The sequence below is a fragment of the Nocardioides sp. YIM 152315 genome (genome assembly GCF_029210375.1).
In the GTDB taxonomy this organism is placed as follows: Bacteria; Actinomycetota; Actinomycetes; order Propionibacteriales; family Nocardioidaceae; genus Nocardioides.
The window spans coordinates 1-56933 of record NZ_JARGER010000039.1 but is presented as its reverse complement, the minus strand read 5'-3'; the positions used below and the strand labels follow the sequence as shown (position 1 = coordinate 56933).

The window sequence follows — 56933 nt, the reverse complement described above, 5'->3', positions numbered from 1 at the left end:
CGCCGGTCGTCGAACGGGCGCGGGCGGCGAGGCGCTGAGATGAGGGTCATCGCTGCCATGTCCGGCGGCGTCGACTCCGCCGTCGCCGCGGCCCGCGCGGTCGAGGCCGGACACGACGTCACGGGCATCCACCTGGCGCTGTCGCGCAACCCCGCCTCGTACCGCTCCGGTGCGCGCGGGTGCTGCACGATCGAGGACAGCAACGACGCACGCCGGGCCGCCGACGTCATCGGCATCCCGTTCTACGTGTGGGACCTGTCCGACCGCTTCCACGAGGACGTGGTCGAGGACTTCATGGACGAGTACGCCGCGGGCCGCACGCCCAACCCGTGCCTGCGGTGCAACGAGAAGATCAAGTTCGCCGCGGTCCTCGACCGTGCGCTCGGCCTCGGCTTCGACGCGGTGGCGACCGGCCACTACGCACAGCTGCGCACCGGCGCCGACGGGCTCGTGGAGATGCACCGGGCGGTCGACCACGGCAAGGACCAGTCCTACGTGCTCGGCGTGCTCGACCAGGCGCAGCTGCGGCACTCGCTCTTCCCGCTGGGTGGGTCGACCAAGGCCGACGTGCGTCGGGAGGCGGCCGAGCGCGGGCTGCTGGTCGCCGACAAGCCGGACAGCCACGACATCTGCTTCGTCGCCGACGGCGACAACGCCGGGTGGCTGCGGGAGAAGCTCGGCGACCGCGCGCCCAACCACGGCGGGTCGATCGTCGACGAGTCAGGTGCGGTCGTGGGCTCGCACACCGGCACCTACGCGTTCACCATCGGCCAGCGACGCGGGCTGCGGCTCGGCCGGCCGGCGGCGGACGGCAAGCCGCGCTTCGTGCTCGACATCGAACCGGTCTCCGGGACGGTCACGGTCGGACCGCGCGAGCGGCTCGCGGTCGATCGGCTGACCGGCGTCGGGCCACGCTGGTGCGGCACGGTGCCGCGCGAGCTGACCGGAACCGTCCAGCTGCGCGCGCACGGCGAGGAGCTGCCGGCCCGGGTGCGCGTGGACGAGGCCGTGGACATCGAGCTGCTCGACCCGGCGTACGGCATCGCGCCCGGCCAGGCCGCCGTCATCTACGACGGCACCCGCGTGGTCGGGTCGGCGACGATCTCGGCCACGTCGCGGGTGCAGGCGGGGCAGCGGTGAGCCTTCCACCTCCTGCCGCCGCGACTCGGTGGATCGCTCAACGCCCCCCGCCCACCGGCCGTGGCGGGCGGCCATGGTGACGGCCACCGGCGTCGGGTCCATGCCCGGCGACGACCAGCAGGCGTACGACGAGGCGCTGCGGGTCGTCCTCGGTGAGCTGCCCGACCTCCCGCACCTGCCCGAGGTGCCGGGCCGCGGCGCGACCGCGACGATGACCGGCCGGGCGCTGGCGATCGTGGCCGAGCTCGGCGCCGACCTGCAGCCGGCGGGGTGGCGGCTGACCGGGGGAGGCGGCGGCGTCGACCAGCGCAGGGCCCGCAGCCTGCTGGCCCAGGACCTCGACGGGCTCGAGGAGCAGGCACAGGGCTTCGCCGGCGTGTTCAAGGTCCAGGTGGCCGGCCCGTGGACGCTGGCGGCGACCGTGGAGCGCCCGCGCGGCGACAAGGTGCTCGCCGACGTCGGGGCGCGGCGCGAGCTCGCCCAGGCGCTGGCGGAGGGCCTGCGCGGCCACGTCGCGGACGTGCGCCGCCGGCTGTCCGACGTCGAGCGGCTCGTCGTGCAGGTCGACGAGCCCGCGCTGGCGGCGGTCCTGGACGGCAGGGTCCCGACGGCCTCCGGCTTCCACAAGCACCGCAGCGTCGACCTGCCCGAGGCGTCCGCCGCCGTGGAGTGGGTGCTCGCGGCGATCGCCGACGCGGGTGCCGAGCCCTGGGTGCACTCGTGCGCGGCCGACGTGCCGTGGCCGGTGCTGCGCAAGGCGGGGGCGCTCGGCCTGTCGGTCGACCTCGCGACGCTGACGGCGGCCGACCACGACGCGCTCGCCGAGGCGCTCGAGGCAGGGGAGTCGGTCGCGCTCGGCGCCGTACCGACCCTCGACCCGGCCACGCCGACGACCGATGCCCAGCTGACCGAGTCCGTGCTGCGGTGGCTCGACATGCTCGGGCTCGACCCCGCCGGGGTCGGCGATCGGCTCGTCGTCACCCCGGCCTGCGGTCTGGCCGGTGCCTCGCCGGCGTGGGCTCGGCGTGCGCTCGGGCTGGCGCGCGCGGCTGCCACCCACGTGTCGGGCTGACGCGGCCGGGTACCGCGTCGGCATGAGTGACCTGACCGGCAGGACCGTGGCCATCATCGCGACCGACTTCTTCGAGGAGGCCGAGCTCGTCAAGCCTCGCCACGCGCTGCGCGAGGCGGGCGCGACCGTGCTGATCCACTCGACCGGCACCGATCCGATCCAGGCCGTCGAGGGCGACACGAAGCCGACGCAGAAGGTCGACGTCGACGGCACGCTCGACGACCTCGACGTCGGCTCGGTCGACGCGGTCGTGGTGCCCGGCGGCACCGTGAACGCCGACCGGATCCGCACCGAGGAGCGGGCGCAGCAGATCGTCAAGCAGGCCGTCGAGGACGGCAAGCCGCTGGCCGTGATCTGCCACGGACCGTGGCTCCTGGTGTCCGCAGGTCTGGCCCGCGGCCGGCGGCTGACCAGCTACGCCTCGCTGGCCGACGACGTACGCAACGCCGGCGGCACCTGGATCGACGAGGAGGTCGTCGTCGACGGCACGCTCATCACCAGTCGCGACCCGAACGACATCCCGGCGTTCATCAAGGCGCTCGAGGACGCTCTCGCCCCCTGAAATGACGCTGACCCGCCCGAAACTTTCGGGCGGGTCAGCGTCATTTCAGCTCACACGTGGACCGGTGCGGCCTCCGGTCCGTCGGTGGCGAGCTCCTGGTGCTTCACGGTGAGGAAGACCCAGGTGACCACCGACGCGACGAGCATCAGGCCGGCGCCGAGCAGGAACGCGTCGCTCGCACCGGCGGTGAAGATCTGGTGCTGGGCGACCGTCAGCTGCGCCTCGTCGACCGGCACGCCGGCGGCGGCGACGGCCTTCTGCAGCGTCGCGGCCAGGTCGTCCATCGTCTGCGTGGCGATGGTGCCGAGCAGGGACAGGCCGAGCGCACCGCCGATCTGCTGCATCGTGTTGAGCACGCCGGAGCCGATGCCGGAGTCCTCGGCGCGCAGGTGGTGCACGGCGGTGAGCGTCAGCGGGACGAAGGTCATGCCCATGCCGAACGCCATCAGCACGATGAACGGCAGCAGGTCGGTCACGTAGCTGCCCTGGACGTCCTGCATCGGGATGGAGGTGTCGTTGGGCAGGCGGGAGAAGCCGAGCAGCGCGCCCGCCGCCATCAGGGTGCCGACGCCGGCCAGCACCCGGGGGTCGAACCGGCTGGCCAGGCTCGACGAGACGCCCGCGGCGAGGACCAGTCCGACGCAGAAGGGGAGGAACGCGACGCCCGCCTCGATCGGGCTGTAGCCCATGACCGTCTGGATGTACTGGCTGAGGTAGAAGAACATCGCGAACATCGCGGCCGGGGCGAAGAACATCGCCACGAAGCTGGCGGCGCGGGTGCGGTTGGCGAACACGCGGACCGGCAGCAACGGGTGCGCGACCCGGCGCTCGAGGAGCAGGAACGCCGCGAGCAGCACCACGCCCGCGGCGATGCTGGCGATCGTCCAGGTGTCGCCCCAGCCGTCGGTGCCGGCGCGGCTGATGCCGAAGACGAGGCCGAGCAGGCCGAGGGTGCCGGTGACGGCACCGGGCAGGTCGAGCTCACCGGGGTGCGACTCGCTCTCGTTGAGGAAGCGCGGCGCGAGCAGCGCCGTGACGATGCCGATCGGGGTGTTGATCAGCAGCGTGAGGCGCCAGCCCTCGACGTCGAAGCCGAGCACGCTGTCGAGCCCGGTCAGCCAGCCGCCCAGCAGCAGGCCGACGGCCGCGCCGACGCCGGACATCGCGGCGTACACGGCGAACGCGCGGTTGCGCGGCGGGCCGGCCGGGAAGGTCGTGGCGATCAGCGCCAGCGCGGCGGGGGAGGCGAGGGCCGCGCCGAGGCCCTGCAGGGCACGGGCCGCGAGCAGCAGCGGCTCGTTGGTGGCGAGTCCGCCGAGCAACGACGCCACACCGAAGATCACCAGGCCGACCATGAAGACGCGGCGGCGGCCGTAGAGGTCGCCGAGTCGGCCGCCGAGCAGCAGCAGGCTGCCGAAGGCGAGCGCGTAGCCGGTGACCACCCAGCGGAGGTTGGCGTCGGCGATGTCCAGGTCGTGCTGGATGAAGGGCAGGGCGATGTTCACGATGGTGCCGTCGAGCACCACCATCAGCTGGGCCACCGAGATGAGCACGAGGGCCCACCCCAGATGGAGCTTCCTGCCCGAGGCATGCTCCTCGGGCGTCATCACGTCGGTCATGGTCGTCTCGTCTTCCTCGTCGGACTCAGGGTGGGAGTCGGGTCAGGACGCCGGACCGCGGGTCGCGGCCGGCAGGATGATCTGGTCGATCACGCGGGTGATCGTGTCGGGGTCGGGGCACTCGCCGAGGATGAAGAGGCGGTGCAGGACGATGCCGGCCAGCGCGGGCTCGAGCAGGTCGAGATCGACGTCGTCGCGCAGCTCCCCGCGCTGCCGGGCGCGTTCCCAGATCTCGCGCGAGACGGCGAGCTTGGGTCCGACGACGCCGCGGCGGAAGGCCTCGGCGAAGTCGGCGTCGCGGGAGATCGCGGTCAGCACGCTGGAGAACGTCGCGACGGTGTGGACGTCCGTGAGTCCGCCGATGCCGCAGAAGGCGGCGCACAGGTCGTCGCGCAGCGAGCCGGAGTCAGGTACGTCGAGCGTGCCCTTGTCGTGCTGGAGCGCCTCGATCACCAGGCTGACCTTGTTGGTCCACCGGCGGTAGAGGGTCGCCTTGGAGGCCTTCGCCTTGGCGGCGACGGCGTCCATGGTGAGGCGGTCGTAGCCGGACTCGGCGAGCACGTCGAGGGTCGCGTCGAAGATCTCCTGCTCGCGGTCGCCCTCGACGCGGGGGCGTTCGGCACTGGGGGTCATTGCGGTCCTCGGGCTGTCGGCTGCTACCTGGATGAAACGAAACGGTTTCGTTCCATGCGGAACAGCGTAAGCACGCGCCGTCATTCCGGCCAAGCCGATATTTCTCGGATTTCTTCCCCGGGGGCGGGGCGCCGGTCTAGACCGGAGCGTTCGCGGGCCCGCGCCCGGCCGGCGTGCGGCGGGCGCGGGGTCCGGTGTCGGCGCGGCGCGGCAGAATGCGGGGCATGAGCACGCCGCCCGACGCCACCGTGGCCGCAGAGGTCGACGCCGCCCCCGCCGAGGTCCGGGAGGAGCACCGCCGGCTGGCGGAGGAGATCGAGGACGCGCGCTGGCGCTACTACGTGCTGGACAGCCCGACGATCGACGACGCCGACTTCGACCGGCGGCTGCGCCGCCTGGAGGCGCTCGAGGAGCAGTTCCCCGAGCTGCGCACCCCGGACTCGCCGACCCAGAAGGTCGGCGGCGCGGTCTCGACCGAGTTCACCGCCGTCGACCACCTGCGCCGGATGGAGAGCCTCGACAACGCGTTCTCCTACGAGGAGCTCGAGGGCTGGTACGCCCGGCTCGGTCGCGACGGCATCGAGGAGCCCGCGCTGCTGTGCGAGCTCAAGGTCGACGGCCTCGCGATCAACCTGCTCTACGAGGGCGGACGGCTGGTGCGCGCACTCACCCGCGGCGACGGCACCACCGGCGAGGACGTCACGCCCAACGTGCGCACGATCGACTCGGTCCCCGACCGCCTCACCGGCACCGCCGACTTCCCGGTACCCGACCTGGTCGAGGTGCGCGGCGAGGTGTTCCTCCCCGTCGAGGCGTTCGAGCGACTCAACGACTCGCTCCTCGAGGCCGGCAGGGCGCCGTTCGCCAACCCACGCAACTCGGCCGCCGGCTCGCTGCGCCAGAAGGACCCGCGCGTCACCGCGACCCGCGCGCTTGGCATGGTCTGCCACGGGCTCGGGGAGCGCCGCGGCTTCGAGCCGGAGGCGCAGTCACACTCCTACGAGGCGCTCCGCGCCTGGGGCCTGCCGATCTCCGACCAGGTGCGCGTCGTGCAGACGCTGAAGGAGGTCGAGGCCTACATCGAGCACGCCGGCGAGCACCGGCACACGATCGTCCCCTACGAGATCGACGGCGTGGTCGTGAAGGTCGACGACGTGGCGCTCCAGCGCCGGCTCGGCTCCACCAGCCGCGCGCCGCGCTGGGCGATCGCCTTCAAGTACCCGCCCGAGGAGGTCAACGCCAAGCTCCTCGAGATCCGCGTCAACGTCGGGCGCACCGGCCGCGTCACGCCGTACGGCGTGATGGAGCCGACCCGGGTCGCCGGCTCGACCGTCGAGAACGCCACGCTGCACAACTACCACGAGGTGGAGCGCAAGGACGTCCGGCCCGGCGACACCGTCATCCTGCGCAAGGCCGGCGACGTGATCCCGGAGATCCTCGGCCCGGTGCTGCCGATGCGTCCCGAGGGCCTGGCGGCGTGGGTCGGCCCGACCGAGTGCCCGGCCTGCGGGACGACGCTGGTCGAGCAGAGGGAGGGCGACAAGGACCGGCGCTGCCCCAATCACCAGTTCTGTCCCGCGCAGGTGCGAGAGCGGGTCTTCCACGTCGCCGGCCGCGGCGCCTTCGACATCGAGGGCCTCGGCTACGAGGCCGCGGTCGCGCTGCTCGACGCGAAGGTGATCGACAACGAGGGCGACGTCTTCGACCTCGACGCCGCCGGTGTGCTGGCGACTCCGCTGTTCACCCGCGCCCCGAAGAAGGGCGAGGACGGCCCTCAGCTGAGCGCCAACGGTCAGCGGCTGCTCGACAACCTCGCGAAGGCCAGGCAGGTGCCGCTGTGGCGGGTGCTGGTCGCGCTCTCGATCCGCCACGTCGGGCCGACCGCGGCGCGGGCGCTGGCCCAGGAGTTCGGCTCGATGGACGCGATCCGTGACGCGACCGAGGAGCAGCTCGCCGCGGCCGAGGGCGTCGGGCCGACGATCGCGGAGGCCGTCATCGAGTGGTTCCAGGTGCCGTGGCACGTCGAGATCGTCGAGAAGTGGGACGCCGCCGGGGTCTCCATGGCGGACCAGCGCGACGAGTCGGTGCCGCGCACGTTGGAGGGCCTCACCGTCGTGGTCACCGGCTCGCTGGTCGACTTCAGCCGAGACTCCGCCAAGGAGGCGATCCTGGCCCGTGGCGGCAAGGCCGCCGGCTCGGTGTCGAAGAAGACCGACTACGTCGTGGTCGGCGACAACGCCGGCTCCAAGGCCGACAAGGCCGAGCAGCTCGGCGTACCCGTCCTCGACGAAGCCGGCTTCAAGGCGCTGCTGGAGGGTGGCCCGGACGCGCTGCCTCAGGACTCGTAGGTCTGGTTGCCGTAGCGCAGGTCGTCCGGTGCGACGCCGCCGCCGCTCCTCGGGATGGTCATCTCGCCGACCGCGCACTCGCCGGTGTCGGTCGAGCAGGTGAAGACGTGCCGGTCGGCGACCTTGAAGAGGTTCCCGTCGGGGGACCAGCCGTAGTCCCAGGACGCGCCTTCGAGCGTGACGTGGGTGCCGGCGTCGACGTCGTAGACGTCGACGGATTCGCCGCCCGCGCCCGCTGAGATGGTCGCGAAGCGACCGTCGGGCGAGAGCGTGAGGTAGCCGAAGCGTCCGGACGGGACCGACAGCAGCACCTCGCCGGTGGCGACGTCGACCACCGTCGACTGCTTGCCGTCCCGGCCGACGGTGCGTCCGCCCTGGACGCTCACGAAGCCCGGCGCGAGCCGGTCGGTCGTGCCGACCTCGCCGGTGCGCCAGTTGACGGTGCGCACGACGTCGTCCGTGCCGACGTAGACGATGTCGCCACTCAACGCGACCGGTGGCGCCGACCAGCCGCCCCAGCTCTCCGCGTCCGGCACCGACACGCGGGCGACCTCCTCGTCGGCGGAGACGTCGTGCAGCACCACCTGCACCTCACCCTTCACGACCTCGGCATAGGCGAGGTAGGGCTGGCCGGGGTCGATGCCGGGCACGACCTCCTCGGTGACGACCGACACGTGCTGCACGGTGCCGTCCTCGGTCACCAGCGAGAACCGCTGGGGCCCGCCCCCGTCGCTGTAGTTGTTCTCGCCGTGCCGGACCAGCAGCCCGGCCGAGGTGTAGTAGGTCGACTTGATGGCCTTGTCGTCGATGGTGACGTGCTCGGTGCCGCCGTCGTAGAAGACCGTGGTCCCGAGGGTGAAGACCGCGCCGCGGCCGGTCGCCGGGCCGGCCGGCTCGACCGCCCCGTCGTCGCTGCCGACCCGGCCGACGGCGTACCCCGCCCCGACGCTCGCGACGGCCACGATCGCGACGACGGCGATGCCGGTGCGGAGCTGGCGTCGCCGGCGGAGGCGGTGACCGCGGGTGACGACGGCAGCGGCCGGAGGCGTGGGCACGTCCAGCTCGTCGGCCGCGGTCCGCAGCAGGGTGGCGAGTCGTTCAGTCATGGCGAGCTCCTTCGGTCATGGGGATCACGGCCTCGCCCAGCAGGTCCCGCAGCGTGGCGAGCGCGTCGGAGGTCTGGCTCTTGACGGTGCCCTCGGAAATGCCGAGAGCGTGGGCGACGTCGCGGACGCTGAGGTCGTCGTAGTAGCGCAGCACGACGACGGCGCGTTGCCGCGGCGGGAGGGTGGCGAGCGCGTCGACGACGGTGGTGCGGGTGCTCGGGTCGTGCTCGACCCCGGCGTCGGGCAGCTGTGCGGTCGGCTGCTCGTTGCGCCACGACCGGCGCCGGAACCAGGAGGCCGCGGTGTTCGCCAGCACCACGCGCGCGTACGCCGGCGCCGCGGCGGGATCCTTCACGGTCCGCCACGAGCCGTAGGTCTTCGCCAGGGCCGTCTGGGTGAGGTCCTCGGCGAGCTGGTGATCGCCGAGCATGAGGTACGCCGTGCGGTAGAGGCCCGGCCACGCCGCGTGGACGAACTCGGTGAACGCGTCGTCCGTCATCGTTCTCGCCATCGATCCTCCTCGAGCGGTCACCGACGAAGATGCGTGGTCGGCCCGATCGGTTGGGTGGGCGCAGTCTCTCCTAGGATTGACCCCATGCCTGAGATCACCCGAGACGAGGTCGCGCACCTGGCGAACCTCGCCCGGATCGACCTGTCCGACGAGGAGCTCGACCACCTGGCGCCGCAGCTGTCGGTGATCCTCGAGTCGGTGGCCTCGATCAGCGGCGCCGCCGGTGACGACATCCCGCCGACCTCGCACGCGCTGCCGCTCACGAACGTCTTCCGCGAGGACGTCGTCGTCGCGTGCCTGACGCCCGAGCAGGCGCTGTCGGGCGCCCCGGAGGTCGAGGAGCAGCGCTTCTCCGTGCCGCGCATCCTGGGGGAGGAGCAGTGATCACGAGGACCGCCGCCGAGCTGGCCGCCGCGCTCGCGTCAGGCGAGACGACCTCCGTCGCCGCCACCCGAGCCCACCTCGACCGGATCGCCGAGGTCGACGGGGCCGTGCACGCGTTCCTGCACGTCGACGCCGAGGGCGCGCTGGCCGTGGCCGAGGCGTCCGACGCTCGCCGCGCGGCGGGCACCACGCTGTCGGCGCTCGACGGGGTGCCGATCGCGGTCAAGGACGTGCTCACCACCGAGGGCCTGCCGACGACCTGTGGATCGAAGATCCTCGAGGGCTGGGTGCCGCCGTACGACGCGACCGTGGTGCGGCGCCTCAGGGAGGCCGGCCTGCCGATCCTCGGCAAGACCAACATGGACGAGTTCGCGATGGGCAGCTCGACCGAGCACTCGGCGTACGGCCCGACCCGCAACCCGTGGGACCTGGACCGGATCCCCGGTGGCTCCGGCGGCGGCTCGGCCGCGGCCGTGGCGGCGTTCGAGGCGCCGCTCGCGATCGGCACCGACACCGGCGGCTCGATCCGCCAGCCGGGCGCGGTGACCGGGACGGTCGGCATGAAGCCGACCTACGGCGGGGTGTCCCGCTACGGCCTCGTCGCGCTCGCGAACTCCCTCGACCAGGCGGGCCCGGTCACCAGGACCGTCCTCGACTCGGCGATGTTGCACGAGGTGATCGGTGGCCACGACCCGCTCGACTCCACCAGCATCGACCAGTCGCTCCCGCCGCTGGTCGAGGCCGCGCGGCAGGGCGCGTCCGGCGACCTGTCCGGCGTGCGCATCGGCATCATCTCCGAGATGTCCGGCGACGGCTGGCAGCCGGGTGTGCTGACGCGCTTCCGGGAGTCCGTCGACCTGCTGGTCAAGGCCGGCGCCGAGGTCGTCGAGGTGTCGTGCCCGACGTTCGTGCACGCGCTCGCGACGTACTACCTCATCCTGCCGGCGGAGGCGTCGAGCAACCTCGCGAAGTTCGACGCCATGCGCTACGGCCTGCGGGTTTGGCCCGAGGAGGGCGCCAGCGCCGAGGAGGTCATGCGCGCCACCCGTGACGCCGGCTTCGGCGACGAGGTCAAGCGCCGCATCATCCTCGGCACGTACGCCCTGTCGAGCGGCTACTACGACGCCTACTACGGCCAGGCGCAGAAGGTGCGCACGCTGATCTCGCGCGACTTCGAGGCCGCGTTCGAGCAGGCCGACGTGCTGGTCTCGCCGACCGCGCCGACCACGGCGTTCAAGCTGGGAGAGAAGCTCGACGACCCGATCGCGATGTACCTCAACGACCTCGCGACGATCCCCGCCAACCTCGCGGGCGTGCCGGGCATCTCGGTGCCCAGTGGCCTCGCCGACGAGGACGGCCTGCCCGCCGGCTTCCAGATCCTCGCCCCGGCCCTTGCCGACGACCGCTGCTACCGGGTCGGCGCCGCCCTCGAGGCCGCGCTGCTCGACCAGTGGGGCGGGCCGCTCGTTCCTCCGGAGGAGAACCTGTCATGACCGACACCCTCGTTGCCTTCGACGACGTGCTGACGTCGTACGACCCCGCGATGGGCCTGGAGGTCCACGTCGAGCTCAACACGGCGTCGAAGATGTTCTGCGGCTGCCCGACCGAGTTCGGCGCCGAGCCCAACACGCAGGTCTGCCCGACCTGTCTGGGCCTGCCGGGCGCGATGCCGGTGGTCAACGGCAAGGCCGTGGAGTCGGCGATCCGGATCGGGCTGGCGCTCAACTGCGAGATCGCGGAGTGGTGCCGGTTCGCGCGGAAGAACTACTTCTACCCGGACATGCCGAAGAACTTCCAGACGTCGCAGTACGACGAGCCGATCTGCTTCGACGGCTTCATGGACGTCGAGGTGGAGGGCGAGACCTTCCGCGTCGAGATCGAGCGCGCCCACATGGAGGAGGACACGGGCAAGTCGCTGCACGTCGGCGGCGCCACCGGCCGCATCCACGGCGCCGACCACTCCCTGGTCGACTACAACCGCGCCGGCATCCCGCTCATCGAGATCGTCACCAGGCCGATCCTCGGCGCCGGCGCGAAGGCTCCCGAGGTCGCGCGGGCGTACGTCGCCCAGCTGCGGGACCTGATCGTCGCGCTCGGCGTCTCCGACGCGCGGATGGACCAGGGCTCGATCCGCGCCGACGTCAACCTGTCGCTGTCGCCGAAGGACTCGGGCGTCCTGGGCACCCGCACCGAGACCAAGAACGTGAACTCGCTGCGCTCGGTCGAGCGGGCGGTGCGCTTCGAGATGTCGCGTCACGCCGCGGTGCTCGGGGGCGGCGAGAAGATCCTCCAGGAGACCCGGCACTGGCACGAGGACACCGGCGTCACCACCAGCGGCCGGGAGAAGTCCGACGCCGAGGACTACCGCTACTTCCCGGAGCCCGACCTGGTCCCGGTGGCCCCGACCCGCGCGTGGGTCGAGGAGCTGCGCGGCACGCTGCCCGAGAACCCGACCGCGCGTCGGGCACGGCTGCAGACCGAGTGGGGCTTCTCCGACCTCGAGATGCGCGACACGGTCGGTGCCGGCGCCCTGAACGTGATCGAGCAGACCATCGCCGCAGGCACCACGCCCCAGGCCGCGCGCAAGTGGTGGCTCGGCGAGCTCGCCCGGCGCGCCAACGAGCAGGGCGTCCTGGTCGACGCGCTGCCGGTGACCCCGGCCGACGTGGCCCGCGTGCAGGCGCTGGTCGACGAGGGCAGCCTCAACGACAAGCTCGCCCGCCAGGTCTTCGACGGGCTCTTCGCCGGCGAGGGCACCCCGGACGAGGTCGTCGCCGCGCGCGGGCTCGCGATCGTCTCCGACGAAGGCGCGCTCTCGACTGCGGTCGACAACGCCATCGCCGCCAACCCCGACGTCGCGGAGAAGATCCGCGACGGCAAGGTGGCCGCGGCGGGGGCGCTGATCGGCGCGGTGATGAAGGAGATGCGGGGCCAGGCAGACGCCGCCCGGGTGCGCGAGCTCGTCCTCGAGAAGCTCTCCTGACACGGGGGCGGGGCCACGACCCGTGCGGGATATGCTGCCCGGGCACACACCAATGCACGCCCGTGGTGGGGGAAGCCGGTCCGAGTCCGGCGCTGACCCGCAACCGTAGGCCGACCCGCAACCGTGGAACGGCGAGCCGGAGCACCCGTCACGACGCGTCCTGATCACACGCTGTCGTGGAAAGCAGCGGGTGGCCGCCGGGAGAGGGATCCGGGCCCCCGCTGGAGCAGCGGGAAGGAAACCCCATGACTCGCACACTTCGCCTCGCCGCGGGCCTCGTCTCGGGCACGGTCGCGCTCGGGCTCGCGGTCGGCACGATGGCCGCCGCCTCGGCGGCACCGGACGACAGGTCCGCCGCCTGGCTGGCCAAGCAGCCCGAGAAGGGCGTCGTCTCCGTCACCTCGGACGGCTTCACGTTCGACGACTACGGGCTGACGGCCGACCTCGGCACCGCGCTGTCGGTCATCGGCGGCCAGAAGAAGACGGTCCGCCAGGTCGACCGGGCGCTCCAGAAGCACGTCGACAGCTGGACCACCGGCGTCGACTTCGGCAGCCGCGACGTCTTCGCCGGCTCCGCCGCCAAGGCCCTCGTCTTCGCCCAGACGGTCGGCGCGGACCCGAAGGACTTCGGCGGCGTCAACCTCGTCAAGCGGGTCGCCGGCCGGGTCAGCACCGAGAAGGGCATCGTCGGCCGCGTCCAGGACAAGACCGCCGACACCGACTACGCCAACGTCATCGGCCAGTCGTACGCAGCGGCCGGGCTCAGCGAGGCCGGGTCGAGGAAGGCGCGGCCCGCCGTACGCTTCCTGCTCCGCCAGCAGTGCGCGCCCGGCTACTTCCGGCTTCTGTTCGCCGACGCCGACGCGAAGGACCAGACCTGCGACGGAGCGAGGAAGAGGGACCGGAAGGCCGACACCGACGCCACCGCGCTCGCCGTGCTCAACCTGCAGTCGATCGACAAGCCCTCACGTGCCGTCGAGTCCGCGGTCGACGCCGCGGTCGCGTGGCTGGTGCAGCAGCAGAAGGCCGACGGCAGCCTCGGGGGCGGCACGGCGACCAAGGGCCGCAACAGCAACAGCACCGGTCTCGGCGCCTGGGCGCTCGGCCGCGCGGGGAAGTGCGACGCCGCCGAGGACGCGGCGGCGTGGGTCAACGGGCTGCGTCGCGGTAGCGGCGCGATCGCGTACGACGAGGCCGCGGAGAAGGCCGGCATCCGCAAGGCGACGCTGGGCCAGTGGGTGCGTGCCACGGCGCAGGCCGCCCCGGGCCTGCGGTACCTCTCGGGCTGCTGAGCCGATGGCTCGGAGGGCGCTCCAGCTCGTCGTCGCGGTGTTCCTCGCCGCGGCGGCGGGCCTGGTGCTGCCCTCCGGGCCCGCTGCCGCCGCGACCTGCTCGGGCGCCGACGGGGTCAGCGTGGTCGTCGACTTCCACGAGCTCGGAGGCGGCGTGCAGAGCGCCTGTGTCACCGACGGCGGCGGCCGCAACGCCGCCTCGCTCTTCGAGGCGGCCGGCTTCGCCCTCGACTTCGTGCAGCGACAGCCGGGGTTCGTGTGCCGCGTGTCCGGCCAACCGGCGTCCGACCCGTGCGTGAACACGCCGCCGGCGGACGCCTACTGGGGGCTCTACTGGGCCGACGGCGCCACGAGCCGGTGGACCTACGCCACGCTCGGCGCCGGCTCCCAGACCGTGCCCGACGGCGGGTCCGTGGCGCTCTCCTGGACCGGCAGCTCCGCCCGGTCCCAGCCTGGTATCGCTCCCGCCGTCCACCAGAAGGCCTCGTCGCCGTCCGCCGAGCCGACCCAGAAGCCGACCCGGAAGCCGACCCCGAAGCCGACCCCGAAGCCCTCCGCCACGCCCACGCCCACGGCGAGCGCGAGTGCCAGCACGGCCCCGAGCCCGACGCCCACCGAGCCCACCGAGCCGACCGCAGTCACCACGGCGACCAGGAAGCCGGCGGGCAAGGCATCCGGGCGGCCGACCGTCGATCCCGGGAAGCCGACGAAGTCGCCGGGCGGCGTGGACTCCGAGATGCTGCCCGAGGACGGAGAGACGACGCCGACGGCCGCCGAGTCCGACGACGACGGACTGCCCACCTGGGTGGGACCGACCGTCGTGGCGGTGCTCTTCGCGGCCGGCGCCGCCGTCGCCGTCGTACGCCGGCGCAGGACGCCGAGCTGATGCCGCGCGACCTGCACCCGGTCGCCTGGTGGTTGTGGGCGCTCGGCCTCGCGACCGCCGCGTCGTTCACGACGAACCCGCTCATCCTGCTGATGCTGATCGGGGTCGCGGCGCTGGTGGTCTCGCTGCGCCGCTCGGACCAGCCGTGGGGGCGAACCTTCCGGCTCTACGTCTGGCTCGGCGTCGCGATCATCGTGATCCGGGTGGTCTTCCGGGTGGTCTTCGGCGGCTGGGTCGGCGGCCGGGTCCTGCTCGACCTGCCCGGGGTCCCGCTGCCCGACTCGGTCGCCGGCATCACCCTCCTCGGGCCGCTCTACGCGGAGGCGCTGCTCTTCGCGCTGTACGACGGGCTGCGGCTCGCGACGATCGTGATCTGCGTCGGGGCGGCCAACTCGCTCGCGAACCCCAAGCGGCTGCTCCGCAGCGTGCCGCCCGCCCTCTACGAGATCGGCACGGCGCTGGTGGTCGCGGTGACGGTGCTGCCGCAGTTCGCCGAGAGCGTGCGACGGGTGCGCGCGGCGCAGTCGCTGCGCGCGGGGGAGACCGGGCGGGTCGGGCGGCTGCGTCGGCTGCTGGTCCCGGTCCTCGAGGACGCGCTCGAGCGGTCGCTCGCGCTCGCCGCCGGCATGGACACCCGCGGGTACGGCCGCGCCGGCGGCGCGACCCCGGCCCAGCGCCGGGTGACCGGGACGCTGATGCTGGCGGGCCTGGTCGGCATCTGCGTCGGCACCTACGCCGTCCTCGACCGCACCGCGCCGCGGCTCCTCGCGCTGCCCATGCTCGGGCTCGGCGCCGCCGCCGCGGTCGCGGGGCTGCTCAGCGCGGGGCGCCGGGTGGAGCGCACCCGCTACCGTCCCGACCCGTGGCGCTGGCCCGAGCTGGTCGTGGTCGCGTCCGGTGTCGTCGTCGGTGCGCTCGGCTGGTGGATGAGCCGCCACGAGGTCGCCGTCGCCTACCCGCCGCTCGACGCGGTCCCGACCCTCAGCGTCGCCGCGCTCGTCGCGGGTGCGGTCGCGCTGCTCGGCCCGCTCTGCTCGCCGCCGCAGTCGCGCGCAGCGCTCGCCGTACCCGCCCCCGAGGAGGTCGCCGCGTGATCGAGCTGCGCGCGATCCGGTTCGGGTACGACGACGCCGCTCCGGTGCTCACCGACGTCGACCTGCACGTCGACGAGGGCGAGCTGGTGCTGGTCTCCGGGCCGACCGGGGTCGGCAAGTCGACCCTGCTCGGCATCGTCACCGGCCTGGTGCCGCGCTTCTCGGGCGGCACCCTCGACGGCGACGTGCTGCTCGACGGCGTCAGCATCGTCCGCAGGCCGCCGCGGGAGCGCGCGCACGCGATCGGGTACGTCGGGCAGAACCCCGCCGCCGGGTTCGTCACCGACACCGTCGAGGAGGAGCTCGCCTACGGCATGGAGCAGCTCGGGCTGCCCCCGGAGACGATGCGCCGCCGGGTCGAGGAGACGCTCGACCTGCTCGGCATCGCCGACCTGCGCCATCGCGACCTGCGCACGCTGTCGGGCGGCCAGCAGCAGCGGGTGGCGATCGGCGCGGTGCTGACCATGCACCCGCGGCTCCTCGTGCTCGACGAGCCGACGTCGGCACTAGATCCGACCGCGGCCGAGGAGGTGCTGGCGACGCTGACTCGACTGGTGCACGACCTCGGCGTCTCGGTGCTGCTGGCCGAGCACCGGCTGGAGCGTGTGGTGCCGTTCGTCGACCGGATGTGCCTGCTCACCGGTGACGGTCGGGTGACCGTCGGCGCGCCCGGCGAGCTCCTGGTCACCTCGCCGGTGGTGCCGCCGATCGTCGAGCTCGGCCGCGCGGCCGGATGGGACCCGCTGCCGCTCAGCGTCCGCGACGCCCGCCGCCGGGCGCGTGGCCTCCGACTCGCCGCTCCGCCGGTCGCCACCGAACCCGAGGCGACGCCCGCCGCCGTCGTACGCCGCCTCGACGTGGTGCACGGCCACACCGTCGCCGTCCGCGCACTCGACCTCGCCCTCGGCGCCGGCCGGGTCACCGCGCTGATGGGCCGCAACGGATCGGGCAAGTCGTCGCTGCTGTGGGCGGTGCAGGGGAGCGGACGGCGTACGTCGGGGAGCGTGGACGTCGACGGCCGCGACCCGGCCGGCCTCGAGCCCGCGGAGCGGCGTGCGCTCGTCGGCCTGGTGCCCCAGAACGCGGCCGACCTGCTCTACCTCGAGACCGTCGACCAGGAGTGCGCGGCCGCCGACGGTGGCAGCGGCGCTTGCCGGGCGCTGCTCGACCGGCTCGTGCCGGGCATCCCGGGCGACCAGCACCCACGCGACCTGTCGGAGGGGCAGCGGCTCGCCCTCGCGCTCGCCCTCGTGCTGGTGTCGCGGCCCCGGCTGCTGCTGCTCGACGAGCCGACGCGTGGGCTCGACTACGCCGCCAAGCACGTGCTGGCGGGCATCCTGCGCGGCCTCGCCGGCGACGGCCACGCGGTGCTCGTCGCGACGCACGACGTGGAGTTCGTGGCGCAGGCCGCCGACGACGTGGTCGTGCTCGCCGAGGGCGAGGTCGTGTCGTCCGGGCCGGTGCGCCGGGTGGTCGCCGAGTCCCCCGCCTTCGCCCCGCAGGTCACCAAGGTGCTCGGCGCGCCGTGGCTGCGCGTCGACGAGGTCGTGGCGGCGCTGTGAACCCCGCCGTCCGCGTCTCCCCGCGCTCGGCCGCGGTGCTCGGCGTCGCGTCGTTCGGCGGGCTGATGATGCTCTGCTGGCCGCTGCTGCTGCGCGCGGGCACGGGGGAGAGGGTCGACCCGCCGTTCCTCTTCCTCGTCCTGCTGCCGGTCGTGATCGCGGTGGTGCTCGCCGAGCTCAACGAGGGCGGCCTCGACCCGCGCGTGCTCGCGATCCTCGGCGTGCTCAGCGCCGCCGGCGCGATCCTGCGCGGCGTCTCGCCCGGCACGGCCGGGGTCGAGCTCACCTTCTTCCTGCTGGTCCTCGGGGGACGGGTCTTCGGGCCGGGCTTCGGGTTCGTGCTCGGCTGCACCACGCTCTTCGCCTCGGCGCTGATGACGGCCGGCGTCGGGCCGTGGCTGCCCTACCAGATGCTATGCGCGGCCTGGGTCGGCATGGGCGCCGGACTGCTGCCGCGCCGGCTCACCGGGCGCGCCGAGATCGCCGTACTGGCGGCGTACGCCGTGGCCGCGTCGTACCTCTTCGGGATCTTCATGAACCTCTCCGGCTGGCCCTTCATCGCCGGCATCGCGGTGGAGGGCCACGAGGGCTCGCTGTCCTACGTGCCGGGTGCGCCGGTGCTCGACAACCTGCACGCGTTCCTCGTCTACACGCTGCTGACCTCGACCGGCAGCTGGGACACCGTGCGCGCGATCACCACCGCCGTGGCGATCGTGGTGCTCGGGCCTGCGATCCTGGCCGCCCTGCGCCGCGGCGCCCGGCGCGCCACCGTGACCGGTGTCGTCAGGGGCGGATGACCAGGATCCGGTCGTCGTTCTCGGCGGGGTCTCCGCGGCCGTCGCGGTTGCTCGTCGACACCCACAGGTTGCCGTCGGGCGCGACGACGACGGTGCGCATCCGGCCGTAGTCGCCCACGAAGAAGTCCTGCGGGTCGCCGGCCCGGTCGCCGTCGGTCTCGATCCGCCAGAGCCGCTCGCCACGCAGCGACGCGAGCCACAGGTGTCCGTCGAGGTACGCGAGGCCGGACGGCGACGCCACGTCGGTGTCCCACACGACCTGCGGGTCGACCAGGTCGTCGCCGCCCTGGTCACCGGCCCGGCCCTCGACCATCGGCCAGCCGTAGTTGCGTCCGCGCTCGATCAGGTTGAGCTCGTCGAACCGGTTATCGCCGAACTCCGACGCCCACAGGCGCCCGTCGGCGTCGAAGGCCAGACCCTGCACGTTGCGGTGACCGAACGACCAGATCGGCGATCCCGGGAACGGGTTGTCGGGAGCCGGCTTGCCGTCGACGGTGATCCGCAGGATCTTGCCGGCGGTGGTGCCCTTGTCCTGGGCGAGCTCGGGCTGACCCGTCTCGCCGGTGGAGGCGTAGAGGTAGTTGTCGGGCCCGAACGCCAGGCGGCCGCCGTCGTGGATGTGCCCCTGCGGGATGCCGTCGAGGATGACCCGCGGCGTGCCGAGCCTGCCGTCGCGCAACGGCGCCTTGACGATGCGGTTGTCGCCGTCGGTGCTGAAGTAGAAGAACAGCATCCGGTCGCGGTCGAACGACGGCGACACCGCGACGCCGAGGAGCCCCGCCTCGCCGCCGAGGTCGCCGAGCCCCACGGCGTCCTCGATGCTGCCGATCTCGCGCACGTCGTACGACGGCGCCTCGAGCAGCAGGACCCGCGTGCTGTCCCGCTCGGTGACGACCGCGTCGCCGTTCGGAAGGAACGCGATGCCCCACGGCGTCGCCAAGCCGGTCGCGATCGTGTCGACGACCTTCGGTGGGCCGAGGTCGTCGTCGGGGCTCTCCGACGGCGGGATGCTGGGCGGCTCGCTCGTCGGGCTCTGCGTCGGCACCGTGCTCGCGGTGTCGGCCGGCTCCTCGTCGCCGTCGTCGCCGCAGGCGGTGAGTCCGACCGCGACGAGCGCGACCACGCTGACCAGGGCGGCGCGGCGTCTCATGAGGAAACCCTACGCGGCCCGTCCCCAGTCGCCGCTCAGCCGTGGACGACCTCGAGTGCTTGCTCCCGGTGCAGCGCCGCGAGGAACTCCTCGACATCGTCGAGCTCCGCGCGCCGCTGGGCGAGGGCGGTGCAGGCGATCATGGCGTTGCGTCGGGACCGCTTCTGGGACGCGACCGGCCATCGTCGTACCGCGGCCACGGCATGCACGAGCGGGCGGGTGGGATGGAGCGCTTCCAGGTGCACCGCGGCCTCCGCTGTGTGTCCCGAGTGACGACGTGGGCCCACGCTAGGCCGCCGCCCGACGCTCGCGGGTCAACGTGGTGTGACGGTTGCGTGAACTCGAGCGGGTTGCGCTGACGACCCCGCCGGCCGTGGCCGACGGGGTGCTGGTCAGCCGATGTTGAAACCGGTGGCCCGGTGTTTCGAGACAGGCGCTAGCGCGCTTTCCTCAACCACCGAGTGGCGCGTGCGGTAGTTTCGAGACAGGCGCCAGGGCGCCTTCCTCAACCACCGGGGAGCCACCTCCCGCTGGCGCTCCTCAGTCGGGGGCCGGCGCGACCGTGCGGGCCGACCTGGTGGCGCCGACGGACGCGACGATGATGCACACCATGGCCAGCCACTGTTGCAGGCTGAGGAACTCCTGGAGCACCAGGATGCCGGCGAGCGCCGCGGCGGCCGGCTCGAGGCTCATCAGGATCGAGAACACCGACGGCCGGATGGTGCGCAGGGCGACCATCTCGCAGCTGTAGGGGATCACCGACGAGAGCAGGCCGACCGCGGCGCCGATCAGCAGGATGCGCAGGTCGAGGAGGTCGGAGCCGCCGGTGCCGACCGCGGCCGGGGTGAGCAGGAGCGTGGCCACCACCGACGCCACGGCGAGGCCGTCGATCCCCGGCCAGCGGCGGCCGGTCTGCGCGCTGAGGAGGATGTACGACGCCCACATCGCGCCGGCCAGCAGCGCGAAGAGGGCGCCGGCGAGGCTGACCGAGCCGCTGCCGCCGGCGAGGCCGAGGACGGCGACGCCGATCGCCGCGAAGGCCACCCAGAGCAGGTCCTGGAGCCGCCGGGAGCCGACGACCGCGAGGGTCAGCGGACCGAGGAACTCGAGGGTGACGGCGACCCCGAGGGGGATGCGCAGGAAGGACTGGTAGATCGCCCAGTTCATGATGCCGAGCGACGCACCCAGCCCGATCGCCACCAGCCAGTCGGATCGCGTCTTGCCGCGCAGCGCGGGCCGGGCGACGAGTGTCAGCACCACGGCGCTCGTGACGAGCCGCAACCACACGATCGTGGTGGGCGCCACCTCGTCGAAGAGCGACTTGGCGACGCCGGCGCCGACCTGCACGGACAGGATGCCGATCAGCACCAGCCAGACGGGGGAGACCACGCGGAGCGATGAGTTCCGGGTGGCCACCGGGTCAATCTAGACGGCAGAGTAGGTCCACCGGATCGGAGAGCGAGATGGCGAAGCGGACAGTGCTCATGGTGGGGACCCGCAAGGGTCTGTGGCTCGGCGCGTCGGACGAGGCGAGAGAGGAGTGGGAGTTCACCGGCCCGCACTTCGACATGGAGGAGGTCTACTCCTGCATGGTCGACAAGCGCGGCGACCGGCCGCGACTGCTGGTCGGCTCGTCGTCGAGCTGGACCGGTCCCCAGGTCTGGCGCTCCGACGACCTGGGCGCGGCCTGGCAGGAGACCCCCAACGGCGCGGTGCGGTTCCCCGAGGACACCGACGCCAAGGTCGAGCGGATCTGGCAGCTGGTGCCCGGGTGCGAGGACGGCGTGGTGTACGCCGGGACGGAGCCGGGCGCGGTGTTCCGGTCGACCGACGGCGGCGAGACCTTCGCGCTCGAGCGGGGGCTGTGGGACCACCCGCACCGTCCCGAGTGGAACGCCGGCTTCGGGGGTCAGGCGTTCCACACCGTGCTGCCGCACCCGACCGACCCGCTGAGCGTCACCGCGGCGATCAGCACCGGCGGCGTCTACCAGACCGGCGACGGCGGTCTGAGCTGGCAGCCGCGCAACCAGGGCATCTGCGCCGTGTTCCTGCCCGAGGGGCAGCAGTACCCCGAGTTCGGCCAGTGCGTGCACAAGGTGACCCGGCACCCGTCCCGACCGGAGCGGATGTACCTGCAGAACCACGGCGGTGTCTACCGCTCCGACGACCACGGCAAGTCCTGGTCCTCGATCGCCGACGGGCTCCCCGCGGAGTTCGGGTTCCCGATCGTGGTGCACCCGCACGAGCCCGACACCGTCTACGTCTTCCCGCTCAGCGACAGCGCCGGCCGGTACCCGACCGACGCGAAGGCCCGCGTGTGGCGCTCGCGGGACGCCGGCGAGACCTGGGAGGAGCTCGGCCGGGGCCTGCCCGAGTCCTTCTACGTCGCCGTCATGCGCGACGCGATGTGCGCCGACGACCACGACACGCCCGGCGTCTATCTCGGCGCCCGCAACGGCGCCGTCTGGGGCTCGGCCGACGAGGGCGACACCTGGCGCGAGATCGTCAAGGACCTGCCCGACGTCATGTGCGTGCGGGCCGCAGCCGTCTGACCCCGCCGACCAGAGGGAGGAACCGCATGGGCAGCTACGAGGTGGTGCGCACGACCACGGTCGCGGCCGAGCCGGCCCGCGTCCACGCGTTGATCGACGACTTCCACGCATGGCGCGAGTGGTCGCCGTGGGAGGACGCCGATCCCGACCTCGCCCGCACCTACAGCGGCCCCGACAAGGGTGTCGGGGCGCACTACGCGTGGAGCGGCAACCGCAAGGCCGGGCAGGGGAGCATGGAGATCACCGGGTCGACCCCCGAGCGGGTCGACGTCGAGCTGATCTTCATGAAGCCGTTCTCGGCGACCAACGCGGTGACCTTCGAGCTCACCCCCGACGGCAGCGGCGGCACGGCCGTCGAGTGGCGGATGCGCGGCGAGCAGAAGGGGTTCTGGGGCTTCGTCGGTCGCTTCATGAACATGGACAAGCTCGTCGGCGGCGACTTCGAGAAGGGACTGGCCCGGCTCAAGGTCGCCGCCGAGTCGTCGGGCTAGCCGGCGCCGGCGCGACCCCAGGCGACCCTGTAACGGGGTGTTGTGTCGTCTGCTGACCCGTCATGACGGGCCCGAAGACGCCACAACACCCCGTGACAGCTGCGCGGCGGGTTCGACCCCGGCGGACCGTCCGAAGCCCGGCTAGTGTCGTGCGTCGGATGTTGTTGAACGGTTGGCGTGCTCAGGGTGCGTGCGCTGCAAGGCGCCGGAGCGACGCCATACCCGCCCGTCTCGCGAGCTTCGGCAACGTAGCAGAGCGCGTGCCATGTGTGCGCGAAGCGCACAGGAACTTCCGACGCGCGGCACTAGACCGGTGGCATCGGCAGGTCCGGCTGGTACGCCGGGATCTCGCCGGTGGGCTCCATCTCGTCGGGCAGCTGGATCGGCTCCGGCACGCCGGCGGTGATGGTGCTGCCGTCCGCGCGGGTGCCGCCGATGACCGGGCGGTCGCCGAGCAGCCCGTCGATGCGGTCACCTTGGTCGGGGAGCGGCACGACGACCGGGGCGCCAGGCGTGACGTCGTACGGCGTGCCGCGAACGGTGACGGGGACCTTGCCCTCGCCCGAGGAGATCGAGAAGCGCACCTGCTCCTGGCCGAGCTCGACCAGCATCCGGGTGCCGCGCCAGCAGAGCCGGAAGGTCAGCGACGGCCAGCCCTGCGGCAGTCTCGGGTCGAACGACAGCTCGCCGCCGTAGTCGCGCATGCCGCCGAAACCGTGCACCAGCGCGCTCCACACGCCACCGGTCGACGCGACGTGCAGGCCGTCGACGGTGTTGTGGTGGAGGTCGGCCAGGTCGACGTAGAGCGCCTGGTGGAAGTAGTCGAGCGCGGCCTCGTGGTAGCCGACCTCGGCGGCGATCACGGACTGCACGACCGCCGACAGCGTCGAGTCGCCGGTGGTGATCGGGTCGTAGTACTCGAAGTCGGCGCGCTTCTCCTCCATCGTGAACCGGTCGCCCTGGAGGAAGAGCGCCAGCACGACGTCTGCCTGCTTGAGCACCTGGAACCGGTAGATCACCAGCGGGTGGTAATGCAGCAGCAGCGGCCGCGTCTCGGGCGGCGTCCGGGAGAGGTCCCACACCTCGCGGTCGAGGAAGAAGTCGTCCTGCGGGTGGATGCCGAGACCGGCGTCGAACGGGATCGTCATGCCCTCCGCACAGCGCTGCCACTCCTCGACCTCGTCGTCGGTGATGCCGAGGCGGGCCGAGACCCGCACCCAGCCCTGGGGGTCGTGGGCGCGGATCCGGTGGACGGCGATCGCGGCCTGCTCGAGGTTGAAGCGCGCCATCACGTTCGTGAACAGGTTGTTGTTCACGACGGTCGTGTACTCGTCGGGGCCGGTGACGCCGTGGATGTGGAACGTCGGCTCGCCGTTGCTGCGCCAGAACCCGAGCTCGGCCCACATCCGGGCGGTCTCGACCAGGATGTCGATGCCCTCGCGGACCAGGAAGCCGGCGTCGTCGGTCGCCCGGACGTACTTCATCAGGGCGTGCGCCACGTCGGCGTCGATGTGCACCTGGGCCGAGCCGGCGGCGTAGTAGGCCGACGCCTCCTCGCCGTTGATCGTGCGCCACGGGTAGAGCGCGCCGGTCTGCGCCATCTCGCGCGCCCGGTCACGCGCGGCGGGCAGCATCACCGACCGGAAGTGGAGCGCGTTCCGCGCCACCTCGGGCGAGGTGTAGGTGAGGAACGGCAGGACGTAGACCTCGCTGTCCCAGAAGTAGTGGCCCTCGTAGCCGGAGCCGGTGACGCCCTTGGCCGGGATGCCGATGCCGTCGATGCGCGCGGTGGCCTGCGCGAGCGAGAACAGGTTGAAGCGGATCGCCTGCTGCACCGCCCGGTGCTGGGGGGTGGGCGTCGCGATCTCGACGTCAGCGGCCGCCCAGAAGTCGGCGTACCACTGCCGCTGGTCGGCGACGTAGTGGGCGACCCCGTAGCCGCCGGCCCGGTCGAGCGTGCGGTCGCAGCGGTCGGAGAGCTCGCGGACGGGTACGCCGCGCGAGGAGTGGTAGGACACCAGCTTCTCGAGCCGGGTCGTGGTGCCCTCGGTCGCGTCGATGCGGTAGACCATCTTGGCCCGGTCCTCGTCGGCGCGCGCGACGACGTCGTGGACGTCGGTGGTGGTGAGCCGGTGGTCGGCCGCGACCGCGATCGTCATCCCGGAGTTGGCGCACTGGTAGCCGAGCAGCATCCGGTCGTCGTTCGCGTAGTGCAGGCGCGGCAGCAGCACCCGGTCGGGAAACGCGCCGGCCTTGCGCGGGTCGACGTGGTCGGCGGTCGTGGAGATGCGGCCGTGGTACTCGTCGCGGCCGTCCTGGCGATTGAGGATCTGCGAGGAGATGACGATCGGGGCCTCGCCCTTGAGCATCGTGACCTCGAGCGTCATCACGGCGAGGTGGCGCTGGGTCATCGACACCATGCGCGTGGTGTCGACCTGCACGAGCTTGCCCGACGGCGTGCGCCAGACCAGGCTGCGGCGCAGCACGCCGTCACGAAAGTCGAGGCAGCGCTCGTAGTGCTCGAGGTCGGAGGTGCCGAACGTGAGCGGCTCGTCGTCGACGTAGAGCTTGAGGACCTTCGTGTCGGGGACGTTGACGATCGTCTGCCCCGTGCGGGCGAAGCCGAACGCCGCCTCCGCGTGCCGGATCTCCCACGTCTCGTGGAAGCCGTTGACGTAGGAGCCGTTGGAGTACGACGGGCGGCCCTCCTCGGGGTTGCCGCGGATCCCGAGGTAGCCGTTCGCGACGGCGAAGAGCGTCTCGGTCAGCCCGAGGTCGACCGGGTTGTAGCTGGTCTCGACCAGGCTCCACTCGTCGACCGGGAAGCGGCCGCGGTCGAGCGGGTCGGGTCCGACGCGGCGGCTCATGCGGGGTCCCCGCGGAATCGTGGGCTGGAGGAGCGAAGCGGGGGAAGTCCGCGATTTCGTGGGGTGTTCATGCCGCGTCCTGGGGGACGAGGTCGGCCAGGTCGCGCACGACGACGTCGGCACCCGCCTCGGTCAGGCTGGCGGCGCCCGCGCCGCGGTCGACGCCGACGACCAGGCCGAACTCGCCCGCGCGGCCCGCGCGCACGCCCGAGAGCGCGTCCTCGAGCACGACCGCCCTGGCCGCCGAGGAGCCGAGCGCCTCGGCCGCGTGCACGAACGTGTCGGGGGCCGGCTTGCCGCGCAGGCCGAGCTCACGCGCGACGGCGCCGCTGACGACCGTCCCGAAGCGGTCGAGCACACCGGCGGACTCGAGCACCGCCGGCGCGTTGGCCGACGAGGAGACGACGCCGAGCGGCAGGCCGAGGCCGCGCAGGTGGTCGAGGAGCAGCACCGAGCCGGGGTACGGCGTGACGCCGTCGCGCTCGAGGACCTCGTTGAAGGCGTCGTTCTTGCGGTCGCCGAGCTCGACGACCCGCTCCTCCGGTGCCTCGACGCCGCGGGACGTGAGGAAGTCGCGGACCCCGTCGTAGCGCGGCTTGCCGTCGACGTGGGCGAAGTAGTCGGCGTCGGTGTACGGCGTGCGGTCGCCCGGTCCGTCGTACTCCTCCAGGAAGGCGTTGAACATCTCCGACCACGCGCGCATGTGGACCTCGGCGGTCGGGGTGATGACGCCGTCGAGGTCGAACAGCACCGCGTCGTACTCGGCCCAGATCACGGTCACGGGAAAATGCTAGAGCCTCTCGGCCTAGGCTTTGCGCATGAGCGATCCCCGGCCTGCCGCAGACATCAAGCCCCGCTCCCGCGACGTCACCGACGGCCTCGAGCGCGCCGCCGCCCGTGGCATGCTCCGCGCGGTGGGGATGGGCGACGACGACTTCGCCAAGCCGCAGGTCGGCGTCGCGTCGAGCTGGAACGAGATCACTCCCTGCAACCTGTCGCTGCAGCGCCTGGCCCAGGCGGTGAAGAACGGCGTGCACGCGGCCGGCGGCTACCCCCTCGAGTTCGGCACGATCTCCGTCTCCGACGGCATCTCGATGGGCCACGAGGGCATGCACTTCTCGCTGGTGTCGCGCGAGGTGATCGCCGACTCGGTCGAGACGGTGATGATGGCCGAGCGTCTCGACGGCTCGGTGCTGCTCGCCGGCTGCGACAAGTCGCTGCCCGGCATGCTGATGGCGGCCGCGCGGCTCGACCTCGCGAGCGTCTTCCTCTACGCCGGCTCGACCATGCCGGGCCAGGTCGACGGCAACGACGTGACGATCATCGACGCCTTCGAGGCGGTCGGCGCCTGCCTGGCGGGCAAGATCAGCCGCGAGGAGGTGGATCGCATCGAGCGCGCGATCTGCCCCGGCGAGGGGGCGTGCGGCGGGATGTACACCGCCAACACGATGGCGGCGGTCGCCGAGGCGATCGGCATGTCGCTGCCCGGGTCGGCCGCGCCGCCGGCCGTCGACCGCAGGCGTGACGGCTTCGCGCACCGGTCCGGCGAGGCGGTCGTCGACCTGCTGCGCCACGGCATCACCGCGCGCCAGATCATGACCAAGGAGGCGTTCGAGAACGCGATCGCCGTCGTGATGGCGCTCGGCGGCTCGACCAACGCGGTCCTGCACCTGCTGGCGATCGCCCGCGAGGCCGACGTCGACCTGACCCTCGACGACTTCAACCGGGTCGGTGACAAGGTGCCGCACCTCGGCGACCTCAAGCCGTTCGGCCGCTACGTGATGAACGACGTCGACAAGATCGGCGGCATCCCGGTCGTGATGAAGGCGCTGCTCGACGCGGGCCTGATGCACGGCGACTGCCTGACGGTGACCGGCCGGACGATGGCCGAGAACCTCGCCGACCTCGCCCCGCCCAGCCTCGACGGCGACGTGCTCCGCGACCTCGACCGGCCGATCCACGCGACCGGCGGCCTCACGATCCTCAGGGGCTCGCTCGCCCCCGAGGGCGCCGTCGTCAAGAGCGCCGGGTTCGACGAGTCGGTCTTCACGGGCACGGCGCGGGTCTTCGACGGCGAGCGCGCCGCGATGGACGCCCTCGAGCGCGGCGAGATCAGGCCGCGCGACGTGGTCGTGATCCGCTACGAGGGCCCCAAGGGCGGTCCGGGCATGCGGGAGATGCTCGCGATCACCGGTGCGATCAAGGGTGCGGGGCTCGGCAAGGACGTCCTGCTGATCACCGACGGGCGCTTCTCCGGCGGTACGACGGGCCTGTGCGTCGGGCACATCGCACCCGAGGCCGTCGACGGCGGTCCGATCGCGTTCCTGCGCGACGGCGACCAGATCACCCTCGACGTGGCCAACCGGCTGCTCGACGTCGAGGTCGGCGGCCCCGACGCCGACGCGGAGTGGGAGAAGCGCAAGGTCGGCTGGGAGCCGAACCCGCCGAAGTACACCCGCGGCGTGCTCGGCAAGTACGCGAAGATCGTGCAGTCCGCCGCGCACGGCGCGATCACAAGCTGACCGCCGACCACGATGGAGCAACCCGACCACCGCGGGCCGGTCCTCTTCCTCGTCCTGCTGGCGCTGGTCGCGCTGATCGTCGTCGCCTGGGGAGCCGGCCGTGGCGAGGCGGAGGACGTGCCCCGGGTCGAGCCCGCCGCGGCGGTGGTGGAGCCTCCGGTGGCCGAGCCGCCGGCGGCAGCCCGCCCGGTGCCCGAGCTGCCCGGCGGCGGCACGCGGATCTTCGCGGGCAACCGGTTCCTGGTCGCCTACTACGGGACCGCGCAGACGGCCGCGCTCGGCGTGCTCGGCGAGAGCGACCCCGACACGATGGACCGCCGGCTGCGCCGTGCGGCCGCGCCGTTCCGGCGTCCGGGGCTCCCGATGCGGCACGTCTACGAGCTGATCGTCACCGTCGCCGACGCGTCACCGGGGCCCGACGGCAACTACAGCCACGACATCCCGCGCGCGGAGGTGCGGCGCTACCTCCGCGCCGCGCACCGCAACCACGCCCTCCTGCTGCTCGACGTCCAGCCGGGCCGCTCCGGATTCCTCGAGACCGCCCGGCGCTGGGAGTGGGCGCTGCGCGACCCGTGGGTCGGCCTCGCGCTCGACCCGGAGTGGCGCATGGGCCCGCACGAGGTGCCCGGTCGCACCATCGGCCAGGTTCGCGCGCGTGAGGTCAACAGGACCTCGGCGTGGCTGGCCCGGCTCGCCACGGACCGGGGCCTGCCGGAGAAGCTCTTCGTGCTGCACCAGTTCCGCACCGACATGATCCCGGACGTCGCCGGCGTCCGGCCCCGGGCGAACCTCTCGATGGTCCAGCACGTCGACGGCTTCGGCACTCGGCAGCAGAAGCTGGCGACCTATCACCACGTCGCCCGGCCGCGGCAGTTCGCGATGGGCTTCAAGCTCTTCTACGACGAGGACGTGCGCCGGATGGGGCCGCGCCAGGTGCACGCCATCCGCCCGAGGGTGCGGTTCGTCAGCTTCCAGTGATCGTGAACGACACCGTGTGCGTGTCGCCCGGCTCGAGCACGATCAGGTCGATGCCGGAGCGGAACGCGTCCGGCGGGCCGGTCGTCGGCTCGACCGCGAGCGACTCGCGCACCCCCCAGGGCAGCGGGTCGCCGGTGAAGACGTGCAGCCACCCGAGGCCGTCGCCGACGGTCAGCCGCACCTCGCGGCCGGAGTCGGGGTCGGCGAGGACGGCGGTCGAGCCGGCGGCCACGCCGCCGAACGGGTGGTCCAGCTCCAGGTCGCCGATCACGTGCGGCTCCCGGAAGTCGTACGCCGTGCCGTCGACCGACGTCGCGGGCGACGGCAGGCCCCGGTCGCTCATCTCGCAGCGCGTGTCGGCCGGCAGGGTCAGCACGCACTCGTCGACGCGACGTCCGACGGTCAGGTAGGGGTGCAGCCCGGTGCCGTACGGCGCGGGGGAGCCGCTCGCGTTGGTCGCGGTCAGGCTGATCGTGAGCCCGTCGTCGCCGAGCGCGTAGTCGACCTCGAGGTCGAGCGACCACGGGTAGCCCACCTGGGCGGGCAGCTCGTGGCGCAGCACCACCCGGTCGCCGGTGTGCTCGGCCACGGTCCACGCCACCCAGTGCGCGAGGCCGTGCAGCGCGTTGCGCCGGGCCGGCTCGGAGAGCGCGAGCTGGTGGGCGTGGCCGTCGAAGTCGTAGGCGCCGTCGCCGACCCGGTTGGGCCACGGCATCAGCACGGCGCCGCGGAAGTTCGCGCAGATCTCGCCCGACGGCGTGCCCGCGACGAGGTCCACCCCGTCGCGGGTGAGCACGCGCAGGCACGCGCCGACCGTGACGATCTCGGCCCGGTAGGGACCGTGGGAGAGGGCAAGCGGGAGGCCCGCGGCGGCACGCACGGAGCACACCTTGGCACACGACTCGTTAGGGTCTGCTCGTGCCACTCGTCGCGGGGGTCGACTCCTCCACCCAGTCCTGCAAGGTCGTCGTCTGTGACGCCGACAGCGGCGAGCTCGTCCGCAGCGGAGCGGCCGCGCACCCCGACGGCACCGAGGTCGCGCCCGAGGCGTGGTGGGACGCGCTGCAGGCGGCGATCGCCGCTGCCGGCGGGATCGACGACGTCGAGGCGGTGGCCGTCGGTGGTCAGCAGCACGGCATGGTCTGCCTGGACGACTCGGGCGCCGTCGTACGCCCGGCGCTGCTGTGGAACGACACCCGGTCCGCGCAGGCCGCCCTCGACCTGATCGACGAGCTCGGCGGCGCGCGGGCCTGGGTGGACGCGGTCGGCCTGGTCCCGGTCGCGTCGTTCACCGTCACCAAGCTGCGCTGGCTGCGCGACCACGAGCCCGACCACGCGCGTCGTACGGCGGCGGTGTGCCTGCCCCACGACTACCTGACCTGGCGGCTGGCCGGCTCGCTCCCGCTGGACGCGCTGGTCACCGACCGGGGTGACGCCAGCGGCACCGGCTACTGGTCGCCGCAGACCGAGGACTACCGCCGCGACCTGCTCGAGCTCGGCCTCGGACACGACGCGATCGTGCCGCGGGTGCTGGCTCCGGCCGAGGCCGGTCCGTCGACCCCGACCGGAGCCGTCCTCGGCCCGGGCACCGGCGACAACGCCGGTGCCGCGCTGGGCCTCGGGGCCGTCGCGGGCGACGTCGTCGTCTCGATCGGCACCTCGGGCGTCGCCTGCGCCGTCGCCGACCGGCCGGTCGGCGACGTGACGGGCGCGGTCGCCGGCTTCGCCGATGCCACCGGCCGCTTCCTGCCGCTGGTCGCCACGCTCAACGCCGCGCGCGTGCTCGACGCCGCCGGCCGCATGCTCGGCGCCTCCCACGCGGAGCTCTCCGACCTCGCGCTCGCCGCGCCGGCCGGCGCCGGCGGCCTCGCCCTCGTGCCCTACCTCGAGGGCGAGCGCACCCCCAACCGGCCCGACGCCACCGGCGCCATCCACGGGCTGCGGCTCGAGACCGCCACCCCGGCCCACCTCGCCCGCGCCGCCGTCGAGGGCATGATCTGCGGCCTCGCCGACGCCGTCGACGCGGTCCGCGCGCTCGGCACCCCCGTCGAGCGGGTCATCCTCGTCGGCGGAGCCGCCCGGTCGCAGGCCGTCCGCGAGATCGCCTCGGCCGTCCTCGGCCTGCCGGTGACGGTGCCCGAGGCGGGGGAGTACGTCGCGCGCGGCGCCGCCAGGCAGGCCGCGTGGGTGCTCGCGGGTGGCGCCGATCCGCCCGACTGGCCGCTCGCCGGCGTCGTCGAGACGCGGGTCGATCCGACGCCCGCGGTCCGTGAGCGCTACGCCGAGGTGCGTGACCTGACGGCGCGACGCCCATGACCCACCTCCTGGACGCGGCCGACCCGCTGGCGGCGTACCGCGACCGCTTCGTCGGCGCCGAGACCTCGCTCGTCTACTTCGACGGCAACTCGCTCGGCCGGCCGCTGAAGGCGACCGGGCCGCGGCTCGCCCGCTTCGTCGAGGAGGAGTGGGGCGGCCGGCTGATCCGCGGCTGGGACGAGGGCTGGCTCGAGCTGCCGGAGCGGATCGGCGACGACCTCGGCCGCGTCGTGCTCGGCGCGGCGCCCGGGCAGACGACGATCGGCGACTCGACGACCGTGCTCCTCTACAAGCTGATGCGGGCCGCGGTCGCCGCGCGGCCGGGCCGCACCGAGATCGTCATCGACCGCGACAACTTCCCGACCGACCGCTACGTCGCAGCCGGGGTCGCCGAGGAGTGCGGCCTGACCCTGCGCTGGATCGACGTCGACCCGGCCGCCGGTGTGACGCCCGAGCTGCTGGCGGAGGCGGTCGGGCCGCGGACGGCGCTCGTCGTGCTGTCTCAGGTCTCGTACCGGTCGGCGTGGATCGCCGAAGCGGCCGGGCTGACCCGCATCGCCCACGAGGCGGGCGCCCTGATCCTCTGGGACCTCTGCCACTCGGCCGGCGCGGTGCCGGTCTCGCTCGACGAGTGGGACGTCGACCTGGCCGTCGGATGCACGTACAAGTACCTCAACGGCGGTCCCGGGTCGCCGGCCTTCTGCTACGTCGCCGACCGGCTGCTCGGCGAGCTGACGCAGCCGGTCCAGGGCTGGCTCGGGTCCGCCGACCCGTTCCTGATGGGTCCGACGTACGCGCCCGCGCCCGGCATCCGCCGCTTCCAGTCCGGCACCCCGCCCATCGTCGGCATGCTCGCGATGCGGGGCATGGTCGCGCTGATCGAGGAGGCCGGCATCGCCGCCGTGCGCGAGAAGTCCGTCGCGCTCACGACGTACGCCGTCGAGCTCGCCGACGAGGTGCTCGCACCGGCGGGGGTCGTGCTCGGCTCGCCGCGCGACCCTGCGCGGCGCGGTGGTCACGTGACCCTCAACCACCCGCTGATGCGGGAGGCCACTGCCGCGCTGTGGGCGCGCGACGTGATCCCCGACTACCGCGACCCCGGTGGCCTGCGCCTCGGGCTGTCGCCGCTGTCGACGTCGTTCGCCGAGGTCGAGCGCGGCATGGAACTCGTTCGCGAGACGCTCGACGGCCTGACAGCCTGACCCCATGCCCCTCCCAGGACCGCGCTTCCCGCCACCGCTCGCGCCGGGCGACCTGATCGCCGTCACCGCACCGTCGAGCGGGGTCGGACCGGACTCGCACCCCCGGCTCGAGTTCGCCCTCCAGTGGCTGCGCGACCGTGGCTTCCGGGTCGTCGTCGGCGAGTGCATGTCGGGCGACGAGGTGCGCTCGGCGCCCGCCGCGCAACGCGCCGCCGAGCTCGTCGACTTCCTCTGCGACCCCGACGTCGCCGCCGTCGTGCCGCCCTTCGGCGGCGAGCTCGCCATCGACCTCCTGGAGGTCCTCGACTGGGACCGGCTCGCGGCGGCGGAGCCCACCTGGCTGGTCGGCTGGAGCGACCTGTCCACCCTGCTGGTGCCGCTGACGACGCGCCTCGGCTGGGCGACGCTGCACGGCTGGAACCTGATGGACACGCCGCTCGCGCCGCCGGAGGGGCTCGCGCACTGGACCGACCTGCTTGCCGCGACCGGTGACGTCGTGCAGCGCAGCCCCGGTCGCACCCGCGACGGCTGGGGCGACTTCCGGGTGCCCGACACCACCCGGATGACGCTCGACCGCGAGACCGACTGGGTCGTGCTCGGCGGAGGCGACGTCGACGTCTCCGGCCGGCTCATCGGCGGCTGCCTCGAGGTGCTGTCACCGCTCGCGGGGACGCCGTACGCCGACATCCCGGCGTTCGGCCGCGCGCACGCCGACGAGGGGCTGCTCGTCTACGTCGAGGCGTGCGAGCAGGGCGCCTACGACATCTGCCGGATCCTCCACGGACTGCGGATGTCCGGCTGGTTCGAGCACGCGAACGCCGTGCTCGTCGGCCGCACCCCGGCACCCGATGCGCCCGACCTCACCCAGCTGGAGGCGGTCGAGGAGGCGCTCGGCGGGCTCGGCGTCCCCGTCGTCTCGCAGATGGACATCGGCCACACCCAGCCCTTCCTGCCGCTGGTCAACGGGGCGCGCGCGAGGTTGGTGGTACGCGACGGCGTCCGGGAGGTCACCCAGACGCTCGCGTAGTCTGCGGCTGTGACGACGATCAACCAGCGGTCGGGCGCGGCGGCGACCGCGATGCTCGGCCTCGGTGTGCACCGCCCGGAGCGCATCGTGACCAACGACGAGATCTGCGAGGTGCTGGACTCCAGCGACGAGTGGATCCGGACGCGCTCCGGCATCAGGACCCGGCGGTACGCCGCCGAGGACGAGTCGCTGCTCGACATGGCGACGGTCGCGGCGGAGCGGGCCCTGAAGGCGTCCGGGGTGGCCGCGGGCGACCTCGGAACCGTCATCTTCGCGACGTCCACGCACGTCCAGCACACCCCGGCCGCCGCGCCCCTGCTCGCGGACCGGCTCGGCTCGCGCGCGGCGGCGTTCGACGTCTCCGCCGGGTGCGCCGGCTTCTGCCACGCGCTGTCCGTCGCGTCGGACCTCGTCCGCGGCGGCAACGCGGGCCTCGTCCTGGTCGTGGGCGCCGAGCGGCTCAGCACGTTCATGGACCCGACCGACCGCGGGACCGCCTTCATCTTCGCCGACGGCGCCGGTGCGGTCGTCGTCGGTCCCGCCGAGGGGGCCGGTATCGGTCCGGTGGCGTGGGGCTCCGACGGCTCGCAGTCCCACGTCATCACCCAGTCGATGCGGTGCGACGAGCTCGACGCCGACCATCCGCTGGTGGTGCGGATGGAGGGAACCCAGGTCTTCCGCTGGGCGCCCTTCGCGATGGCCGACGTCGCCCGCGAGGCCGTCGCCGCCGCCGGCCTCGAGCTGACCGACCTGGACGTGTTCGTCCCGCACCAGGCGAACCTCCGGATCACCGAGACCCTCGCCCGCAACCTCAAGCTCCCCGAGGGCATCACGGTCGCGCGCGACGTCCAGGACTCCGGCAACACCTCGGCCGCGTCGGTGCCGCTGGCGATCGAGGCGATGGTGCGGGCCGGTGAGGCGAAGCCGGGCGACACGGCCCTGCTGATCGCCTTCGGCGCCGGCCTCAGCTACGCCGGCCAGGTCGTCACGATCCCGCAGGTCGCGCTGGACTGAGACGCGCCCCGCGCTTGGTCGCCCGGGGTCCCGGTGGTTGAGGAGGGTGCGCTCTCGCCCGGGCTCCCGGTGGTTGAGGAAGGCGCGCTGTCGCCCGGGCTCCCGGTGGTTGAGGAAGGCGCGCTAGCGCCTGTCTCGAAACCCCCGCAGTCGAGAGGGTCTCGGTGGTTTCGAGACGGTTGGTGCGCAACCTCCTCAACCACCGAGTGTCTCGTCCTGCCGTCAGCGCACGTGGTCGCGCCAGTCGTCGGGCACGCGGCCGGCGGGTCCCGGCGCCGGCTGGTCCTCGGGGTGGCACAGCGGCGGCGCGAGGTCGGGGCCGAGGAAGCCGCCCTCCGCCGCGTAGTCCCAGAACCAGTCCTCGCCCGGCTCGTAGGTGCGCACCACGGGGTGCCCGGTCGCGCGCCAGTGCGCGGTCGCGTGCTGCGAGGGTGACGAGTCGCAGCAGCCGACGTGGCCGCACTGCGCGCAGCGGCGCAGGTGCACCCACCAGCCGCCGGCCTCCTCGCACTCGACGCAGCCGGTGCCGCTGGGAGGGGCGGCGGTGTCGATGCCGGGGCGGTCGCTCACGGGTCCGACGCTACCGCTCGGCGGACTTCTCGGGGAGTGCTCGCGGTTCTGGGGCGATGCATTGCCCGAGAACCGCGGGAATACCCGGTGCACCGGGTATTCCCGCAGAGCGGGCCCACCGCCCGCCCACGCCCCGGCCGAACCCTCGCCGCGGACGGAACGACTCGCGTCGGACGGTGCGGAGTGCGAAGGTGGGGAGGTGGACCAGCGGATCAGCTTCGTCACGCTCGCCGTTCGCGACCTCGACGCCACCCGGGCCTTCTACCTCGACGGTCTCGGCTGGCAAGCGGCGATGGACGTGCCCGCAGACGTGCTGATGATCCGGGCGGGCGAGCATCTGCTGCTGTCGCTGTGGGTGGAGCCGCACTTCGAGGCCGAGGTGGGCGAGATCCGGCGCGGCCCCGGCCTGGCGCCGGTCACGCTCGCCCACAACGTGCCGACCCGTGACGAGGTCGACGCGGTGCTCGCGACCGCGCGCGCCGCGGGCGCCGACCCGGTGCAGGACGCCGAGGAACGCGAGTGGGGCGGCTACACCGGCTACTTCGGCGACCCCGACGGCTACCGCTGGGAGATCGCCTACAACCCCGGACCGATCGGACAGGTGGTGCTGCCATGACCGAGACCGACCCGAAGCAGGTGCTGCGCTATCCCGACGTCGTGGCAGCGAACCTCGACGACTGGCGGTTCTTCCTGATGAAGCTGCACGCCCGGTTCAAGACCGGCAGCTTCGTCAAGGGGCTGGAGCTCGTCTCCCGGATCACCGACGCCGCCGAGGAGGCCAACCACCACCCCGACGTCGTGCTGACCTACCCGCAGGTCGACGTCGACCTGCAGAGCCACGACGTGCACGGCGTGACCAGTCGCGACATCGCGCTCGCTCGCCGGATCTCCGCGATCGCTGCCGAGCTCGACATCGAGTCGGCGCCGCGGGAGGTCTCCACGCTCGAGCTCGCGCTCGACGTGCCCGACGGTGACGAGGTCAAGGCCTTCTGGGCGGCGGTGCTCGGCTACACCGACGACCCCTGGCACCAGGTCGAGGACCCCGGCGGCCGCAACAACACCCTCTGGTTCCAGGAGGCCCCCGCCGCGACGGGCGAGGTGCAACAACGCTTCCACCTCGACATCGTGGTGCCGCGGGAGGTCGCCGAGGAGCGGGTCGCGGCCGCGGTCGCCGCCGGCGGCACGCTGGTCAGCGAGGACGCGGTGCCGGCGTTCTGGGTGCTCGCCGACCGGCACGGCAACAAGGTGTGCGTGTGCACGGCCGACGGCCGCGACACGGAGTGAGACCGCCGTCCCGGATGTTGGGACGCGTGCCAGACTCGGATGCGGGCGAGCGGGTGGTGCGGCTACCGTGGGGCCATGCGCAAGGAGCTTCTTGTACGCACGCGACGTGTGAGCTGAGTCCGAGACGACTCCAGCGCGCACGTCGACCCCTCGCCGCCCCACCGGGCCGAGGGGTTTTTTGTTGGTCAGGCACGGCACCACCCGAACGGGAAGTCCCAGAAGAGGAACAGTGATGAGCGAGCAGGTGACAGGCGCGCAGAGCCTGATCAGGTCGCTGGAGGCCGCGGGCACCACGGAGATCTTCGGCATCCCGGGCGGCGCGATCCTCCCGGCGTACGACCCCCTCATGGACTCCTCGATCCGCCACATCCTGGTGCGCCACGAGCAGGGCGCCGGACACGCCGCGCAGGGCTACGCGGCGGCCACCGGCAGGGTCGGCGTGTGCATGGCGACGTCGGGCCCCGGAGCGACCAACCTGGTCACGCCGCTCGCGGACGCCCACATGGACTCGGTGCCGATCGTGGCCGTGACCGGCCAGGTCGGCGCCGCGGCCATCGGCACCGACGCCTTCCAGGAGGCCGACATCCGCGGCATCACGATGCCGATCACCAAGCACAACTTCCTGGTCACCGACCCGGCCGAGATCCCGCGCACGGTCGCCGAGGCGTTCTACATCGCCTCCACCGGGCGACCCGGACCGGTGCTCGTCGACGTGGCCAAGTCCGCGCTGCAGGCGATGACGACGTACGCCTGGCCCGGCGAGCTCAACCTCCCCGGCTACCGGCCGGTGACCCGGCCGCACTCCAAGCAGATCCGTGAGGCCGCGCGGCTCATCCTCGAGTCGCGCCGTCCGGTCCTGTACGTCGGTGGCGGGGTCATCCGCGCCCGCGCCGCCCAGGAGCTGCGCGTGCTCGCCGAGCTGACCGGCATGCCGGTGCTCACCACGCTGATGGCGCGCGGCGCCTTCCCCGACAGCCACCCGCAGCACCTCGGCATGCCCGGCATGCACGGCACGGTCGCCGCGGTCGCGGGCATGCAGAAGTCCGACCTGATCATCAGCCTCGGCGCCCGGTTCGACGACCGGGTGACCGGCAACCTCGACTCGTTCGCGCCGGGCGCGAAGGTCATCCACGCCGACATCGATCCCGCCGAGATCGGCAAGAACCGTGCGGTCGACGTCCCGATCGTCGGCGACTGCCGCGAGGTGATCAGCGACCTGGTCGTCGCCCTCAAGGCCGAGGCCGACGCGGGCCGCACGGGCGACTACGAGGCCTGGATCGCGTTCCTCGCCGGCATCAAGAAGACCTACCCGCTCGGCTACGACCGCCCGTCCGACGGCAGCCTCGCGCCGCAGTACGTGCTCGAGCGACTCGGCGCGATCGCCGGCCCCGAGGCCGTGTACGCCGCGGGGGTCGGCCAGCACCAGATGTGGGCCGCCCAGTTCGTGGGCTACGAGCACCCCAACACCTGGATCAACTCCGGAGGTCTCGGCACCATGGGGTACGCCGTGCCGGCCGCGATGGGCGCGAAGGTCGGCCGCCCCGATGCGACCGTGTGGGCCATCGACGGCGACGGCTGCTTCCAGATGACCAACCAGGAGCTGGCCACCTGCGCGATCAACGACATCCCGATCAAGGTCGCGGTGATCAACAACGAGTCGCTCGGCATGGTCCGGCAGTGGCAGTCGCTGTTCTACAACGAGCGCTACTCCAACACCGACCTGCACTCGAAGCGGATCCCCGACTTCGTGAAGCTCGCCGATGCCTACGGCTGCGTCGGTCTGGCCTGCGAGAGCCCGGACGACGTCGACGCCACCATCAACAAGGCGATGGAGATCAACGACGTCCCGGTGGTCGTGGACTTCCGGGTCCACCGCGACGCGATGGTGTGGCCGATGGTCGCCGCCGGCACCAGCAACGACGAGATCAAGTACGCGCGAGACCTCGCGCCGAAGTTCGACGACGACGCAGATGTGGAGCTCCGAGCGTGAGTGAGCGAAGCGAACGAACCATCCGACACAGCCCCTCTCGTGCCTCATCGGCGCCCGGAGCGAAGCGAGGACGTCGATGAGCATTCCGCTCAACACCAAGCACACGCTGTCGGTCCTCGTCGAGAACAAGCCCGGCGTCCTGGCCCGCATCGCCGGGCTCTTCAGCCGGCGCGGCTTCAACATCGACTCCCTCGCCGTCGGCCCGACCGAGCATCCCGAGGTCTCCCGGATGACGATCGTGGTGGACGTCGAGCAGTCGCCTCTCGAGCAGGTCACCAAGCAGCTCAACAAGCTCGTCGAGGTGATCAAGATCGTGGAGCTCGACGGCGCTGCGTCCATCAACCGCGAGCTGATGCTCGTCAAGGTCCGGGCCGACGTCGACGCCCGCGGACAGGTGCTGGACGCCGTTCAGCTCTTCCGCGCGAAGGTCGTCGACGTCGCGACCGACGCGATCACGATCCAGGCGGTCGGCAACGCCGACAAGCTCGCCGACCTGCTCCGCGTGCTCGAGCCCTTCGGCATCCGCGAGCTCGTGCAGTCCGGCATGGTCGCGATCGGCCGTGGCTCCCGCTCCATCTCCGAGCGCACCCTGCGCCCGGTGACCATCCCCGCTCCGCCAGCCGTCGGTGGTTGAGGAGGGACGAAGTCCCGTCTCGAAACCGCCCCACGACGTACCAACGAATCACCAACAACGAAGGAGAAGCCCTCGTGGCTGAGATGTTCTACGACGACGACGCCGACCTGTCCCTGATCCAGGGCAAGAACGTCGCGGTCATCGGCTACGGCAGCCAGGGTCACGCCCACGCGCTGTCCCTGCGCGACTCGGGCGTCGACGTGCGCATCGGCCTGCAGCCGGGTTCGAAGAGCCGCGCCAAGGCCGAGGCCGAGGGCCTGCGGGTCGTCACGCCCGCGGAGGCCGCGGAGGAGGCCGACGTCATCGTCATCCTCGCGCCCGACCAGCACCAGCGGAGGCTGTACGCCGAGGAGATCGCGCCGCAGCTCGCCGAGGGCGACACCCTGGTCTTCGGCCACGGCTTCAACATCCGCTTCGGCTACATCGAGCCCCCGGCCGGCGTCGACGTCTTCATGGTCGCCCCGAAGGGCCCCGGCCACCTGGTGCGGCGCGAGTACGTCGACGGGCGTGGCGTGCCGGTGCTGGTCGCCGTCGAGAAGGACGAGTCCGGCAGCGCCTGGCCGCTCGCTCTCTCCTACGCCAAGGCCATCGGCGGCCTGCGCGCCGGCGGCATCAAGACCACCTTCACCGAAGAGACCGAGACCGACCTCTTCGGCGAGCAGGCCGTCCTGTGCGGCGGCGCCTCGCAGCTGGTCATGTACGGCTTCGAGGTCCTCACCGAGGCCGGCTACCAGCCCGAGGTCGCCTACTTCGAGTGCCTCCACGAGCTGAAGCTGATCGTCGACCTCATGTACGAGGGCGGCATCGCCAAGCAGCGCTGGTCGGTCTCCGACACCGCGGAGTACGGCGACTACGTCTCCGGCCCGCGGGTCATCGACGAGCGCGTGAAGGAGAACATGAAGGGCGTCCTCGAGGACATCAAGAACGGCTCCTTCGCCCAGCGCTTCATCGACGACCAGGACGCCGGCTCGCCGGAGTTCACCGAGCTGCGCAAGAAGGGCGAGCAGCACCCGATCGAGCAGACCGGCCGCGAGCTGCGCAAGCTGATGGCCTGGGTCAAGTCGCACGACTCCGACTACACCGAGGGCACCGCCACCCGCTGACGGCACGAATCGACGCTGACCCGGCAGATGCATGCTGCCGGGTCAGCCTCATTGCGGGAGCCGGGCGAGAGCCGCTTGTAGCGTGCTCTCGGCGGCGTCGAGGTGGGCCACCCAGGCATCACGGAGGGCGTGCGCGTCCCCTCCGCGGGCGAGTTCCAGCATGGCACGATGTTCGTCCACCCAAGTGCCGCCCGAGAGCGCACCGGGGCCCCCATCTGCGAGCAGGTGCAGGTAGCGGTCCGTCAAGCGCCAGAGGATATCCAGCACTCGACGGTCGGCTCCGGTGGCGGCTTCCTCGAGAATCGCCAAGTGGAATGCACGGTTGCTTGCCGCGACCTCTGCCGGGTCCGGTCGCGTTCCGACGAGCTCGTCGAGCATGGCCCGCGCCCGCTCGAGGTGCTCTTCCGACATCGCTGTCATCGCCCGAAGGACGACGTCGCCTTCGATGATCCGGCGCAGTCGGTAGATGCCGCTCAGTTCCTCCGAGCTCAGGGAGGTGACCAGCGCGGACCGGCCGGGGCGGAGAGTCACCAGTCCTTCGCTCTCAAGACGCCGCAGCGCTTCGCGTACCGGGATGTGGCTGACACCGAACATCTCGCACAGCTCCACGATCGAGAAACCACTGCCGGCCGCGAGCTCGCCGTTCGTGACCGCGCGGTGGAGCTCCTCGGTCACCTGGTCGACGAGAGACGTCGTCGACAGGGGGCGTCGCGGCGCGTCCGCTGTTCGCTCGGTGTCTGCCATCTGCCCTCTCGCCGTCAGCTCCCTCGCGCGAAACCCTACTCGTCCAGCCCGCGCTCGATCGCGTAGCGCGTGAGCTCGACACGGTTGTGCATGTGGAGCTTGCGCAGCGTGTTCTGCACGTGGTTCTGCACCGTGCGGTGCGAGAGCACGAGCCGCTCGGCGATCTGCCGGTAGGACAGGCCCTTGGCGACCAGCCTGAGGACCTCGGTCTCGCGGTCGGTCAGGCTCGGCTCGCCCGGGTCCGGCGCCGGCGCCGGCGCGCCGGAGATCCGCTGGAACTCGCCGAGCACGAGCCCGGCCAGGCCCGGCGTGAAGACCGGGTCGCCGGCGGCGGTGCGGCGTACGGCGTCGAGCAGCTCCTCGCGCGACGCGGACTTGACCAGATAGCCCGTCGCACCTGCCTTCACCGCGGCGAGCACGTCGCCGGGCTCGCCCGAGGCCGACAGGATCAGCACCCGGGCCGAGGGGTCCTCGGCCACGACCGCGGCGGTGACCGCGACGCCGTCGGGCTCCGGGATCTGCAGGTCGAGCACCACGACGTCGGGTCGGGCGGCCGGGTAGCGCGCCACCGCCTCGCGCCCGGTGGCCGCCACCGCGACCATGTCGAGCCCCGCAGCGGCCAGGTCGCGCTCGACGGCGTCGCGCCACATCGGGTGGTCGTCGACCACCATCACCCGGAGACGGGCCTCGGCCTCGGTCATGGCGTCGAACCTACGGGGCGCGGGACGACGATCTCCCACTCGGTGCCGAACGGTCCGGACACGACCTCCGCGGTGCCGCCGAGGTCGGCGACCCGGCCGCGGATCGACTCGGCGACGCCGAGCCGTCCCTCCACGGCCGCCTCCTCGAGCCGGCCGGCCGGGATGCCGGGGCCGTCGTCGCGCACCGACAGCTCGACCCGGTCGGGGAACGCCTGGAGGAGCACCCAGGCCGGCGCATCCTCCCCGACGTGGGTCCGGACGTTGTCGAGGCAGGCCCCCACGACGGCGACGAGCTCGCGCGCCGTGGCGGCCGGCACCTCGACCGGTGTGCCCGGTGTCGACACGGTGACCGACCGTCGGCTCTCGAGCCGCACCAGCTCGGCGACCACGTCGACCGCGCCCGTCCGGGCGCCGTCGCCGAGGTCGTCCTGGGCGCGGATCAGCGCGCGCAGCTGGCGCTCCTGCTCGCCGGCCAGCCGACCGAGGTCCGCCGCGGCACCGCCGAGCTCACCCCCACGTCGCTGCACGAGCGCGAGCACCTGCAGCACGCCGTCGTGCACGGCGCGCGCGAGACGGGCCCGCTCGGCCGCCACCGCGGCCGCCCGCTCGGCCGCGTCGCGCTCGGTCGCGAGCTGCTGCAGCGAGCCGCACACGAAGCCGATGACAGGTCCGCCGACGACGAGCAGGAACGCGTTGCCGTAGTCGGACCAGTCGAGGTCCTGCCGGGCCAGGTCGGCCGCCGCCAGCACGAGACCGGCCACCAGCCCGCCGACCCAGCGGTAGTGGATCGCCCACGCGATCAGCGCCCCGATGATCCAGAACCCAGGGACGCTCGCGGTCGCGCCGTCGGCCATGACGTACGGCGAGGCCAGGAGCATCGCGACGGCGATCGCGAGATCGGCCGCGAGGAGCGCGCGGCCGCGTCGGTGCGGCTCGGCGTACGCCCAGGTGGCGAAGCCCGTCCAGCCGATCATCGTGACGACGCAGGCGGCCATCGCCGCCGGCCGGCCGACGTCGTCGGCGCGGTAGACCGCCAGCACGACCGCGTTGGCCAGCACGACGATCCGGAGCACCGCGAGGGCACGGAAGAGCTGGTCCTCGACGGCGATCGCCGCCGGTGACGACCAGGTGCTCACGGACGGCAGTCTGGCACCGGGTGGTGGCGGAGATGAGTATCCGTACCGATGCGGCAGCGTCGCCGGGGCGCCGAGACTCCTCGCATGGACACTCCGAACCGCTCCTCCAAGAACACCACGGCCTTCTACGCCCAGTCCGCGATCGCCTTCGGCCTGGCCCTCTTCACGATGCTGGTCGCCATCTTCTACCTGCCGGGCGAGCCATGGCCCAAGGCCTTCCTCGCCCTCGGGACCGTCTTCCTCACGACGTCCGCCTTCAGCCTCGCCAAGTGCGTGCGCGACGCCCAGGAGAGTCAGTACGTCGTCTCCCGGCTCGATCAGGCCCGGGTCGACCGGATCCTGGCCGACCACGACCCGTGGAAGGAGGTCGGCTGACACGCTCGTCACGTCGGTCAGTGAACGCTGATCGGGGCGCCGAAGACGATAGTTTCGTCCCGTGGCGACCGACGCACCCGAGAGCAAGCCCGACGACCACGCGACATGGTCGGACTCGTCGGCGCGCGCGGTGCTCCAGCTGATGGTCGAGTCCGTGGCCGAGATGGTCGGGTTCGAGGTGGCCGCGCTGTCGGTGGTGCTCGGCGACGAGCTCGTGACGCTGGCCTACACCGGCCCCGAGGAGCACCGTGAGTTCCTCGAGGAGAGCGACCCGGTCTCGGTGATCGAGCCCGTGCTGGCGCGGGCACAGACGTGGGGCCCGCGGCTGCGCTTCATCGAGGCGACGGCGCTCGAGGAGCTCGAGGGCCACTGGGTCGAGATCGAGCAGGTGCCCACCGACGCTGCCGACTCCTCCGACGCCTGGCGGCCCGACGACGGCCTGCTCGCCGTGCTCAGCGGCGACGACGGTGGCGTCGTCGGCATCCTCTCCGTCGACCGCCCGTCGAGCGGCCGGCGGCCCGACGACCGTCAACGGAGCCTTCTCGAGAGGTACGCCGCGCAGGCGGAGCGTGCCGTCCTGACGCTGTTCGAGCGCCAGGCGCTGCTCCAGCAGGTCGCCCACGCCGAGTCCGCCCGTCGGTTGATCCGGTCGGCGTCGCGGCCCACGCACGGCTCGGTCGAGGACGTGCTGCGGCACACGCACGGCCCGCTGGTCACCGGCTTCGACGCCCGGGGCTCGTGGCTCCAGGTGTTCCAGCCCGACGGGCCGAGCGTCGGGGTCCTGCGCGCCGACACCGGTGAGCTCCTCCCGCTGGCGCCGGACCTGGTCGAGGTCGTCGAGAAGGTCGCGCCGACCCTGTGGGCCGAGCAGCGTCCGGCCGTGCTGACCGCCGACACGATCCCGGCGGGGTTGCCGGCCGAGATCCGCGAGCACCTCGTCCAGCGCGACGTGGCCTCGGTGCTCGGCATCGCCCTGGGCGTCGGCGACGAGTGCGTGGGCTTCCTGGCGCTGTCGCGGCACGCGGACCAGTCGTCGTGGTCCCAGGCCGAGATCGACTCCGCACTCCAGATCGGGCACGACCTCGGCGCCGCGTTGATGACGGCGCGCGCGCTGGAGCGGGAGCGCAACCTGGTGCACGAGCTCCAGCAGATCGACGACTACCGCAGCCAGCTCGTCGCGACGCTCTCCCATGAGCTGCGCACGCCGCTCACGGTGATCTCCGGCAACCTCGAGCTGCTCGGGACGATGGAGCTCGATCCCGGTGCGGAGCGCTGCCACCGGGCGATGAGCCGGGGCGCGCAGCGGATGGGCAAGGTGGTGGACGACCTGCTCCTGCTCGCGCGGGTCAGCAACCCGCACCACCCGCTCGAGCGGGTGCCGGTCGACCTGCGCTCGGTCACCCGTGACGTGGTCTCGCTCGTCGAGTTCACCGCCGCGTCCAAGGGCGTCACGCTCACCGTCGACCTCGAGCCCGACGAGCTCGTCGTGCCCGGCGACCCGGTCGAGCTCGACCGCCTCGTCGGCAACCTGGTGAGCAACGCCGTCAAGTACACGCCCGCGGGCGGGACGATCACGGTCTCCGCCGCCCGTCGCGCCGACGAGGTCGTGCTCGGTGTGGCCGACACGGGGCTCGGCATCTCCGAGGACGACCGACAGGGGCTCTTCCGGGCGTTCTTCCGCACCACCAACCCCGACGCCCTGCGCGAGCCCGGCACCGGTCTGGGCCTGGCGATCGTCGCCACGATCCTCGAGCGCCACGGCGGGCGGGTGGACGTGGGCTCGCGGCTGGGGGAGGGCACGACGTTCACGGTCACCCTGCCGGCCGCGTGAGCTCGAGACCCGCCGCGGAACAAGGCGTCGTCGGTCGTGGTTGCCCCGGCGTGAAGATCGAGATCTGGAGTGACGTCGTCTGCCCGTGGTGCTTCGTCGGCAAGCGTCGCCTGGAGACCGCCCTCGCCGAGTTCCCGCAGCGCGACGAGGTCGAGGTCGTCTACCGCTCCTTCGAGCTCGATCCCGGCGCCCCGCGCCACGGCCACGAGCTGAGCACGGGCGTCATCGCGCGCAAGTACGGCCGCAGCGAGGCCGAGATGCGCCAGATGCAGCAGCAGCTCGTCGACCTCGCCGCCGAGGAGGGACTGGCCTTCCGACTCTTCGAGACCGTGCACACCAACACCGTCGACGCCCACCGCCTGCTCCACCTCGCGCTCGAGACCGGCGGCGCCGAGCTCCAACGCGATCTGAACGAGACCCTGCTCTCGGCGTACTTCGAGCAGGCCCGCAACATCGGCGACCACGACGTGCTCACCGAGATCGCGACGGGGGTCGGCCTCGACGAGGCACGGGTCCGCGAGATCCTGGCCGGCGACGAGTACGCCGACGCCGTGGCCGCCGACGTCGCCCGGGCCCGCGCGTACGGCGCGACCGGCGTGCCGTTCTTCGTCATCGACGAGAAGTGCGGAGTCTCCGGCGCCCAGCCGAGCGAGGTCTTCGCGCAGCTGCTGCAGCAGGCGTGGGCCGACGCCCATCCGGTGCTCCAGGCCGTCGGCGGCGACGCTGAGGCGTGCGGGCCGGACGGCTGCCCGATCTGACGGGGTGGAACCCAAGGTTAGGCAAACCTAACCGCTCGGCGTACGATCCGGTGCGTGCTCGCGAACTACCTGATCGGCCTGCGGGAGGGCCTCGAGGCCGCGCTGGTGGTCAGCATCCTCGTCGCCTACCTGGTCAAGACCGACCGGCGCGAGCTGCTGCCGCGGATCTGGCTGGGTGTCGGCATCGCCGTCGCCGTCGCGCTCGGGTTCGGGTTCGCGCTCTTCTACGGTCCGCGCGGGCTCACCTTCGAGGCGCAGGAGGCGATCGGGGGCACGCTGTCGATCGTCGCGGTCGGCCTCGTCACCTGGATGATCTTCTGGATGGCGCGCGCCGCCCGGTCGCTCAGCGGCGAGCTCCGCGGCCAGATCGACGCGGCGGCGGAAGGGAGCTGGTGGGGCCTCGTGCTGGTCGCCGTCCTCGCGGTCGGTCGCGAGGGCCTCGAGACCGCGCTCTTCTTGTGGTCGGCCACCGAGGCGGTCTCCCGCGACAGCAACGCGACGTGGCAGCCCCTGGTCGGTGCCGGCCTCGGCATCGCCACGGCGGTCGTCCTCGGGTACCTGCTCTACCGCGGCGCGATCTCGATCAACCTGAGCAGGTTCTTCACCTGGACCGGTGCGTTCCTGATCCTGGTCGCCGCCGGCGTGCTCTCCTACGGCGTCCACGACCTGCAGGAGGCCGGCATCCTGCCCGGCCTGCACCGCCTCGCGTGGGACGTCTCCGACACGATCGACCCGACGACCTGGTACGCCACGCTCCTCAAGGGCATCTTCAACTTCTCCCCGCAGACGACCGTCCTCGAGGCGACCGTCTGGTTCCTGTACGTCGTGCCCGTCATGACGCTCTTCCTCCTCTCCGCCCGCCGGCGCACCGTCGCGCCCACCAAGACCCCGACCTCCGTCAGCTGAAGGAACCCCGCATGCGCAAGACCGTCATCGTCGCCCTCGTGGTGGCCGTCCCGCTGCTCGCCGCCTGCACCGAGAACACCCGCGGCGACGACTCCGACTCGGGCGACGCCCGCACGGTCGCGGTGACCTCGACCGACGAGGGCTGCGAGCTCTCGGCGGTCGACGCGCCGTCCGGCACGCTGACCTTCGACGTCACCAACGAGGGGTCGCAGGTCACCGAGTTCTACCTCCTCGGCGACGACGGCCTCCGGATCGTCGGAGAGGTGGAGAACATCGGCCCGCAGCTCTCCCGAGAGCTGGTCGTCAACGCGCCCGCGGGCACCTACGTCACGGCGTGCAAGCCGGGCATGAAGGGGGACGGCATCCGTGCCGACTTCACCGTCAGCAAGTCCGGCGACGAGCCGGCCGTCTCCGCCGACGACCAGCAGCTGGTCGACCAGGCGCTGCAGAACTACCAGGCCTACGTGCAGGACCAGTCCGACCAGTTGGTCGCGAAGACGGAGCAGTTCGTCGAGCTCTACGAGTCCGGCCAGGACGACGAGGCGCGCGCCCTCTATCCGGACGCCCGGGTGCACTGGGAGCGGATCGAGACGGTGGCGGAGTCCTTCGGCGACCTCGACCCGATGATGGACGCCCGCGAGGCCGACCTCGAGGAGGGCCAGGAGTGGACCGGCTGGCACCGGATCGAGAAGGACCTCTGGCCGCCGGCCGCGGGCTACACCCCGCTCACCGACGAGGCGCGGGCGACGTACGCCGAGGACCTGATGACGAACACCGAGACGCTCGACAAGCGCGTCCAGAAGCTGACCTACACCGTCGACCAGATCGCCAACGGCTCGCGCGGCCTGCTCGAGGAGGTCGCGACCGGCAAGGTCACCGGTGAGGAGGAGATCTGGTCGCACACCGACCTGTGGGACTTCCAGGCCAACGTCGACGGCGCCCGCGTCGCCTACGAGGGCGTCCAGCCGATCGTCGAGCAGAAGGACGCGGAGCTCGCGACGACGCTCACCGAGCGGTTCGCGGCGCTGCAGACGCTGCTCGACGCGCAGAAGACCGACACCGGTTTCACCTACTACGACGAGCTCAGCCAGGACGAGGTCCAGCAGCTCTCCAACGCCGTCAACGCGCTCTCCGAGCCCCTGTCCCAGCTCACCGCGGCGGTGCTGTCCTGACCGAGCACATCTCCCGGAGGGGCCTGGTCGGCGGCGGTGTGGCCGCGGCCGGCCTGGCCGCCGGTGCGTTCGCGGCGGGCCGCGCGACGGCGGCCGAGGGTACGCCGACCTCGGGTCGCGAGGACGCGTTCGCGTTCCGCGGTGCACACCAGGCGGGCATCACGACCCCGGCCCAGGATCGACTGCACTTCGCGGCGTTCGACGTCACGACGGGCTCGCGGGCGCAGCTGATCGCGCTCCTGAAGGCCTGGACCGACGCGGCCGACCGGATGACGCAGGGGCTGCCGGCCGGTGACGTCGGCCCGACCGACGGGCCGGTCGACCTGCCGCCCGACGACACCGGCGAGGCGATCGGGCTGTCGGCCAGCGGGCTGACGATCACCTTCGGCCTGGGCCCGACGCTCTTCCGCGACGCGCACGGTCGCGACCGGTTCGGCATCGCCGACCGGCAGCCCGCGGCGCTGCGCGCGCTGCCGCACTTCCCGGCCGACGTGCTCGACCCCGAGAAGTCCGGCGGCGACCTCTGCGTGCAGGCGTGTGCCGACGACCCGCAGGTCGCGGTGCACGCGATCCGCAACCTGGCGCGCCTCGGCTTCGGCACCGTCGCCGTCCGCTGGTCGCAGCTCGGCTTCGGGCGCACGTCGACCACGTCGACCTCGCAGTCGACTCCGCGCAACCTGTTCGGGTTCAAGGACGGCACCGCCAACATCAAGGCGGAGGAGACCGACGCCGTCGAGCGGCAGGTCTGGGTCGCGCCGGACGACGACGCGCGGGCCGGCTGGCTCGTCGGCGGGTCCTACCTGGTGACCCGGCGGATCAACATGACGATCGAGGTCTGGGACCGGCAGCCGCTCGGCGACCAGGAGGAGTTCGTCGGGCGCACCAAGGCGTCCGGCGCACCGCTCTCGGGCGGCACCGAGTTCAGCGAGCCCGACTTCACGATGCCCGGCAGCCAGGGCCCCGTGATCCCGCGCGACGCGCACGTCCGGGTCGTGCACCCCGACTCGCACGGCGGCGCGCGGATGCTGCGTCGCGGCTACAACTTCGTCGACGGCTCCGACGCCCTCGGCGGTCTCAACGCGGGGCTCTTCTTCATCGCGTTCGTGCGCGACCCCGACACCCAGTTCATCCCGATCCAGAACGCGATGGCGAAGTCCGACGCGCTCATGGAGTACCTCAAGGTCACCGGCTCGGCCCTCTTCGCCGCCCCTCCCGGTGCCGCCGCCGGCGAGTACGTCGGTCAGGCGCTGTTCGAGGCCTGAGCCGCTGCCCACTGCTCGGCGGTGATCGCGAAGCAGGCCGACTCGCCCTCGTACCACTTCTCCACAGTGCCGCGGTCCTCCATGCCGATCCGTCGCATCACGGCCTGCGACGGCCAGTTGTCGGTGTGGCTGACCGCGATGACCTCGGGCAGGCCACCGGCGAAGCCGTGGGCCAGCACCGCGGCCGCGGCCTCGCTGGCGTAGCCGTGTCCCCACGAGTCGGGGTGCAGGTGCCAGCCGATCTCGACCTCGCCGTGCTCCGCGTTCGGCAGCGTGAGCAGCAGGACGGTGCCGACGACGAGCCCGTCCGCCTGCCGCTCGACGGCCCACGTGCCGAGCGGCGGCGCGTCGCGCTCGGCGTACCGATCGATCCGCGCGTGCGCCTCGTCGAGGTCCTTCATCACCACCGGCTCGCCGTCGCCGAGCCACCTCACGACCTCGAGACGACCCAGGATGTCGAGCAGCCGGTCGGCCTCCTCGTGCCGCCACGGGCGGATCAGCAGGCGCTCGGTCGGCAGGTGCATCTCGGGCATGCCGACACCCTCTCAGGAGTCGTCGGCCGCGGCACGGGAGTTTCCGGGCGGGCTGCGGGGTGGGCGGTGGGGTGGCGGTGGGCTGTCCACCTTCTTCGCACCGGAAACGGTGCAGGGGCCACCGCCCGGTAGGCGCTCGGCGGGTCCGGCGGTGGGAAGTGCACCCTCTCCCGGCCCCAAAGGGTGGAGGAGCCACCGCCGCCCGCGGTCACGAGGGGCTCGCGAGTGAGATCTCCCGGAAGCTACGGCCTGCCTGGCCGCCGCCATTCTCGGCCTAGTCTCCGTCAGTCGTCGGGGCTCCGAGGTCGACGACCCGGTCGACGCCGACGTCGTCGAGGAACGTCGCGTCGTGGCTGACCACGACGAGCGCCCCGCGATAGGAGTCGAGCGCCGAGACGAGCGCGTCGTACGACGCGAAGTCGAGGTTGTTGGTCGGCTCGTCGAGCAGCAGCAGCTGCGGGGCGGGGTCGGCCAGCAGCAGCGCGGCGAGCGTCGCCCGGAAGCGCTCGCCGCCCGACAGGTCGCCGACCCGACGGTCGGCGGCGGTGCCCCGGAAGAGGAAGCGCGCCAGCCGGGCGCGGACCGTGTTGGCGTCCGCGCCGGGTGCGCGACGCGCGACGTTGCCGAAGACCGTGTCGGCGTCGTCCAGGACGTCGAGCCGCTGTGGGAGCAGCGCGACCGGGACCTGCGCCTGCGCGACGAGCGCGTTCAGCAGCGTGGTCTTGCCCGAGCCGTTGGGGCCGACGACGCCGATCCGCTCGGGCCCGTTGACGGCCAGCTCGTCGGTCGCCAGCACGACCCGACCGCGCGGCACCTCGGTGCCGGGCAGGTCGATGCGGATCTCCCGGTCCTCGCGCAGCCGGGACTCCGCCTCGTCGAGGCGGTCGCGCGCCTGCTCCAGCCGGTCGTCGTGGACGCGCCGGTACTTCGCGGCCGACTCCTCGGCGGCGCGCTTCTTCGCACCGACGACGATGCGCGGCAGGCCCCGGGTCTCGGCCGCCTTCCTGCCCTGCCGGCGCCGCTGCGCGAGCACGCGCTCGGCCTCGACGCGGTCGTTGCGCTGGCGGCGCAGGTCGGAGCGCGCCGCGCTCACCGCCTGCTCGGCAGCCTCCTGCTCCGCGGCGACCTGGGCGGCGTACGACGAGTAGCCGCCGCCGTACCACCGCACGGACCCGCCACGGAGGTCGCCGATGCGGTCCATCCGCTCGAGCAGCTCGCGGTCGTGGCTGACGACCAGCAGCGAGCGACTCCAGCCGTCGACGACGTCGTAGAGGCGGCGGCGCGCGTCGGCGTCGAGGTTGTTGGTCGGCTCGTCGAGCAGGAGCACGTCGGGCCGGCGCAGGAGCAGCCGGGCCAGGCCGAGCTGGGTGACCTCGCCGCCCGAGAGCTCGCCGAGGCTCCGGTCGAGCACGTCGTCGGGGAGGCCGAGCCGGCCCAGCTCGGCGACCGCCCGCTCCTCGACGTCCCAGTCGTCGCCGATGGTGTCCAGGTAGGACTCGAGGTGACGGGGGTCGACGTCACCGGACTCGACGGCACGGATCGCGCGCCGCACGGCACCGATGCCGAGGAACTCCTCGACCGCCTGCGCGACATCGAGCGTGAGGTCCTGGGGCAGGTAGGCGACCTCGCCGGCGACGGCCAGGTGGCCGGCGGTCGGGCGCAGCACGCCCGCGACCAGGCGCAGCAGGGTCGACTTGCCGGCGCCGTTGACGCCGACGAGGCCGGAGCGGCCGGAGGAGACCAGCAGGTCGAGATCCCGGAGGACCGGGGAGCCGTCGGGCCAGGCGAAGCCGAGGCCGGACGCGGTGATGACAGCGGTGGATGCGGGCATGGCAGAGCTCCAGAATGAGGTGGCGGTCGAGGGACACCTCAGAGCTCCAAGAGAACCTGCCTGCGGGAGGGAGTGGGACCGGACGAGCGTAGGCGGGGACGACAGGCGGACGCCAGTCGATTACCGGCGCCGGTCGGGTAGTGTCGCGAAGGAGCACAGCGTCGTGCCGCGCCGGCCGTCCCGCACCGGCCACCCGTACCGCACCGTCGACGAAACGGATCGCTGTGAACCTGCCCGTCGTACTCATCGCCGAGGAGCTGAGCCCCGCCACCGTCGAGGCGCTGGGCCCGGACTTCGAGATCCGTCACTGCGACGGCGCGGATCGCGACCAGCTGCTCTCCGCGATCGTCGACGTCGATGCGCTGCTGGTGCGGTCGGCGACGAAGGTGGACGCCGAGGCGCTGGCCGTCGCGCGCCGGCTCAAGGTCGTCGCCCGGGCGGGCGTGGGCCTCGACAACGTCGACGTCCGGGCCGCCACCCAGGCCGGCGTGATGGTCGTCAACGCGCCGACCTCCAACATCGTCTCCGCCGCCGAGCTCGCCGTGGCGCTGATGCTCGCGGCGGCCCGCCACGTCGCGCCGGCGCACGCGGCGCTCCGGGCCGGCGAGTGGAGGCGCTCGCGCTACACCGGCACCGAGCTCTACGAGAAGACGGTCGGCATCGTCGGGCTCGGCCGGATCGGCGTGCTGGTCGCCCAGCGGCTCTCGGCGTTCGGTATGCGGGTGATCGCCTACGACCCGTACGTGCAGGCCGGCCGCGCCGCCCAGATGGGCGTGCGCCTCGTCGACCTCGGCACGCTCCTCGCCGAGGCGGACTTCATGTCGGTGCACCTGCCGAAGACCACCGAGACCGCCGGCCTGATCGGTGCCGACGAGCTCGCGAAGGCAAGGCCCTCACTGGTGCTCGTCAACGCCGCCCGCGGTGGGATCGTCGACGAGCAGGCCCTGTACGCCGCCCTCAAGGAGGGCCGGATCGCTGCCGCCGGCCTCGACGTGTTCGCGGTCGAGCCGTGCACCGACAGCCCGCTCCTCGAGCTCGAGAACGTCGTCGCGACCCCCCACCTGGGCGCGTCCACGGCCGAGGCGCAGGAGAAGGCCGGCCTCGCGGTCGCCAGGTCGGTGCGGCTCGCGCTCGCCGGCGAGCTGGTGCCCGACGCGGTCAACGTCCAGGGCGGCGTGATCGCCGAGGACGTCCGCCCGGCCATCCCGCTGACGGAGAAGCTCGGCCGGGTCTTCACCGGTCTCGCCGGCGAGGTCGCCCAGCAGGTGGACGTCGAGGTGCGCGGCGAGATCACCGACTTCGACGTGAAGGTGCTCGAGCTCGCGGCCCTCAAGGGCATCTTCGCCGACATCGTCGAGGAGCAGGTCTCCTACGTGAACGCACCCCTGCTCGCGGCCGAGCGTGGCATGGCGGTGCGGCTGGTCGTCGACCCCGAGAGCCCCGACCACCGCAGCCTGATCACGATCCGCGGGACGCTGGCCGACGGGTCGCTGGTCTCGGCGAGCGGCACGCTCGTCGGCATCGGCCAGCGCGAGCGGCTGGTCGAGGTCAACGGCTTCGACGTCGACATCGAGCCGACCGAGCACCTCGCGTTCTTCACCTACGAGGACCGGCCGGGCATGGTCGGCACGGTCGGCGGCATCCTCGGCGAGGCCGGGGTGAACATCGCCGGCATGCAGGTCTCGCGTCAGACCCGCGGCGGCCTGGCGCTCGTGGCCCTCTCGGTCGACTCGGCGATCGGCGCCGACACGCTCGACGACATCCGGTCGGCGATGGCGGCGTCCTCGACCCGCGCCGTCAACCTCGACTGAGATCACCGGCGGTCGCGACCCGGACGTCCGCATCGGCACGGGCACGACGTGGTCGCCCATGGTGCTCCGGGTGTCAGTGCGACTCGAGCAGGGAGCCGTAGCCGGAGATCCGGTCGCGGATCCCGTTGGCGCGGAACGCGTGCCACATGGTCGCGAGGTTGATCGCGATGACCGGCTTGCCGAGCTCGCGCTCGAGCTCGGCGGCCACCGCGATGCACTCGAGGTTGGTGCCGCACTGGACCAGCGCGTCGACGTCCGGGCCGTCGACCGCGAGGAACGCCGCGCGCAGCCTCTCCGGCGTCTCGTCGGCGATCGAGGTCGCCGACGCAGAGCAGAGGCCCTTGATCGCGGCGACGTCGAACCCGAGCTCGGTGAAGTAGGCGACGACCTGCTCGTCCCCGACCGGCTGGTAGGGCGTCACGATGCCGATCCGTCTCGCCCCGAACGCTCTCAGCGCCTCGCGGGCCGCGGTCGCGCCGGTCGTCACCTCGAGCCCGGTCAGATCGCGCACGTGCTGCTCGAACGCCGCGTTGCCCCGCACCCCGCCCCAGAACGTCTCGGCCGACATGCCCATCACGACGTACTCGGGACGACAGGTCATCACGACCTCCAGTGCGCTCGGCAGCGCCTCGTTGAGGCACTCGCGGAAGGCGCCGAACGCGGCGGCGGAGTCGAGCGCGGGTGCCTCGATCATGATCCGACCGGTGTGCCACGAGCAGTCCTGCGGGCGGAGGTGGTGGAACTCGCGCTCGACCGACGTGTTGGTCGAGGGCAGGACGAGGGCGAACCTGCGTCCCCTGGTGATCGCGCTCATGGACCAAACATAGACGATATATTTCAGGTGGTCAGGCGACCATCACCCGGCTGGCGCGGCCCGCCGGGGTGGGCCGCGACCGCACGGCCGCCCACGCGTCGGCGATGCGGCGCACCGCCTCGGCGAGCTCGTCGGCGGGCCGGGTCCAGGGGATGCGGACGAAGGTGTCGAGGCCGCCCTCGGCGGCGAAGACGGGGCCGGGGGCGACGATGACGCCGCGGCGCTCGGCCTCGGCGGCCAGTGTGGTGCCGAGCGCGGCGGGCAGTCGGCACCACAGCGCCAGCCCGCCCGCCGGGAGGTGGAACCGCCAGTCGGGCAACAGCTCGGCGACGGCGTCGGCGAGGGCGTCGCGCTGCTCGCGCAGGCGGGCCCGGTTCGCGGCGAGGACGGCCTCGGCGTCGGCGAGGATGCGCACGAGCACGAGCTGCTCGAGGACCGGCGCGCCGAGGTCGAGCGAGACGCGGGCCCGGGTGAGGCGCTCCATCCGATCGCGCGGGGCGCGGATCCAGCCGAGGCGCAGCCCGCCCCAGAAGGCCTTGCTGGCGCTGCCGATCGTGATCGTGTCCGGCGCGAAGGCGGCGAAGGGGAGCGGCATCGACTGGCCTTCGAGCGCGAGCGCCTGGTGGGCCTCGTCGACGACGGCGGTGGTCCGGCTGTGGCGCAGCTGCCCGGCGTACTCCTCGCGCTGGGCCGCGGTCATCACGTGGCCCGTCGGGTTCTGGAAGTCGGGGATCAGGTAGGCCAGCCGCGGCGCGGTCTGGCGCAGGGTGGCCGCGACCGCGTCGAGGTCCCAGCCCTCGGGGTCGACCTCGCTCGGCACCAGTCGCGCGCCGGCGTGCCGCAGCGCGTCGGTGGCGTTGGGGTAGGTCGGCGACTCGACCAGCACCCGGTCGCCGGGGCTCGTGAACGCCTGCGCGACCACCGCGCCGGCCGTGAGCGCACCCGGCGTGATCATCACCTGCTCGGGATCGGTCGGCAGCCCGCGCGCGTCGTACGTCGCGGCGATCGCGGCCTGCAGCTCGGGCAGCCCGGCGGGGAAGTAGCCGTGACCGCCGAGGTACGCCGGGAGGTCGCCCGTCGCGTCGGCGTACGCGCGGGCGATGCCCGGTGGCGCCGACGGGGCCGCGCAGTTGAGGTCGATGGCGTCGGTGTCGCCGGGGCGCGGGAGCAGCGCGCGGTCGTGCGCCCGGGCCCGGCCGCCGGGCACCCGCGTGAACGTGCCCGCGCCGCGCCGCGCCTCGGCGTACCCGCTCTCGCGCAGCGCGGCGTAGGCGCGGGTCACGGTGGTGCGCGAGACGCCGAGCGCCGAGGTCAGCTCCCGCTCGCTGGGCAGCCGGGTGCCGACCGCGATCCGGCCGTCGCCGATCAGCAGGGTGAGGGCGTCGGCCAGGCCGGCGTACGCGGGGGAGCGGTCGAAGCCGGCGACCAGGGTGGCCACCCGGGCGGCGCCGATGGTGCGCGTCATGCGGGCCACTCTCGCACGATTGGCTATTTCAGAGAAGGCCAATCGACGCGAGAATGGTTCCGTGAGCACGATCGCCCCCGCACCCCGCCGAGAGCTCAGCGACCTCGGCCCGATCGCGCAGCTGCGCGCCGGGCGGCTGGGACGCCGGCTGCCGCAGCTGTACGCCGGGCTGGTCGCGTACGGCGTCTCGCTCGCGCTCATGGTCCGCGGCGACCTCGGGCTCGCGCCGTGGGACGTGCTGCACTCCGGCCTGATCCGGCACGTGCCGATCACGCTCGGCCAGGCCGTCGTCGTGATGAGCTTCGTGGTGCTCCTGCTCTGGATCCCGCTGCGGGAGAAGCCGGGGCTGGGCACGATCTCCAACGCGATCGTCGTCGGCCTCTCCGCCGACGCCACCCTGGCCGTCCTCGACCGCCCCGGCGGTCTCGGCCTGCGGATCGCGCTGATGGTCGGCGGCATCGTGCTGTGCGGCCTCGCGACCGCGATGTACATCGGCGCCCAGCTCGGCCGCGGTCCGCGCGACGGCCTGATGACCGGGCTCGCCCGGCGCAGCGGACGGTCGCTGCGGCTGGTGCGCACCGGCCTCGAGGTCGCGGTCGTCCTGATCGGGCTGCTGCTCGGCGGGACCCTCGGGATCGGCACGGTGCTCTACGCGCTGGCGATCGGGCCGCTGACGCAGCTCTGGCTGGCGGCGTGGATCGTGCCGCTCGACGACAGGAACCGTATATGATCTATTCATGGCCTTCAGCACGATCACGGACCTGGACGCCGGCGCGGCCCAGCGGCACAGCCACGCGCTGCTCCAGCGGATCCTGACGACCGCGTCGATCTCGTACGCCACCGGGCCGACGGGCATGGGCGACGGCGAGCGAGTGCTCGTCCTCGGGGGCACCGGCTACATCGGCCGGGCGCTGGTGCCCGAGCTCGCGCGCCGCGGCTACCGGCCCGCCGTGCTCGCCCGCAGCCCCGAGGTCGAGAGCGAGGCGGAGTACGCCGGCGCCGAGGTCATCGTCGGCGATGCGACCCGTGCCGCCGACGTGAGGTCCGCGGTCGACGTCGCGCCGACCGCGGTCGTGATCTCGCTGCTCAGCGGCCGGCGGCCCAACGACGCCGAGGACTGCCGCCTCGTCGACCACGAGGCCGTCGTCAACGGCATCAAGGCCGCCGTCGCCCACGAGGTGCGGCAGTTCATCCACGTCAGCGACTTCGGTGCCTACCGCCCCGAGCTGATCCCGCAGGTCTACAAGCTCCAGGTCGAGGGCGAGCTGATCGGCCAGCACCACGGCCACGTGCCGTGGACGATCGTGCGGCCCACGGCGTACTTCCCCTACCTGTCGGTCGCCTTCGGTGACGTCAAGAACGGCGGCCGGTACCGCATCTACGACCACGGCGAGTGGAACGTCGTCAACCCGATCGCCCGCGAGGACCTGGCCGAGTTCATCGTCAACCAGGTGCTCGCCGACGACGCGATCGGCCGGGTGCTGCCGGTCGGCGGCCCGTGGACCGCCGACAACGCCGTCACCCTCAGGGGTGCCGGCGAGATGATGTTCGACATCAACGGGCGGACACCCGACTGGGAAGTCATCACCATGGCGAGCTGGGACAAGAAGATCGCGCGCCTGCGCCGGCTCGGCAGGGTCAGCAGGCAGCTGAAGCCGGTCGTCTTCTACCTCGAGGCCGCGAAGTACTGGTCGGTGGTCGACCACGTCGCCCCGGCGTACGGGACGCGCACCCTGCGCGGCTTCATGGAGAAGCTGAAGGACCGGGACTTCCCGACCGGCAGCTACCGCGAGCGGATGCGCAAGGGCACCAACGTGATGCCGACCGACATCTGAGCGCTGGGCACCGGTGGTTGAGGAAGGACGAAGTCCTGTCTGTAAGGAAGGTTCCGGTGACTTTGCCCTC

General features: G+C 72.7%; 53 protein-coding genes and 1 riboswitch (1 of these 54 running past the window's edge). Of the genes, 35 read left to right on the top strand and 18 right to left on the bottom strand.

The features are described from left to right. The 4 genes from PZ894_RS16670 to PZ894_RS16655 all read left to right on the top strand — a co-directional run. A protein-coding gene (locus tag PZ894_RS16670) for a cysteine desulfurase family protein (protein WP_275746507.1) crosses the window boundary here: on the top strand, positions 1–38 show its end. 1147 nt of this gene lie to the left of the window's left edge; 38 of the gene's 1185 nt are visible here — the last part of the coding sequence; the start codon falls outside the window, past its left edge; the stop codon is at positions 36–38. Between the two features lies 1 nt (position 39). Continuing rightward, positions 40–1140, top strand: a complete 1101-nt coding sequence (gene mnmA / locus PZ894_RS16665; RefSeq protein ID WP_275746505.1) for a tRNA 2-thiouridine(34) synthase MnmA — start codon at positions 40–42, stop codon at positions 1138–1140. A 73-nt stretch (positions 1141–1213) separates the two neighbouring features. Beyond that, positions 1214–2212: a methionine synthase gene (locus tag PZ894_RS16660; RefSeq protein WP_275746503.1), complete on the top strand. Its 999-nt coding sequence runs from the start codon at positions 1214–1216 to the stop codon at positions 2210–2212. A 22-nt stretch (positions 2213–2234) separates the two neighbouring features. Beyond that, positions 2235–2774: a type 1 glutamine amidotransferase domain-containing protein gene (locus PZ894_RS16655; RefSeq protein ID WP_275746502.1), complete on the top strand. Its 540-nt coding sequence runs from the start codon at positions 2235–2237 to the stop codon at positions 2772–2774. 50 nt (positions 2775–2824) lie between these two features. Here the strand turns inward: PZ894_RS16655 and PZ894_RS16650 are convergent, their stop codons facing one another. Further along, a complete protein-coding gene (locus PZ894_RS16650; protein WP_275746500.1) occupies positions 2825–4393 on the bottom strand; it encodes an MFS transporter in 1569 nt (522 codons plus the stop codon). A gap of 42 nt (positions 4394–4435) precedes the next feature. After that, complete coding sequence (locus tag PZ894_RS16645) at positions 4436–5026, bottom strand: TetR/AcrR family transcriptional regulator (RefSeq protein ID WP_275746498.1); 591 nt, start codon at positions 5024–5026, stop codon at positions 4436–4438. 224 nt (positions 5027–5250) lie between these two features. Between PZ894_RS16645 and ligA the strand changes: the two genes are divergently transcribed. After that, entirely contained in the window at positions 5251–7374 is a 2124-nt protein-coding gene (ligA, locus tag PZ894_RS16640) for an NAD-dependent DNA ligase LigA (RefSeq protein ID WP_275746496.1), read from the top strand. On the opposite strand, the gene PZ894_RS16635 is transcribed toward ligA, so the two are convergent. Further along, positions 7362–8480: a hypothetical protein gene (locus PZ894_RS16635; protein ID WP_275746495.1), complete on the bottom strand. Its 1119-nt coding sequence runs from the start codon at positions 8478–8480 to the stop codon at positions 7362–7364. The genes ligA and PZ894_RS16635 overlap by 13 nt on opposite strands. Continuing rightward, entirely contained in the window at positions 8473–8991 is a 519-nt protein-coding gene (locus PZ894_RS16630) for a SigE family RNA polymerase sigma factor (RefSeq protein ID WP_275746494.1), read from the bottom strand. The genes PZ894_RS16635 and PZ894_RS16630 overlap by 8 nt, the downstream gene beginning before the upstream one ends. Positions 8992–9075: 84 nt before the next feature. On the opposite strand from PZ894_RS16630, the gene gatC reads away from it, so the two are divergent. From gatC to PZ894_RS16590, 8 genes are all read left to right on the top strand, one after another. Continuing rightward, complete coding sequence (gene gatC / locus PZ894_RS16625; RefSeq protein ID WP_275746493.1) at positions 9076–9375, top strand: Asp-tRNA(Asn)/Glu-tRNA(Gln) amidotransferase subunit GatC; 300 nt, start codon at positions 9076–9078, stop codon at positions 9373–9375. Next, positions 9372–10868, top strand: a complete 1497-nt coding sequence (gatA, locus tag PZ894_RS16620; RefSeq protein ID WP_275746492.1) for an Asp-tRNA(Asn)/Glu-tRNA(Gln) amidotransferase subunit GatA — start codon at positions 9372–9374, stop codon at positions 10866–10868. The genes gatC and gatA overlap by 4 nt, the downstream gene beginning before the upstream one ends. After that, on the top strand, positions 10865–12358 hold the full coding sequence (gatB, locus tag PZ894_RS16615) for an Asp-tRNA(Asn)/Glu-tRNA(Gln) amidotransferase subunit GatB (RefSeq protein WP_275746490.1): 1494 nt from the start codon (positions 10865–10867) through the stop codon (positions 12356–12358). The genes gatA and gatB overlap by 4 nt, the downstream gene beginning before the upstream one ends. 46 nt (positions 12359–12404) lie before the next feature. Continuing rightward, positions 12405–12526, top strand: a riboswitch (cobalamin riboswitch). A gap of 77 nt (positions 12527–12603) precedes the next feature. Further along, positions 12604–13650: a hypothetical protein gene (locus tag PZ894_RS16610; RefSeq protein ID WP_275746489.1), complete on the top strand. Its 1047-nt coding sequence runs from the start codon at positions 12604–12606 to the stop codon at positions 13648–13650. A 4-nt stretch (positions 13651–13654) separates the two neighbouring features. Continuing rightward, on the top strand, positions 13655–14536 hold the full coding sequence (locus PZ894_RS16605) for a hypothetical protein (protein ID WP_275746487.1): 882 nt from the start codon (positions 13655–13657) through the stop codon (positions 14534–14536). Then, positions 14536–15630: an energy-coupling factor transporter transmembrane component T gene (locus tag PZ894_RS16600; RefSeq protein WP_275746486.1), complete on the top strand. Its 1095-nt coding sequence runs from the start codon at positions 14536–14538 to the stop codon at positions 15628–15630. Before PZ894_RS16605 ends, PZ894_RS16600 begins: the two co-directional genes overlap by 1 nt. After that, positions 15627–17192, top strand: a complete 1566-nt coding sequence (locus PZ894_RS16595) for an ABC transporter ATP-binding protein (RefSeq protein WP_275746485.1) — start codon at positions 15627–15629, stop codon at positions 17190–17192. The genes PZ894_RS16600 and PZ894_RS16595 overlap by 4 nt, the downstream gene beginning before the upstream one ends. Further along, the gene (locus PZ894_RS16590; RefSeq protein ID WP_275746484.1) at positions 17189–17989 is read left to right on the top strand and encodes an ECF transporter S component; all 801 of its coding nucleotides are present in this window, start codon (positions 17189–17191) and stop codon (positions 17987–17989) included. Before PZ894_RS16595 ends, PZ894_RS16590 begins: the two co-directional genes overlap by 4 nt. Here the strand turns inward: PZ894_RS16590 and PZ894_RS16585 are convergent. The 3 genes from PZ894_RS16585 to PZ894_RS16575 form a co-directional block, all read right to left on the bottom strand. Beyond that, a complete protein-coding gene (locus PZ894_RS16585) occupies positions 17976–19139 on the bottom strand; it encodes a PQQ-dependent sugar dehydrogenase (protein WP_275746482.1) in 1164 nt (387 codons plus the stop codon). The genes PZ894_RS16590 and PZ894_RS16585 overlap by 14 nt on opposite strands. Before the next feature lie 35 nt (positions 19140–19174). Continuing rightward, positions 19175–19384 carry a hypothetical protein gene (locus tag PZ894_RS16580; protein ID WP_275746480.1) on the bottom strand — a complete coding sequence of 70 codons (210 nt, stop codon included), beginning with the start codon at positions 19382–19384 and terminating at the stop codon, positions 19175–19177. 295 nt (positions 19385–19679) lie between these two features. Next, complete coding sequence (locus PZ894_RS16575; protein WP_275746479.1) at positions 19680–20555, bottom strand: EamA family transporter; 876 nt, start codon at positions 20553–20555, stop codon at positions 19680–19682. 47 nt (positions 20556–20602) lie between these two features. Between PZ894_RS16575 and PZ894_RS16570 the strand changes: the two genes are divergently transcribed. Beyond that, the gene (locus PZ894_RS16570) at positions 20603–21691 is read left to right on the top strand and encodes an exo-alpha-sialidase (protein ID WP_275746478.1); all 1089 of its coding nucleotides are present in this window, start codon (positions 20603–20605) and stop codon (positions 21689–21691) included. A 26-nt stretch (positions 21692–21717) separates the two neighbouring features. Next, entirely contained in the window at positions 21718–22182 is a 465-nt protein-coding gene (locus tag PZ894_RS16565; protein ID WP_275746477.1) for an SRPBCC family protein, read from the top strand. Positions 22183–22487: 305 nt separating this feature from the next. Here PZ894_RS16565 and PZ894_RS16560 read toward each other — a convergent pair whose 3' ends face one another. Both PZ894_RS16560 and PZ894_RS16555 read right to left on the bottom strand, forming a co-directional pair. Beyond that, positions 22488–25049 (bottom strand): glycosyl hydrolase family 65 protein, encoded by a 2562-nt coding sequence (locus tag PZ894_RS16560; protein ID WP_275746476.1) that lies wholly within the window; start codon positions 25047–25049, stop codon positions 22488–22490. A gap of 67 nt (positions 25050–25116) precedes the next feature. Further along, complete coding sequence (locus PZ894_RS16555; RefSeq protein WP_275746550.1) at positions 25117–25824, bottom strand: beta-phosphoglucomutase family hydrolase; 708 nt, start codon at positions 25822–25824, stop codon at positions 25117–25119. A gap of 43 nt (positions 25825–25867) precedes the next feature. On the opposite strand from PZ894_RS16555, the gene ilvD reads away from it, so the two are divergent. Then, positions 25868–27571, top strand: a complete 1704-nt coding sequence (gene ilvD, locus PZ894_RS16550; protein WP_275746474.1) for a dihydroxy-acid dehydratase — start codon at positions 25868–25870, stop codon at positions 27569–27571. Positions 27572–27583: 12 nt separating this feature from the next. Further along, positions 27584–28549: a hypothetical protein gene (locus PZ894_RS16545; protein ID WP_275746472.1), complete on the top strand. Its 966-nt coding sequence runs from the start codon at positions 27584–27586 to the stop codon at positions 28547–28549. Here the strand turns inward: PZ894_RS16545 and PZ894_RS16540 are convergent. Next, a complete protein-coding gene (locus PZ894_RS16540; RefSeq protein WP_275746471.1) occupies positions 28536–29429 on the bottom strand; it encodes an aldose 1-epimerase family protein in 894 nt (297 codons plus the stop codon). The genes PZ894_RS16545 and PZ894_RS16540 overlap by 14 nt on opposite strands. Before the next feature lie 38 nt (positions 29430–29467). Here PZ894_RS16540 and xylB point away from each other — a divergent pair, with 38 nt between their 5' ends. From xylB to PZ894_RS16520, 4 genes are read left to right on the top strand one after another with little or no spacing between them, the layout of a single operon-like run. Continuing rightward, on the top strand, positions 29468–30865 hold the full coding sequence (gene xylB, locus PZ894_RS16535; RefSeq protein WP_275746469.1) for a xylulokinase: 1398 nt from the start codon (positions 29468–29470) through the stop codon (positions 30863–30865). Next, positions 30862–32067 carry an aminotransferase class V-fold PLP-dependent enzyme gene (locus PZ894_RS16530; RefSeq protein WP_275746468.1) on the top strand — a complete coding sequence of 402 codons (1206 nt, stop codon included), beginning with the start codon at positions 30862–30864 and terminating at the stop codon, positions 32065–32067. The genes xylB and PZ894_RS16530 overlap by 4 nt, the downstream gene beginning before the upstream one ends. Before the next feature lie 4 nt (positions 32068–32071). Beyond that, positions 32072–33094: a S66 peptidase family protein gene (locus tag PZ894_RS16525; RefSeq protein ID WP_275746466.1), complete on the top strand. Its 1023-nt coding sequence runs from the start codon at positions 32072–32074 to the stop codon at positions 33092–33094. Positions 33095–33103: 9 nt separating this feature from the next. Continuing rightward, positions 33104–34108 carry a beta-ketoacyl-ACP synthase III gene (locus tag PZ894_RS16520; RefSeq protein ID WP_275746465.1) on the top strand — a complete coding sequence of 335 codons (1005 nt, stop codon included), beginning with the start codon at positions 33104–33106 and terminating at the stop codon, positions 34106–34108. 222 nt (positions 34109–34330) lie between these two features. Here the strand turns inward: PZ894_RS16520 and PZ894_RS16515 are convergent, their stop codons facing one another. After that, the gene (locus PZ894_RS16515; RefSeq protein WP_275746464.1) at positions 34331–34678 is read right to left on the bottom strand and encodes a UBP-type zinc finger domain-containing protein; all 348 of its coding nucleotides are present in this window, start codon (positions 34676–34678) and stop codon (positions 34331–34333) included. 199 nt (positions 34679–34877) lie between these two features. Between PZ894_RS16515 and PZ894_RS16510 the strand changes: the two genes are divergently transcribed. The 5 genes from PZ894_RS16510 to ilvC all read left to right on the top strand — a co-directional run bounded on the left by PZ894_RS16510 (position 34878) and on the right by ilvC (position 39689). After that, positions 34878–35294 (top strand): VOC family protein, encoded by a 417-nt coding sequence (locus PZ894_RS16510; protein WP_275746463.1) that lies wholly within the window; start codon positions 34878–34880, stop codon positions 35292–35294. After that, positions 35291–35962, top strand: coding sequence for a 4a-hydroxytetrahydrobiopterin dehydratase (locus PZ894_RS16505; protein WP_275746461.1), 672 nt, complete (start codon positions 35291–35293; stop codon positions 35960–35962). The genes PZ894_RS16510 and PZ894_RS16505 overlap by 4 nt, the downstream gene beginning before the upstream one ends. A 181-nt stretch (positions 35963–36143) precedes the next feature. Beyond that, on the top strand, positions 36144–37952 hold the full coding sequence (locus tag PZ894_RS16500) for an acetolactate synthase large subunit (RefSeq protein ID WP_275746458.1): 1809 nt from the start codon (positions 36144–36146) through the stop codon (positions 37950–37952). A gap of 76 nt (positions 37953–38028) precedes the next feature. Continuing rightward, a complete protein-coding gene (gene ilvN, locus PZ894_RS16495) occupies positions 38029–38586 on the top strand; it encodes an acetolactate synthase small subunit (protein WP_275746456.1) in 558 nt (185 codons plus the stop codon). A gap of 74 nt (positions 38587–38660) precedes the next feature. Next, positions 38661–39689 (top strand): ketol-acid reductoisomerase, encoded by a 1029-nt coding sequence (gene ilvC / locus PZ894_RS16490; protein WP_275746454.1) that lies wholly within the window; start codon positions 38661–38663, stop codon positions 39687–39689. A gap of 48 nt (positions 39690–39737) precedes the next feature. On the opposite strand, the gene PZ894_RS16485 is transcribed toward ilvC, so the two are convergent. From PZ894_RS16485 to PZ894_RS16475, 3 genes are read right to left on the bottom strand one after another with little or no spacing between them, the layout of a single operon-like run. Continuing rightward, positions 39738–40433, bottom strand: coding sequence for a GntR family transcriptional regulator (locus tag PZ894_RS16485; protein WP_275746452.1), 696 nt, complete (start codon positions 40431–40433; stop codon positions 39738–39740). Between the two features lie 35 nt (positions 40434–40468). Beyond that, positions 40469–41134: a response regulator transcription factor gene (locus PZ894_RS16480; RefSeq protein WP_275746451.1), complete on the bottom strand. Its 666-nt coding sequence runs from the start codon at positions 41132–41134 to the stop codon at positions 40469–40471. Next, positions 41131–42270: a DUF5931 domain-containing protein gene (locus tag PZ894_RS16475; RefSeq protein ID WP_275746450.1), complete on the bottom strand. Its 1140-nt coding sequence runs from the start codon at positions 42268–42270 to the stop codon at positions 41131–41133. The genes PZ894_RS16480 and PZ894_RS16475 overlap by 4 nt, the downstream gene beginning before the upstream one ends. Positions 42271–42354: 84 nt before the next feature. Between PZ894_RS16475 and PZ894_RS16470 the strand changes: the two genes are divergently transcribed. From PZ894_RS16470 to efeB, 6 genes are all read left to right on the top strand, one after another. Next, positions 42355–42645, top strand: coding sequence for a YiaA/YiaB family inner membrane protein (locus tag PZ894_RS16470; RefSeq protein ID WP_275746449.1), 291 nt, complete (start codon positions 42355–42357; stop codon positions 42643–42645). Positions 42646–42706: 61 nt separating this feature from the next. Beyond that, positions 42707–44476: an ATP-binding protein gene (locus PZ894_RS16465; RefSeq protein ID WP_275746447.1), complete on the top strand. Its 1770-nt coding sequence runs from the start codon at positions 42707–42709 to the stop codon at positions 44474–44476. Positions 44477–44526: 50 nt separating this feature from the next. Next, the gene (locus tag PZ894_RS16460) at positions 44527–45234 is read left to right on the top strand and encodes a DsbA family oxidoreductase (RefSeq protein ID WP_275746445.1); all 708 of its coding nucleotides are present in this window, start codon (positions 44527–44529) and stop codon (positions 45232–45234) included. Positions 45235–45288: 54 nt separating this feature from the next. Next, on the top strand, positions 45289–46140 hold the full coding sequence (efeU, locus tag PZ894_RS16455; RefSeq protein ID WP_275746443.1) for an iron uptake transporter permease EfeU: 852 nt from the start codon (positions 45289–45291) through the stop codon (positions 46138–46140). Positions 46141–46151: 11 nt separating this feature from the next. Beyond that, positions 46152–47312, top strand: coding sequence for an iron uptake system protein EfeO (gene efeO, locus PZ894_RS16450; RefSeq protein ID WP_275746441.1), 1161 nt, complete (start codon positions 46152–46154; stop codon positions 47310–47312). 38 nt (positions 47313–47350) lie between these two features. Then, a complete protein-coding gene (gene efeB, locus PZ894_RS16445; protein WP_275746440.1) occupies positions 47351–48574 on the top strand; it encodes an iron uptake transporter deferrochelatase/peroxidase subunit in 1224 nt (407 codons plus the stop codon). Here efeB and PZ894_RS16440 read toward each other — a convergent pair. Together PZ894_RS16440 and PZ894_RS16435 are read right to left on the bottom strand one after the other, a co-directional pair. Then, a complete protein-coding gene (locus tag PZ894_RS16440) occupies positions 48553–49107 on the bottom strand; it encodes a GNAT family N-acetyltransferase (protein WP_275746439.1) in 555 nt (184 codons plus the stop codon). The genes efeB and PZ894_RS16440 overlap by 22 nt on opposite strands. Positions 49108–49381: 274 nt before the next feature. Next, positions 49382–50938, bottom strand: a complete 1557-nt coding sequence (locus tag PZ894_RS16435) for an ATP-binding cassette domain-containing protein (RefSeq protein WP_275746438.1) — start codon at positions 50936–50938, stop codon at positions 49382–49384. Positions 50939–51162: 224 nt separating this feature from the next. Between PZ894_RS16435 and serA the strand changes: the two genes are divergently transcribed. Next, complete coding sequence (serA, locus tag PZ894_RS16430; protein ID WP_275746437.1) at positions 51163–52749, top strand: phosphoglycerate dehydrogenase; 1587 nt, start codon at positions 51163–51165, stop codon at positions 52747–52749. A gap of 73 nt (positions 52750–52822) precedes the next feature. On the opposite strand, the gene PZ894_RS16425 is transcribed toward serA, so the two are convergent. Beyond that, the gene (locus tag PZ894_RS16425) at positions 52823–53563 is read right to left on the bottom strand and encodes a hypothetical protein (RefSeq protein ID WP_275746435.1); all 741 of its coding nucleotides are present in this window, start codon (positions 53561–53563) and stop codon (positions 52823–52825) included. A gap of 31 nt (positions 53564–53594) precedes the next feature. Continuing rightward, positions 53595–55028 carry a PLP-dependent aminotransferase family protein gene (locus PZ894_RS16420; RefSeq protein WP_275746433.1) on the bottom strand — a complete coding sequence of 478 codons (1434 nt, stop codon included), beginning with the start codon at positions 55026–55028 and terminating at the stop codon, positions 53595–53597. 61 nt (positions 55029–55089) lie between these two features. Here PZ894_RS16420 and PZ894_RS16415 point away from each other — a divergent pair, with 61 nt between their 5' ends. Both PZ894_RS16415 and PZ894_RS16410 read left to right on the top strand, forming a co-directional pair. After that, the gene (locus tag PZ894_RS16415) at positions 55090–55758 is read left to right on the top strand and encodes a hypothetical protein (protein WP_275746431.1); all 669 of its coding nucleotides are present in this window, start codon (positions 55090–55092) and stop codon (positions 55756–55758) included. A 7-nt stretch (positions 55759–55765) separates the two neighbouring features. Continuing rightward, entirely contained in the window at positions 55766–56863 is a 1098-nt protein-coding gene (locus tag PZ894_RS16410; protein WP_275746430.1) for an NAD(P)H-binding protein, read from the top strand. Positions 56864–56933 lie beyond the last annotated feature (70 nt).

Coding starts and splice junctions, on each gene's coding strand:
- gatC (WP_275746493.1), top strand. CDS start 9,076: ATGCCTGAGATCACCCGAGACGAGGTCGCGCACCTGGCGAACCTCGCC.
- PZ894_RS16485 (WP_275746452.1), bottom strand. CDS start 40,433: ATGGCAGACACCGAGCGAACAGCGGACGCGCCGCGACGCCCCCTGTCG.
- efeO (WP_275746441.1), top strand. CDS start 46,152: ATGCGCAAGACCGTCATCGTCGCCCTCGTGGTGGCCGTCCCGCTGCTC.
- PZ894_RS16660 (WP_275746503.1), top strand. CDS start 1,214: ATGGTGACGGCCACCGGCGTCGGGTCCATGCCCGGCGACGACCAGCAG.
- PZ894_RS16645 (WP_275746498.1), bottom strand. CDS start 5,026: ATGACCCCCAGTGCCGAACGCCCCCGCGTCGAGGGCGACCGCGAGCAG.
- PZ894_RS16420 (WP_275746433.1), bottom strand. CDS start 55,028: ATGACGCGCACCATCGGCGCCGCCCGGGTGGCCACCCTGGTCGCCGGC.
- PZ894_RS16480 (WP_275746451.1), bottom strand. CDS start 41,134: ATGACCGAGGCCGAGGCCCGTCTCCGGGTGATGGTGGTCGACGACCAC.
- PZ894_RS16635 (WP_275746495.1), bottom strand. CDS start 8,480: ATGACTGAACGACTCGCCACCCTGCTGCGGACCGCGGCCGACGAGCTG.
- PZ894_RS16630 (WP_275746494.1), bottom strand. CDS start 8,991: ATGGCGAGAACGATGACGGACGACGCGTTCACCGAGTTCGTCCACGCG.
- PZ894_RS16560 (WP_275746476.1), bottom strand. CDS start 25,049: ATGAGCCGCCGCGTCGGACCCGACCCGCTCGACCGCGGCCGCTTCCCG.
- PZ894_RS16410 (WP_275746430.1), top strand. CDS start 55,766: ATGGCCTTCAGCACGATCACGGACCTGGACGCCGGCGCGGCCCAGCGG.
- PZ894_RS16545 (WP_275746472.1), top strand. CDS start 27,584: ATGGAGCAACCCGACCACCGCGGGCCGGTCCTCTTCCTCGTCCTGCTG.
- gatB (WP_275746490.1), top strand. CDS start 10,865: ATGACCGACACCCTCGTTGCCTTCGACGACGTGCTGACGTCGTACGAC.
- PZ894_RS16610 (WP_275746489.1), top strand. CDS start 12,604: ATGACTCGCACACTTCGCCTCGCCGCGGGCCTCGTCTCGGGCACGGTC.
- PZ894_RS16440 (WP_275746439.1), bottom strand. CDS start 49,107: ATGCCCGAGATGCACCTGCCGACCGAGCGCCTGCTGATCCGCCCGTGG.
- PZ894_RS16655 (WP_275746502.1), top strand. CDS start 2,235: ATGAGTGACCTGACCGGCAGGACCGTGGCCATCATCGCGACCGACTTC.
- PZ894_RS16435 (WP_275746438.1), bottom strand. CDS start 50,938: ATGCCCGCATCCACCGCTGTCATCACCGCGTCCGGCCTCGGCTTCGCC.
- PZ894_RS16585 (WP_275746482.1), bottom strand. CDS start 19,139: ATGAGACGCCGCGCCGCCCTGGTCAGCGTGGTCGCGCTCGTCGCGGTC.
- PZ894_RS16530 (WP_275746468.1), top strand. CDS start 30,862: ATGACCCACCTCCTGGACGCGGCCGACCCGCTGGCGGCGTACCGCGAC.
- PZ894_RS16470 (WP_275746449.1), top strand. CDS start 42,355: ATGGACACTCCGAACCGCTCCTCCAAGAACACCACGGCCTTCTACGCC.
- PZ894_RS16565 (WP_275746477.1), top strand. CDS start 21,718: ATGGGCAGCTACGAGGTGGTGCGCACGACCACGGTCGCGGCCGAGCCG.
- ilvN (WP_275746456.1), top strand. CDS start 38,029: ATGAGCATTCCGCTCAACACCAAGCACACGCTGTCGGTCCTCGTCGAG.
- PZ894_RS16525 (WP_275746466.1), top strand. CDS start 32,072: ATGCCCCTCCCAGGACCGCGCTTCCCGCCACCGCTCGCGCCGGGCGAC.
- PZ894_RS16600 (WP_275746486.1), top strand. CDS start 14,536: ATGCCGCGCGACCTGCACCCGGTCGCCTGGTGGTTGTGGGCGCTCGGC.
- PZ894_RS16650 (WP_275746500.1), bottom strand. CDS start 4,393: ATGACCGACGTGATGACGCCCGAGGAGCATGCCTCGGGCAGGAAGCTC.
- PZ894_RS16425 (WP_275746435.1), bottom strand. CDS start 53,563: ATGAGCGCGATCACCAGGGGACGCAGGTTCGCCCTCGTCCTGCCCTCG.
- PZ894_RS16505 (WP_275746461.1), top strand. CDS start 35,291: ATGACCGAGACCGACCCGAAGCAGGTGCTGCGCTATCCCGACGTCGTG.
- PZ894_RS16605 (WP_275746487.1), top strand. CDS start 13,655: ATGGCTCGGAGGGCGCTCCAGCTCGTCGTCGCGGTGTTCCTCGCCGCG.
- ilvD (WP_275746474.1), top strand. CDS start 25,868: ATGAGCGATCCCCGGCCTGCCGCAGACATCAAGCCCCGCTCCCGCGAC.
- ligA (WP_275746496.1), top strand. CDS start 5,251: ATGAGCACGCCGCCCGACGCCACCGTGGCCGCAGAGGTCGACGCCGCC.
- mnmA (WP_275746505.1), top strand. CDS start 40: ATGAGGGTCATCGCTGCCATGTCCGGCGGCGTCGACTCCGCCGTCGCC.
- PZ894_RS16570 (WP_275746478.1), top strand. CDS start 20,603: ATGGCGAAGCGGACAGTGCTCATGGTGGGGACCCGCAAGGGTCTGTGG.